Below are 57,671 nucleotides of genomic sequence, written 5' to 3' on the forward strand. Positions count from 1 at the left end.
TCACCATGGACAAAGTCAGGTTAGGCTCACCTGTGTGAGTAGGTGTGCAACCGTCTCGCGGGACCTCGACGAGCCCGTTCCCGGAACCGCCGCGACCGCCAGGACCTGGCTCCTGGTGGAACAGCCGGGTCCGTGGGGCGCGAAGGCACTCACGTCGAGCCACCTGGATCCCGCGCTGGGCCGCGCCCTGGAAGCGGCCGTGAAGGACACGGGCGTGCGCGTCGCGCTCATCCGCCGCCCCGGACGCCATGCGGACGTCGGCACACCCGCCGTTCGCCATGTGTACGCGGCGCACACCATGCCGGGCAACGCGTGGCTGCACGCCGCCGAGATCGACGACCCGGCCCGGCTGCTCGACCTCGACTTCACCGCCCTCGGCATGGGCGACCATCACACCTTCGACTCCGGACTGGGGGGCCGCCCCCACACCGGTGCCCCGCTCGCCCTTGTCTGCACCAACGGCAAACGCGACCGCTGCTGCGCCCTTCTGGGCCGCCCGCTGGCGAACGAGCTCGCCGCGTCCGGGATGAGCGGCACCTGGGAGGTCACCCATCTGGGCGGTCATCGCTTCTCGCCGACGGTGCTCGTGCTGCCCCACGGCTACGCGTACGGCCGGGTGGAGGCCCACACCGTCAAGGACGTTCTGCACGCCGTCCAGGAGGGCCGCGTGGTCCCGGACGGGTGCCGCGGCCGCTCGGCCTGGGAGCGGCCCGGTCAGGCGGCGGAGCTGGCCGTGCGCACATCGGCCGGGGAGTACGCGGCGGACGCGCTGAGCGTCGTGAGGACCGAGAACGCGGCACGGGTGGACGGGGCGGCGGCCCGCTGGGAGGTGGACGTCGCCCATGCGGACGGACGCCACTGGCGGGTGATCGTGGCCCAGGGCACGTCGTTGCCCGCGCGCGAGGAGAGCTGCGGCGCTTCGATGCTGGGCGCGCCGGCGCGGATGGACGTGGTGTCGGTCCAGGAACTCAGACCGACAGCCCTCGCGAGCTGACGCCGTACGGCGATCGCGGCGCCACGGAGGTCGTGCCCCTCACGCCGAGGCACCGACCGCGTCAGGCGGCTCCCGCCCCCGTCAGCGCCCGCACCTGCGTCTCCGCGTGCTTGGCGGCGTCCGGGGTCTCCGTGGACGTGACCGTGCCGAGCCAGCCCGCGAGGAAGCCCAGGGGGATCGAGACGAGTCCGGGGTTCTGCAGCGGGAAGTACTGGAAGTCGACGCCGGGGAAGAGCGATTCGGGGCTGCCCGACACGACCGGCGAGAGCGCCACGAGGGCCACGGCCGGGATCAGCCCGCCGTAGACGGACCACACGGCGCCGCGCGTGGTGAAGCGCCGCCAGAAGAGCGAGTAGAGCAGCACGGGCAGATTGGCCGACGCGGCGACGGCGAAGGCGAGGCCCACCAGGAAGGCGACGTTGAGGTCCCTCGCGAGCAGGCCGAGGGCGATGGCGACGACACCGATGCCGACCGCGGCGGTGCGTGCCACGGCGACCTCGCTGCGCGGCGCGGACTTCCGGCGCCGCAAGGACGCGTACAGGTCGTGCGCGACGGAGGCCGAGGAGGCCAGGGTGATGCCGGCGACCACCGCCAGGATGGTGGCGAAGGCGATGGCGGCGACGATCGCGAAGAGAACCGTTCCCCCCGTGGAGCCCGCTCCGCCGCCCAGGTCCAGGGCCAGCAGCGGGACTGCCGTGTTCCCGGCGGCGTTCGACGCGCGTACCGCGCCCGGCCCGACGATGGCCGCCGCGCCGAAGCCGAGGACGATCGTCATCAGGTAGAAGCTGCCGATGAGACCGATCGCCCACACCACCGAACGCCGGGCCGCGCGCGCGGTGGGCACGGTGTAGAAGCGGGACAGGATGTGCGGCAGCCCGGCCGTGCCCAGCACCAGGGCGAGCCCGAGGCTGATGAAGTCGAACCGGGCCGTCCAGTCACCGCCGTACTTGAGTCCGGGCGCGAGGAACGCATCCCCCTGGCCGCTGCGTGCGGCGGCGGCTCGCAGCAACTGGTCGAAGTCGCCGTGGAAGCGCGCCAGGACGAGCACGGTCAGGGCGATCGCGCCGCCCATCAGCAGGACCGCCTTCACGATCTGGATCCACGTGGTGGCGCGCATCCCTCCGAGCGACACGTAGATCACCATCAGCGCGCCGACGCCGACGACCGTCCATGACCGCGCCGCCTCACTGGTCCCGCCCAGCAGCAGCGCGACCAGGCTGCCCGCGCCGACCATCTGCGCGACCAGATACATGACGGACACGGTGACCGAGGAGGTTCCCGCCGCGATCCGCACCGGCCGCTCCCGCATCCGCGCGGCCACCACATCGGCGAGCGTGAACCTGCCGCAGTTGCGCACCAGTTCGGCGACCAGCAGCAACACGACGAGCCAGGCCACCAAGAACCCCACCGAGTACAGCATCCCGTCGTACCCGAACAGCGCGATGAGGCCGGAGATGCCCAGGAAGGAGGCTGCGGACATGTAGTCGCCCGCGATGGCAAATCCATTCTCCATCGGCGAGAAGAGCCGCCCGCCGACATAGAACTCCTCCGCCGAACCCTGCCGGTTGCGGCTCACCCAGGTCGTGATGCCGAGGGTGACGGCGATGAACGCGCTGAACAGCAGCAGTCCCAGCGTCTGATGATCGCCCGTCACAGGGCACCGCCACGGACGCCGCGCGTCAGTTCCTGGGTGTCCCAGCGCAGTTCGAGCGCGGCACGGTCCCGGCGCAGCCGTGCGTGCCGCGCGTAGGCCCAGGTCAGAAGGAAGGTGGTGAGGAACTGTCCGAGCCCTGCCAGCAGGGCCACGTTGACCGCGCCGACCACGGGCCGCGCCATCAACTCCGGCGCGGTGGTGGCGGCGACGACGTACGCCACGTACCAGAGGAAGAAGCCGGTCACCGCGGGGACCACGAACCTGAGGTACCGGCTGCGCACCTCCTGGAAGGCCGCGCTGCGCTGCACTTCGAGGTAGACGTCGCCGGCGTCCGGCTCCTTGCCGCGCGCGGGTGCCACGGGCGGGGTGGGGCCGGCCTGATCGCCCCAGCCGGAGGCCAGGGAGTCGTACCAGGGGTCGTCGAACTGCAGGGGGCGACCGTCACTTGAGGGCATGCCCAAGCATGGACAGAGCGGGAAGATCCCTGACTATTCTTCTTCCCGCTCTTCACCCCATCAGGTGACCCGGAGCCACTGGTGGCCCCCACTCTGCGCTATGCGTCGATGCGCGACCGGTCCAGCGTCGCCGCCGAGTTGGAGATGAACTCCTTGCGCGGTGCGACGTCGTTGCCCATCAGGAGGTCGAAGACCTGCTCCGCGGCCTCCAGGTCGGCGAGGTTGATGCGGCGCAGGGTGCGGTGGCGCGGGTCCATGGTGGTCTCGGCCAGCTGGTCGGCGTCCATCTCTCCGAGACCCTTGTAGCGCTGGATCGAGTCCTTGTAGCGGACGCCCTTGCTCTGGAACTCCATGAGTTTGTCGCGCAGCTCACGGTCCGAGTACGTGTAGACGTACTTGTCCTGGCCCTTCTTGGGCTGGACGATCTCGATCCGGTGCAGCGGCGGCACCGCGGCGAACACCCGGCCGGCCTCGACCATCGGACGCATGTAGCGCTGGAAGAGCGTCAGGAGCAGGCAGCGGATGTGGGAGCCGTCCACATCGGCGTCGGTCATCATGATGATCTTGCCGTAGCGGGCCGCGTCGAGGTCGAAGGTCCGGCCGGAGCCCGCCCCTATGACCTGGATGATCGCGCCGCACTCGGCGTTCTTGAGCATGTCCGTGACGGACGACTTCTGGACGTTGAGGATCTTGCCGCGGATAGGCAGCAGCGCCTGGAACTCGGAGTTGCGGGCGAGCTTGGCGGTGCCGAGCGCGGAGTCGCCCTCGACGATGAACAGTTCGCTGCGGTCGACGTCGTCGCTGCGGCAGTCGGCGAGCTTGGCCGGCAGCGACGAGGTCTCCAGGGCCGTCTTCCGGCGCTGCGCGTCCTTGTGCTGGCGGGCCGCGATACGCGTGCGTGCGGCGGCGACCGCCTTCTCCATGACGACCCGGGCCTGCGCGGCGGCGTCCCGCTTCGTGGACGTCAGGAACGCCTTGAGTTCCTTGGAGATCACCGTGCTCACGATGCGACGGGCCGCCGAGGTGCCGAGGACCTCCTTGGTCTGGCCCTCGAACTGCGGCTCGGCCAGACGGACGGTCACGACCGCCGTCAGGCCCTCCAGGGCGTCGTCCTTGACGACGTCGTCCTCGGCGACCCGCAGCATCTTCTTGGCGCGCAGCACCTCGTTGAGCGTGCTGGTCACGGCCTGCTCGAAGCCCGCGACGTGAGTACCGCCCTTGGGGGTCGCGATGATGTTCACGAACGACTTGAGGGTCGTGTCGTACCCCGTTCCCCAGCGCATGGCGACGTCGACGTCGAGTTCGCGGGTGACCTGGGTCGGGGTCATCTGGCCGTGCTCGTCCAGGACGGGGACGGTCTCCCTGAAGGTGCCCTGGCCGGACAGCCGCAGGACGTCGCAGACCGGCTTGTCCGTCGCCAGGAACTCGCAGAACTCGCTGATGCCGCCGTCGAAGCGGAACGACTCCTCGCCCTTGCTGCCGCCCTCGCCGAGGCCGTACTCGTCACGGACGACGATGGTCAGGCCGGGGACGAGGAACGCGGTCTGGCGGGCGCGCTGGTGCAGATGCTCCAGGGAGAGCTTGGCGTCCTTGAGGAAGATCTGGCGGTCGGCCCAGTAACGCACGCGCGTGCCGGTGCGGGTCTTGGGGATCTTCCTGGCCGTGCGCAGTCCGCTGCCGGATTCGAACTTCGCGTCGGGACCCACCGTGGCGAAGGCACCCGGCACACCGCGGCGGAAGCTGATCGCGTGGGTGTGGCCGCTCCGGTCGACCTCGACGTCCAGCCGGGCGGAGAGGGCGTTCACCACGGAGGCGCCCACGCCGTGCAGACCGCCGGAGGCGGCGTAGGAGCCGCCACCGAACTTGCCGCCGGCGTGCAGCTTGGTCATCACGACCTCGACACCGGACAGGCCGGTCTTGGGCTCGACGTCGACCGGGATGCCGCGGCCGTTGTCGCGCACCTCCACCGAGCCGTCGTCGTGCAGGATCACGTCGATGTGGTCGCAGTAGCCGCCCAGGGCCTCGTCCACGGAGTTGTCGATGATCTCCCACAGGCAGTGCATCAGGCCACGGCTGTCCGTCGACCCGATGTACATGCCAGGGCGCTTGCGGACGGCCTCGAGTCCCTCCAGGACGAGCAGGTGCCGCGCGGTGTAGTTGGAACCGTCCCGGTCTGCTCCTGCCAGCAGCGCTGTGGACGGCACGGACGTTTCGGCGGTCACGCGGTTCGCTCCTCGCTGAATTTCATGTGGGGCCCATTGGGGTAAGGGCGCGGCTCCGGTAGCCGATCAGAGGGTACCGAGGCCTGGTAGAGCCGATGTAACGCCACCCTCGTCCAGAACTCAGACTAGTCCACGATCGCATACGTGTTCGATCCCTCGTTCGAGTGAAGCACATATCACGTTCCCTTCGAGGCATGAACCATTTAGGCTCCGGGCACGTCCTCCTGAACAACCGGCAAGCCGGCCGGGGAGGGCACCGACACCGACAGACTGCGCGAACCCGTAAGACACAGCGACACGTAATACGGCACATTCGCCGCCAACCGGCAGCAGACAGCCACCTCGAAGATTTTTTTCGAGGAAACGCCACGAGCGGGAACGTTTTCGGGCTGGTTGGATGTTGACCCTGGTACGACAGCTCGTCGAGCTAGAGAAGAGGCGACGTGACTACTGTTCTGACCCCCGCGAGCCCGCTGACCGCGGCTGATCGCTGCGACCGTTGCGGCGCCCAGGCATACCTGCGCGTCGTGCTGCTCAGCGGCGGAGAGCTGCTCTTCTGCGCGCACCATGGCCGCAAGTTCGAGCCGGAACTCAAGAAGATCGCCGCTGAGATACAGGACGAGACGGAGCGGCTCACGGCGGCTGCTCCCGCGACCGCTTCCGATGATGAGCGCTGACGCCTAGCGTCCACGACGAGCTCCGGTACAGACCGGTGAACGGGCGGCCGCCCTGTCAGGCGGCCGCCCGTCCTCGTCCACTCACTCTCAGCGGCCCTGTAGGAACACCTGGCCAGGGCTCCCCGACGGGAGTCCCGCTCAGGCTCCGTCAGAAAAGCCGTACGGGATTACCGGGCATGTTCCCGGGACCCTCCTTCGGCACATGGCTTTTTTTGTGCGCTTCCTTGGGCGCACTGTTTTCCATGCGCGGACGGCTTTCCTTGGGCGTACGGCCTTCCTTGGGCGTAAGGCGCTCGGGGGCCTGTGCGGGGCGCTCCGGCGCCTGCGCCTGTGCGGGGCGGTCCCAGCCCAGTTTCTTGAGGATGTCCGACACCCGCGTGTAGACACCCGGGCTGCCCGGTCGTCCACAGCCGCTGCCCCATGACACCAGGCCGATCAGCCGCCCCTCGGCGACCAGTGGTCCTCCGCTGTCCCCCTGGCAGGCGTCCCGGCCTCCCACCCGCTGACCCGCGCACACCATGGCGTCCGCGCGGTAGGTGCCGTCGTCGCTGCCCGGATACGCCCTCTCGCAGAGCGCGTCAGGCAGTACGCGCACGCGCGCGGCCCGCAGGCCGGAGGGGTAGTTTCCGGCTCCGGTGATATCGCCCCAGCCGTAGACCGTGGCGTTCGTCTCGGCCGCGTACGCGGAATCGCCCGCCGCGGCCATGGGGATGACCGCCTTCTCCGGAAGTTCCTCGGCGAGTGTGAGTACCGCGAAGTCGCCGGCGTTGCTGATGTGGTCGTACGCGGGATTCACCCATGTCTCACGGACCGGGATCTCCTGCCCCTCGGCCGTGCGCAGATCCGTACGGCCCGCGATGACCTTGAGGTCGCGTACCTTGCCTGGCGGCTTGCCCAGAACGTCCTCCCCCAGGCAGTGCGCCGCGGTGAGAACGGTGGTCCGGCCCACCGCGACCGCACCGCAGAACTGACCCGAGCGCGTACCTCCGAACCGGTCACGACTGGACAGTGCGACCGTGTAGGGACTGTCGGCGGCGTCGACCGGAAACCCGCCGACGACTATGCCGTCCGAGGCGGCCGGAACGGCGGTGGCCAGGGGTATCGCGGTCGCCGCGGCCGCCAGGACCAGCGGCCGGGCCAGGGCCCGGGCATGGGGACGACGCATCTCTGCTCCTCACTCTGGGGGGTTCGTGAGACACCCAGAGTGATTCAGGCCGCGACTCCTCGCACCCGCTCGGCCCAGCACGAAGGCCCGGCACCCCTTCGGGTGGCCGGGCCTTCGTCCGGTACGGACGACCTAGTCCAGGTAGTCGCGCAGCACCTGCGAACGCGACGGGTGGCGCAGCTTCGACATGGTCTTGGACTCGATCTGGCGGATGCGCTCGCGTGTGACGCCGTACACCTTGCCGATCTCGTCGAGGGTCTTCGGCTGCCCGTCGGTGAGACCGAAGCGCATCGAGACGACGCCGGCCTCGCGCTCGGACAGGGTGTCGAGGACGGAGTGCAGCTGCTCCTGCAGAAGCGTGAAGCTGACCGCGTCGGCCGGGACGACAGCCTCGGAGTCCTCGATGAGGTCACCGAACTCGCTGTCGCCGTCCTCGCCGAGCGGGGTGTGCAGCGAGATCGGCTCGCGGCCGTACTTCTGGACCTCGATGACCTTCTCGGGGGTCATGTCGAGTTCCTTGGCCAGCTCCTCCGGGGTGGGCTCACGGCCCAGGTCCTGGAGCATCTGACGCTGCACGCGCGCGAGCTTGTTGATGACCTCGACCATGTGCACCGGGATACGGATGGTGCGGGCCTGGTCGGCCATCGCGCGGGTGATCGCCTGACGGATCCACCAGGTGGCGTACGTGGAGAACTTGTAGCCCTTGGTGTAGTCGAACTTCTCGACCGCGCGGATCAGACCGAGGTTGCCCTCCTGGATCAGGTCCAGGAAGAGCATGCCGCGGCCGGTGTAACGCTTGGCCAGGGAGACCACCAGACGGAGGTTGGCCTCCAGCAGGTGGTTCTTGGCGCGGCGGCCGTCCTCGGCGATGATCTCCAGCTCGCGCTTGAGCTTCGGCGCCAGCTTGTCGGAGTTGGCGAGCTTGTCCTCGGCGAAGAGACCCGCCTCGATACGCTTGGCCAGCTCCACTTCCTGCTCTGCGTTGAGCAGGGGGACCTTGCCGATCTGCTTCAGGTAGTCCTTGACCGGGTCGGCCGTGGCGCCGGCGGCGGCGACCTGCTGAGCGGGCGCGTCGTCCTCGTCCTCGTCGGACAGCACGAACCCGGCGCTCTCGGTACCCTCGGGCTCCTCGGTGGCTCCCTTGGGCTCTTCCAGCGCCTCCTCTTCGAGGAGCTCGACGTCGTCCTTCTTGGCGTCGGACTTCTTGGGCGCGGCCGTCTTCTTCGCCGCGACGGTCTTCTTCGCGGTCGCCTTCTTGACGGCGGTCTTCTTGGCGGCGGCCTTCTTCGTGGACGCGGCTTCCTCGGCCGGATCGTCGACGGCGGGCGCGGCCGGTGCGGCCGTGGTGGCGGAGGTCTTACGGGTCGCCACCGTCTTCGCCGCGACCGTCTTGGTCGCGGTGCGCTTGGCCGGACTCTTCGCTGCGACGCTCTTGCGGGTGCGCTTGGGTTCCGCGGCACTGACCATCAGCGTCACACCCTCTTCCTCGAGGATCTGGTTGAGGCTGCGCAGTACGTTCTTCCACTGAGTGGCCGGGATCTGGTCAGCTTCGAAGGCCCGACGCACGTCGTCGCCGGCGATCTGCCCCTCAGCCTTTCCCCGCTCGATGAGCGCCATGACAGAGACGGACTCGGCGATCTCCGGCGGGAGCGTACGGGATGTGCTGGCCGACACGAACAACCTCTCGGAACGTTGGAAAACGACTTCCGGCTCCGTCCACGGCGGACAGGAGCCGACCGCCGGCTTGGGGATGGGCCGACGGCGCGGGCGGGGGCCGGGAGGAATCACAACGCCTTGCACGGCGCGCGTGTTCCCTTCTCGGCTGTCACCTCTTAGGTCATCGCGCTGTTTCGACGAGTGTTACGCCCAATCTGCGTGGCCCGAGTCACACCCCGTAAGCGCTCAAAAACGGTCAGATAATGACATAGGGGGTCACCTGAGGCTTAGATTCGGTCCGCTTAGATCGTCCCACGGTCCACCGTCAGTCACTCGTCCGTCTGTCGTCAGTCCGGTCGCCGGGAGTCGTCGGTCCGGTCGCCGGGAGTCGTCGGCCCGGTCGCGACCCGCACACGGTCCGCCCGTCTCTCGCGCTCGGTCCGCTCGCCTGTCCCTCGTGGACCGCTCGCCTGTCGCGCCCGGGCAGTCCGTGGGTCGCGACGGGCCGCCCGTTTGTGCGCACGCCGGGTACCGGGCACGCCGTCCCGGCTGCCGTTCCGCCTGCCCGCCTGTCCGCCCGCCGCCGCGCCGCCGGACCCCGCAGATCGAGATGGCACCTGCGGGGCCCGAGGGGATCGCTCGGCCGACCGAGCACTACCGGGAAGGCCGAGCGGCGCCGGGGAGGAGAACACCTCGGACACCTACCGGCCGCGGCACACCGCGGTCCGCCGTCAGTGCTCGCGTGGCGCCGGCACCACGCGCTCCACCTCGGGATGGACGGTCAAGAGTTGCCGCATGGCCGCCTCGGCCGCCCCGCCGTCGCCTGCGGCGAGTGCGTCGGCGATCCGGGCGTGGTGCGCCAGGGACGTCTCGTTCGGCCGGTCGCAACCCGTGACCGGGCCACCGGAGACCTGGAGCGCGGCGGAGACGATGCCGGACAGGTGCTCCAGCATGCGGTTGCCCGCGAGCTGGATCAGCAGCGAGTGGAACTCGGCGTCGGCACGGGAGAAGGTGATCGCGTCACCCTGCCCCATGGCGTGACCCATGATCTCGACCATGTCGGACAGCCGCTGCTGGACGTCCTCCCGGCCGTGTCCGGCGGCCAGGCGGGCAGCCAGCGGTTCGATGGTCCAGCGCAGCTCGCTCAGTTCGCGACGCTGGTCGTCACGCTGCGGACCGAAGGCCCGCCATTCGATGATGTCCGGGTCGAGCAGGTTCCAGTCGCTGACGGGACGCACGCGCGTGCCGACGTTCGGGCGGGCGCTGACCAGGCCCTTGGCCTCCAGCACGCGGAGCGACTCGCGGACGACGGTGCGGGACACCTCGAAACGCTGGCCGATCTCCTCAGGCACCAGAGGGCGGTCGGCCCCCAGATCGCCGGAGACGATCATCTGTCCCAGCTGCTGCACGAGTTGGCCGTGCAGTCCGCGGCCACGGCTGCCCGCGGCGCGGCGGCCCACACGGCCGAGCTCCGGGTCCGCGCCCTCCCAGACGGGGGCGCTCACGCGATCGGGGCCATGGGCCTCGGCATACGGGTAGCGGTCGAGTTCGCCCGGGCCGACGAGACCGGAGTCGGTGGAGCGGGCGGAGGTCATCATGGTGTGCGCAAGGGTACTCACGGATCCTTTGTCGGCGCTGTCTCCAACTCCCTTGAGGTCTTTGGTGAAAAGCACACGAAAGGGTGATCGCTCACCCCGTCGCAATTGACGCCTTATCGGAAAGAAATGGGCTTTCCCGAGGGAGTTGTGCGCAGCACCGGATCGGAAGAGCACGGAGGGTAGTCAGAAGCCCGTCATCGGACCCTGCTGCGAAGGGTCGTGAACAGATACGCGCAGAGCAGCGCGGTGAGCGACAACGTGAGGGCACTGCCCACGGGTTGGGCCACGACCCTCGCCGCGGCCTCCAGATATCGCTCCCCGCCGAAGGGCCACTGCAGCAGAAACATCTGCCTCATCCGCATCGGCAGCCCCGCGGCGGCTCGCACGGACGCTCCCTCGACGACCTTCTGTACGAGCGGCACGACCAGGACCGGTACGGCGAGAACGGCGGCCAGCCCCGCCGTCGTCGACCGGAAGACTCCGGCCGCGAGCACGCCGGCCCAGGCGCACCCCACCATGAGCCCGAACCAACTCGCGCTCAGCGAGAGCCAGTCACCGGGGATCTGCGCGAGGTCCTGCCCGTGGACGAGATAGAGGACCTCGGCGTTGCAGCCCACCGTCAGGATCGCGAGGGCGAGCGCGGTGGCCGCCGCGACGAGCAGCTTCGCGGTGAGCAGCCCCAGGCGGCGAGGGACGGTGCCTCGATCCGCCGCCAGGGCGGGGTGGCGGAACTCCTCCCCGAACGCCAACGCCCCCAGCAGGCCGACACCGAGTGCTGCGGGCGGCAGCGGCAGTTGCTGCGGCCACGCGGCGAGCAGCCGCGCCTGCGGGGTGTGCCCGATCCGCGCGAGCACGAGGGCGGTGAGCGCAGACATGACGAGCACGGCGGCACTGGTGACGAACCCGGTGCTGATACCGGTGGCCCGGCGGAGTTCGTAGCGGAGGGGGCGGAGGGGGGTGGGCGCGGGGTGGACGGAGATGGGGGGTGGGAGTGCGGGGAGGGATTCCTGGGGGGTTGCGGGGGTGGGGGTTGGGGGGTGAAGGGTTGAAAGGGTCGAGGGCGCCGGGGGGCGTCGGTCGGGAGGTGGGAGGCGGGACGTCCCGGGGCTGTCCAGGCCGTCAGGACGCTCGGGCGAGGTGCGGTTGGCGGAGATGTGGGGGTCGGTTGCGGTGTTGCCGTCCGCGCAGGGGGTGCGCTCAGGGGTTCCGTTGTCGGTGGGCGCCTCCTCCTCTGCGAGGGCGAGACGGCCGGCGAAGGGGCCAGGGTCCAGCGGGGGGACTTGCCCAGGGTGCGGGTCGGTGGCCGTGAGCGGGGAGCTCTTGGCGGCCGGTTCATGAGTCGACAGTGGGTTGCCATGGGCGGGAGGCAGGACGTCTGCGCCTGTGTCAGTGGCGGCGTCTGCGGTGGCGTCAGTGGCGGCTTCTTCGGTGGCGTCTGCGGCAAGTGGGGCGGGCATCGGCCGGGGGCCGGGTCCGCCGGTGGCGACTTGCTCGATCGCTTCTCCGCCGGGGGTCGCCTTGCCGCCGACGACCCCGCCGACCTTCTCCCTCTCGACCGTGCCGGACGACTGAGCCGCGTCCTTCTGCGACCCGCTGTCGGACTGACGTGGAAGGCCGGCACCCGTGCGACGCGGATCCGGTTCGATCCCCTCCTCGACCGAGGACGGTTGCTCCGTCACGAACCCCTTCTCGACCGAGGTCCACTCGCCGACCGGCTGAACCTGCTGCACGTGCATCAGGTTCTGCGACTGCAGCGAGTACCCCGACTGCTGCGGCCGCTTGGGTTCGAGCGGCAACGCTCCCGTGACCCCCGCTCCCATGTCGCCCACCTCGTCGGCGAGTTTGAGTACGAGCACGCTGTGGCGGAACGCCGCCTCGCCGACGTCGGCGCAGGTACTGCCGTACACGGACAGGCGGTTGCCGCTCTCCATGACGACCTCGACGGAGCGATGGGCGGTGCGGGCCTCCTTGGTGAGCGCGGCCGCGAGGCGGGCCGCGTGCGGACTGTGGACGACGACGCGCGGCCGCAGCCGGGTGCGGGCGAACTCCTTGGCCTCCTGGTCCGCGACGACCTTGCCCCGTTCCAGGGTGACGACGCGGTCAGCGGTGCGCGCGGCCTCCTTGGGGTCGGCCGTGGTGACCAGGACGGTGCCGCCTTGGGAGGCGTGGGCGCGCAGCATGCCGTAGAGCCAGTTGCTCTCACGGCTGGAGAGCCCGTCGGCGGACTGGTCGAGGACGAGCGTGTGGGGGTCGGGGAGCAGGGCACAGGCAAGGCCCATGCGTCGGTCCATGCCACGGGAGAGGGTGCCGAGGCACTCGTCGCGGAGGCTGACGAGGCCGACCACCTCCAGGACCTCGTCGGCCCGGCGGGCGGCGATCCCCGCGGCGGCGCACAGCATGCGGAGATGGCCGCGAACCGTCCGGCCGGGGTGCCCCGGCACGTCTCCCAACAGGACGCCGACCTCATGGGACGGGTGGTCGATGCGATGCAGGGGGCGGCCCCTGAAGTAGGTAATGCCGCGGCCCGGTTGGAGTTCGAGCATCAGCCTGAGGGCCGTCGTCTTTCCTGCACCCGGATCTCCGAGCAGCGCGGTGACGCGGTCCGCGGGCGCTTCGAAGGAGACGTCGTCGACGGCGGGCGGAAGGTCCTTGCGGGAGTTGCTGGTCAGTCCGAAGGCCTGGATCACCCGTAGCAAGATAGCGTGCTATGTCCGTTTTTCCAGGCACCTAACACGGTGCTCCGCATAGCGCGACCGGACAGATCACACCCGGATCCGACCGGCTTCGGGCTTTCACTCGCCCCGGCTCCGCCCCGGCGTCCGCTGACACGGCCGCCGTTACACCTCCGGCCGCAGCATGGGCGGGTTCAGCAGCGTCGCCCCGCCCGCGCGGAAGAGCTGTGCCGGACGGCCGCCCTGCCGTGTCGTGGTACCGCCCGTGGGCACCAGAAAGCCCGGTGTACCCGTCACCTTTCGGTGGAAGTTGCGTGGGTCCAGCGCCACTCCCCAGACCGCCTCGTAGACGCGGCGCAGCTCTCCGACAGTGAACTCCTGAGGGCAGAACGCCGTGGCCAGCGACGAGTACTCGATCTTGGATCGGGCGCGCTCCACCCCGTCCGCGAGGATCTGGGCGTGATCGAAGGCCAGGGGTGCCAGCGGCTCGCCGTCGCGGCCGGAGCCACCCTGTTGCAGCAGTTCCTCGACCGGCGCCCAGCGGGCATTGCTGGCGTCGCCGCCCGCGCGCGGTGCGGGCAGGTCAGGGGCCAGGGCGAGGTGCGCGACGCTGACGACACGCATCCGGGGGTCGCGTCGGGGATCGCCGTAGGTCGCGAGTTGCTCCAAATGGGCACCGTTGTCCTGGGTGGGGACGGCGGGGTCGTGAACGCAGAGCCCGGTCTCCTCGACCAGTTCGCGTGCGGCGGCCTGCGAGAGGTCCTCGTCGTCCCGCACGAAGCCTCCCGGGAGCGCCCAGCGCCCCTGGAACGGCTGCTCGCCCCTGCGTACCGCCAGCGCGCACAGCGCATGGCGACGCACGGTCAGCACGACCAGGTCCACGGTCACAGCGAAAGGTGGAAAGGCTGACGGGTCGTAGGGCATGCCGTGATCATAGTCGTCTGCCTGACGATAAACACTCCCCTCGTCGACCCCGCCGAAGGCCACTCCGCACCCGGGCGGTACTGGCTTCACCTGCGGCTACCGGCCGTCACACGACGTCCCGCGGACGCGCCCCTTCGACCTCGCGAACGGCTCTTCCCCTCACACCCTCAGCTGCAGTCCCTCCGCCGCCTCCTCCACCATGGCGAGGCCGAGGCGGCTGACCCGTACGGAGAAGGGGGCACCCGCGACCCGTAATCCGTTCAGGGTGATCTCGCCCAGGGGCGCGCTGCGGACCGGACGCAGCCTGACCGTGCCGGCGGGGGCGTCCGGACGGACGCCCGCGAGAGTGGTGAGCAGCAGAATCCCGGCGGCGGCCGTGGTCGCGGCTGGACGGCAGGCAGCCGGATGGGGAAGAGGGGTGCGCCCGTCGCCACGCTGTTCCCCCGCATACATCTCGGGCAGCCGATGGTCGAACGCCTCGGCAGCCGACAGCAGGCCCCTCAGCAGCGCCCCCGCCTCCTTCTCGAACCCCGCGGCAGCCAGTCCCGCCACCGCTGTCGCCGTCTCCGGGATTCGTACGGCACCGCTGCGGTGACCGAACGGGTTGTAGCCCGCCTCCTTGGCACCCAGCCCGCGCAGCCCCCACCCCGAGTCCATGGCCGGGCTGCCCAGGAGCCGGGCCAGTTGTTCGGTCTGGACCCGGTCGAGCAGCCCCGGTGCCAGTTCGCCCCCGCCCAGCAGCCCGGTGTCCAGGAGGTGGACCGCGGTAGCCGCGAGGTGCGGCACGGGGCGACCGTCAGGGGAGCGGGCCGCAGCCGGTCGCCCGCCTCCCGGTCCGTCGACCCAGAAGTGGGCCCTGAACCTGGACCGCAGTGCCGACGCCCACTCCCGCAGCCCGGCACCACCCGGCCTGCCGAAGGCGTCGAGGAGATCGGCGCCCAGCAGCGCCGCGCGATGGGCGTGTGCCTGCGTCTCGCACCGGGCGGGGCCACCGGGGCGCGGGTCGCACAGGTACGTGCCGTCGCCGACGGCGGTCCGCAGCCAGGCCAGACACCGCTCGGCGGCCGGCAGCAGCTCCTCCACCTCGTGCTCCGGCATCCCCCAACGGCGGGCCTCCGCGAGGAGCGCGGGGAAGAGCAGCGTGGCCTCCGTAGCGGTGCATGCGGGCGGAAGGTGAGCGCCCGCGTCCCGGCGCGGCCCGGGGATCATGCCGGACTGCTTCCCCGGGCCGGTGAGTTGGGTGCGCGCGAGAGCACGCATGGTTCCCGTGGCGAGCCGGGTTCCGAGCGGCAACGCCATCCTCGCGGCCACAAGTGCCTCCGCTGGGGCGAGGCCGCACCGCCAAGGTGCGCCGGCGGCGAGATACAGGTCCGCCGGATGGTCGGGATCACGCAACACCAGCGACTGCAGGTCGTCGAGGCTGGTCCGCAGGTACCTCCGCACCCGCGAGTCGTCACCCGACACCTCGACCTGGGCCAGAGGACTCGTCGCCACACGGCCGGCGGCGCGAACCGGCCCCGCGCCCTCAGCCGTGCGGACCCTCAATTCGACGGTCGCGCTGCTGCCCGGGGGCAGTTCGACCTCCCAGCGCAGCAGGCCGGCTGACGCCAGGGCGTCGACCGGCGGTGGGTCCGCCGTGACCGACGAAGCAGTCATCCCGTCGGTCCAGCGCAGACCCCCGTCATGCACACTGGCCGGCACCTCCTGCCCCGGGGTGCCGGAGGCGATCGCTCCCAGCACCGCCAGGTCCGTGCCGAGGGCGACCTCGACGGGCAGGCGCAGAGCACGAGGAGCCGCGCTGTGCAGCGTGATCCGCTCCGTGCCGTCCGCATGCCGCGTGCGCTCGACCACGACGTCCGGGTCCGGTCCCGCGTGCGGCGAGGCCCGCAGCGTGCCCACGAAGCGGGCGCTGTCGGCACCGGTCATCCGGGCCTGCACCGGTAGCGGTTCCCGCCCGGCCACGCGGACCTGGCACCGGGAGAGCAATCGCCGGCCCGCGCGGTAGAAGCCTTCCAAGCCCTGCCCGGTCAACTGCCCCTGCTCAGTGGAAACAGCGAGGCATGGAAGAGCGACGCAGATCATGACGGTGTGAGTGGACGGCAACTCGCCGGGGTGAGGAGGCGATGGCGCTGCGGGACGGGACTGGAGCGGCGCGATGGGACGGGAATGAGGTGACGCTATGGGACGGGACTCAGGCGGCGCTGCGGGACGGGACTGGGGTGGCGGCTGTGTGAAGGACGGTGCGGGTGAGTTGCGGGTCGTGGGCGCAGCCTGCGGGCGGGCTCGACCGCTGAGGAAGGTAGCTCCGGGGTCCTCCTCCCTGAGCATGGATGTCGGGTCGTCGCCCCTGAGCATGGATGTCGGGTCCTCGCCCCTGCGCTCGGCCATCGGCGCCGAGGCTTCGTTCATCGTTGCCGAGGCTTCGTCCATCGGCTCGGGCAGAGGTGCTGGGTCCTGACCTGCCGAGCGAGGCGGGGGTCCTCCGCCGTTCATGAAGGGCTCCCGATGCCCGAGTCCGTCGGTCCGCTGTGGCGGTCCCGTGCCCGGCCCGGGCCGTGGCGCGTGCCGCCCCCGGGTGGTGCGGTCGGCGGAGGGCGGAGTCGACTGGTGCATCGGGCTGCTTCCTCTGCGCTCTGTGCGCCTCGGGCCGGTGCGGGACCGGCTCCGGGGACGAGGCTCCGTCGGGACATCACGTCTCGGCGACACCACCCGTCCAGGCGTTCCGCCACTCGGGTGAACGGAGAGGACCGCCTTCGGGTCACGCCCGTACCCGGTCGACCCGGCGAAACGCCGGGCGGACTCCGCGCCCCCACACTCCACGCCCGCACCTCTGCCGGGCATCACACGCCGGTCAGCACCCGGTCTCCGACCGATACGGCAGCTCAGTGGACCGTCGCTCATACCTCTCCCTCCCCGTCGCGGCGAGCAGGGGCAACGCCGTGCCGAGCAGCGCCGCGGCGCCGTGGACCTCCCCGCACCGGCAAGGGCGGACGCGTGCCTCCGCTGCGCCCGTACCCCGGGCGAGTACCGCCCGCCGGCACCTCGCGCCGTGGCAACGCCTTCGTCCGCACCGCCTGATCCACCAGGGAACGCAGGTCCTCGCCCTCACCGGCGGACGCGTCCTGGCTGCCGGGCCGCGAACCCGTCACCGACTCGGCCCCAGCTCCCCCACCCGCACCGCGGTCGACGCCCTGACTCGTCTCGACGCCTTCCATCTCCTGCGTCGCGTCGAGCACCTGAGGCGTGATCCGCGCTCGGTCGTCCCGTTCCGCACGCAGGCAGCGGCGGATCGACTCCGGATCCAGCCCCTCGTTGACGGCCTGGTGCAGGAGCCGGGCGAACAGATAGTCGTGATCGGCGCCCAATGCCATGGCCAACGCCTCTCGTGCTTCGAGGTCGTCGCCGGTCGACCAGGTCACCCAGCCCGCGAGTGTGAGGGGTGCCGCCGCGTGCTCGCCGTAGGAGCCGACGCAGCGGCGGGCCAGGGCTCGCCAGAGCCGTAGCGCGAGCGCCGCCTCGTCGCCCTCCATCCACTCGGCCACCCGGTCGCGGGTGGTGCGGTCCTGAAGGCCGAGAACCAGGGCCGCCGCTTCCTCGTTGCGCAGGAGGCCGTCGTCGCGCAGGTCCGCCATGAACGCGCCGGAAGCGGGCGGCGCGTCGGCCAGCCGGCTCATGGCCCGCCGGGCGAGCTCCACCGTCTCCTCGGCCACGCCCGGGCGACTGGTCCCGTCGAGCATCCGGGGGACGAGGGCCATGCTCCCGGCGTCCAGCGCGGCTTCCTGCTCCAGGGCCGCGGCCGTCTCCCAGGGCTGGAGCCTCGTCCTCAGCTCACGCAGGGTCCCGCGCACCTGAAGACCCGCATATGTGGCCGCGGCGGCCAGAACGGAGGTGCCCGGCAAGCCCATGGGCAGGCCCTCGTCCGGGCAGCATGTCTTGTTCTCACAGCAGTACGACCAGAAGCGGCTGTCGGAGATGCACAGGGCCTCGATCACCGGCACGTCGAGTTGACCGCACTGGTAGCGCAGCTGGTGGGCCAGCGGGCGGAGCCGCTCCATGACCTGCCGGCCGGTTTCTCCTTCGCGGGGTTCCTGGCAGACGTACGCCACGATCTGTTCCGGCCGTGCTCCTCTGCGCTCGCTTCCCCGGACGAGGCCCCGCGCCAGCTGCCCGGCGACGGACTCCCAGTCGTCCGGATTCGCCGGGATACCCAATCGCGCCCGACCGCCGAAACGCCCGCGCCCGCCGTGGAGCGCGGCGACGACGATGCTGTCCTCCGGGCGATAACCGAGCAGATACGGCAGAGCGTCGGCCAGCTCGGCCGGGGTGCGCAGGGTGACGTGGTGGGTCGCGGGCGGCCCGTCACCGTTCGTGGAGCCGGCGTCGTTGGCGTCGCCGTGGTTCGGCGCGGGAAAATCGCCGTCGCCTCGCGCACGGATATCGCCGTCGCACTGCCCGTGCCCGTCGTCCTGGAGCTCGCGCCCGCCGTCGCGCGGCCCGCGGCCGCCATCGTGGCGCTCGTGCCCGTGCCGCCGATGCGCCTCGCCCCGTCCGTTCACCTCGCCGTTTTCGAAGGATCCAGTCGATTCGCCGTGATTCGTCATGCGCCGACGATCTCGCGGAATCAGAATCTCCGCTTGCGCCTGTGGATAAGTCCGATCAGGGACACGACATCCTCGTTCGTCCTGCCTGTTCCTGCCGCCGGCCCGCCCGTCTGTCAGTGCCGTCCTGTTGTATGGACGCATGGAGCACACGAGCAACGCGGGACTCCGCACGGACGCCGACGCCGTTCTCGCACGGCTGGTCGGGGACGCCTCAGGTACGGCGCGGCTGCGCGAGGACCAGTGGCGGGCGATCGAGGCGCTGGTCGCCGAGAAGCGCCGGGCCCTGGTCGTGCAGCGCACGGGATGGGGAAAGTCCGCGGTGTACTTCGTCGCGACGTCGCTGTTGCGGGCCCGAGGCAGCGGTCCCACCGTGATCGTCTCCCCGTTGCTGGCGCTCATGCGCAACCAGGTGGAAGCCGCGGCCCGAGCGGGGATCCACGCCCGGACGATCAACTCGGCGAACACCGAGGAATGGGACACCGTCCAGGCCGAGATCGCCGCGGGCGAGGTCGACGTCCTGCTGGTCAGCCCGGAGCGCCTCAACAACCCGGACTTCCGTGACCAGGTGCTCCCCGCGCTCTCGGCGGCGACCGGGCTCCTGGTCGTGGACGAGGCGCACTGCATTTCCGACTGGGGCCACGACTTCCGCCCTGACTACCGGCGCCTGCGCACCATGCTCAGCGATCTACCGGCGGGCGTCCCCGTGCTCGCGACCACGGCCACCGCCAACGCGCGCGTGACGGCCGACGTCGCGGAGCAGCTCGGTACCGGTGGTACGTCGGACGCCCTGGTTCTGAGAGGCCCGCTGGACCGGGAGAGTCTGAGCCTCGGTGTGCTGACCCTCCCGGACGCCGCGCACCGCATGGCCTGGCTGGCCGACCACCTCGACGATCTTCCGGGTTCGGGGATCATCTACACGCTGACCGTGGCCGCCGCGGAGGAGGTCACCGCGTTCCTGCGCCATCGCGGGCACACCGTCGCCTCGTACACCGGGAAGACGGAGAACGCCGAGCGCCAGCAGGCGGAGGACGACCTGCTCGGGAACAAGGTCAAGGCGTTGGTGGCCACCTCGGCCCTCGGCATGGGCTTCGACAAGCCCGACCTCGGCTTCGTGGTCCACCTCGGCTCACCCTCGTCCCCCATCGCCTACTACCAGCAGGTCGGGCGCGCGGGTCGTGGTGTCCAGCACGCCGAGGTCCTGCTGCTGCCCGGAAGGGAGGACGAGGCGATCTGGGAGTACTTCGCCTCACTCGCCTTCCCTTCGGAAGAGCTGGTACGGCGTACGCTCGACGTCCTCGCACGCGCGCAGCGGCCCCTGTCGCTGCCTGCCCTGGAACCGCTGGTCGAGCTGCGTCGTTCCCGGCTGGAGACCATGCTCAAGGTCCTCGACGTGGACGGCGCGGTGCACCGCGTGAAGGGCGGCTGGATCGCGACCGGGCAGCCGTGGACGTACGACGCGGAGCGTTATGACTGGGTGGCCCGGCAGCGCAAGGCGGAGCAGCAGGCGATGCGGGACTACGCGGCGACGACCCAATGCCGTATGGAGTTCCTGCAACGCCAACTGGACGACGAGGGCGCCAAGCCCTGCGGTCGCTGTGACAACTGCGCGGGAGCGCGCTTCGCCGCGGTCACGTCGACGGCCGCCCTGGACGCCGCACGCGTCGATCTGGGCCGGGCGGGCGTGGAGGTGGAGCCGCGCCGTATGTGGCCGACCGGCCTTCCGGCGATCGGCGTGGACCTCAAGGGCCGCATTCCGGCCGGTGAACAGGCCTCGCCGGGCCGCGCGCTGGGACGGTTGTCGGACATCGGTTGGGGGAACCGGCTGCGGCCGATGTTCGCGCCGCATGCGGTGGACGGTCCCGTGCCGGACGACGTGGCGAAGGCGGTGGTCGGTGTCCTGGCCGACTGGGCCAAAGGACCGGGTGGCTGGGCTCCGGGCACGGCGGACGCCCAGCCGCGTCCCGTAGGAGTGGTCACGGTCGCCTCGCGCACCCGGCCTCAGCTGATCAACTCCCTGGGCGCGCGTATCGCGGAGGTCGGCCGGATGCCGCTGCTGGGTTCGGTGCAGTACGCGACCGACGTACCGCCCGTCTCGCGGAGCAACAGCGCCCAGCGCCTCAAAGCCCTGGACGGAGCGCTGACCGTACCGCCCGCTCTCGGTGCGGCACTTCGCGAAACACCTGGACCTGTGCTGCTTGTGGACGACTTCACCGAGACAGGCTGGACGCTCGCGGTCACGGCCCGCCTGCTCCGGCGCGCGGGTGCGCAGGGGGTGTTGCCCCTCGTCCTGGCCGTACAGGGCTGACCGCGACCACACGCGCTCGTCGTGGACGAGCGGGTACCGCCCGCACGTTGTCCGTCGTGCCCGCACGTTGTCCGTCGTGCCCGGGCGGTAGGCGGGTACCGCCGGGCGGCTGTTGCCTACGCCGCTTCTCCGGCATCACTCGGCACCCCGCCGGGTACGGATATAAGCCACGGACCACTCGATAAGGGTCGACCGCTCCAATTGCTCGTTGCCGCATCCCAGTTCGGCGGGAAGAATTGGGGTCCGCTCCCCGCACGGCTCAGCCCGTGATCAGGTAGGGCTCTGCTGCGGTGCGCGCTCCCCCGATCCAGACCTCGCCCGCAGTGTGGGCGCGTAGCCGAAGGGAGGAACGTGACCTTCGGATTCGCTCCGTCCTCCGCGGCATCCACGGATTCCGCCGCATCAGTGAATGCCGGGGCGCGACTGCTGGAACCCTCGGAATGGGCCGCCGCGGGCATCCCACTGCTGCGTAATCCCCGGGAAGTCGTCAGCGGACTGCACACGCGCCACCGCCCCAGGCCCTCGACGGCGGTCGTGGCCGTCCTCGACGGGGACGATCGGCTGTGCGCGAGCGCCTCGTTCACCAGGCGTCCGACGGCCGCCGACGGCTGGATGTTCCGTAACGCGCTTCTCGACCAACTACGCCGGGTCATCCCGCACGACCTCCGCCGCCGCGCGCCGGTCCGGACCGCCGTGCTGCTCTACTGCCGGGACGGCGAGGCACGTTGGACGGAGGAGGACGGCGCGTGGATGTGGGGCCTGCGTGACGCCTGCACGCTCCACGGACTGCGCTGCGGGGCGTACATCACGCTGACCCGCGACGGCTGGCAGGTCCTCGGCGAGGGCCGGGGCGGCCGCCGCCCCAACTCCGTATCGGCGCCCGAGCCGTTCGCGACCTCGGAGGCACCACCTCCGCCACCGCGTACCGGAGGCGCCGCTTCCGACATTCTGAGCCGCGTGGCAGCCCGCTGAGGAACACGAGCCACGAGCACGGGCCGGCCACCGAACACATACGAACGACCACTCACGGCCACCGGTTCGACGTGACCTCGCGGCGGCACCGCCCCTCCGGACAGGCCGAACGAGCGGGCACCACGGACAAACAGGCAACACGGACAAGCAACACGAACAACAGGCGCCCCCGGCGAACAGGCGGCCCCGACGACGAGGCGAGAAGGGCGGAAGGGCAGACGGCAGGACACGTGGGGAAACAGAATGCAGGACACCTACACCCCGCACCCCACACCTGGGCACCTGGCCACAGCCGTCACACCCGGCGTGCAACCGTCACCGCGCGCCCCCGCCCCGCCTCCGATGCCTTTCGCCCGACCACGCCCGTCACACGAGCACACCGAAGTCCCCACACCGTGCGATGGCGACCACGGAGGCGTATGCGCCGACCCGAAGCCCCCGTTCCACAGGAACCGGGGGAACAGGATCAGACGCCCGTGCCCAGCACCGAGTTGATCTGCTGCGGGTCGCCGCAGACGATCAGCAGGGTGTCGGCCCGGGTGAGAGCCAGCGGCAGTGCGGTCGCGGCAGCGGTGTCGGAACCACCGTTGACTGCGACCACGACCACAGCCCGGGACGCGGCACGACCGGCCATGGCGGCGTCCGTGTAGAAGACGTCGTCACCGGAGTCGTGCTGTGCCCAGTAGGAAGCCTCACCGAAGGACAGCTCGTGAGCGGCCCAGGGATGCGGCTCGCCAGTCGTGATCACCAGCACGTCACTGGGGGCGCGGCCGGAGTCCAGCAGCAGGTCCACGGCTTCCTCGGCAGCGTCGAGCGCGCCCTCGGCCGGAGCCGGGATCAGCTGGATCTGCGGGGTCGCCGAAGCCGAAGCGGCAGGGGTGGCGGTTGCGGCCGGACCCGCGGGCCCGGGCTTGGTCGACCCGACCGCGCCCGAGCGCTGCGCCGGCGGCGAGGGCCGGAGAGCGCCGCCGGGACGACCAGGACGCGGCGGGGCCGCGGGGCGGGGGCCGGGTACGGGACGAGGGGTCGGCGCGGTACGGCCACTGGCCGAAGCCGCGCGAGGACCCTGGGCACTCTCGTGAATCTGAGGCTCCTCGGGGAAGAGAGGCATGAGTTGATATCTATCAAACGTTGGTACGGGTGACGCCAGCGGGTGGCACATACGTGCGACCGGAACCGTCAGAAATCGAAGCCGAGCTGACCGTCGATCTCCGGAACCTTTCCGTCCGCCCAGCTGCGGGCCTTCTTGAGATGCCGCCATTGCGGCAGCGCATCAAGATACGCCCACGACAACCGGTGGTGAGGGGTGGGGCCCCGCTCCGCCAGTGCGGCCTTGTGCACGGGCGACGGATACCCGGCGTTGTCCGCAAAACCGAAGTCTGCATGTTCGATGCCCAGTTCGGCCATCATTTTGTCGCGCTGGACCTTGGCGATCACCGAGGCGGCCGCCACGGCCACGCACGACTGATCGCCCTTGATCACCGTACGGACCTGCCAGGGCGCCCCGAGATAATCGTGCTTCCCGTCGAGGATCACCGCGTCCGGACGGATCGGCAGCGCGTCCAGGGCCCGCACAGCCGCGACCCGCAGCGCCGCCGTCATCCCGAACTCGTCGATCTCCTCGGGTGACGCGTGCCCCAAGGCGTACGACGTGACCCAGGTCCGCAACAGCTCGGCGATCTCGGTCCGTCGTTTCACGGTGAGCAGTTTGGAATCGGTGAGGCCCGGGGGAGGCCGGCGCAGTCCGGTGATCGCCGCGCAGACGGTGACGGGACCGGCCCAGGCGCCGCGCCCCACCTCGTCCACACCGGCGATGATCTTCGCCCCGGTCGTTGCGCGAAGCGAGCGCTCGACGGTGTGAGTAGGTGGTTCGTACGGCATGACGCGTTCAGACTACGCCGCCCGCGAACTGGTCCGACACCCTGGTCCCCCGAGCGTCCACCAGGGACGCCACAACCTCGTCCCGGTCTCCCACCAGGGCGATCGCTGGACCGTCGACCGGTGAGCCCGCTCCTCGAAGTACCGGTTCGTCGATTCACTCACGCACACCCTCGAAGGTCGCATCCTCACATGATGTCCGGGACGCGTCCGCTCGCCGCGTCGGATCGCCGCTCACCCGCCTGATTCCAGCGTCGACGCCCTCACGCAAGCCTTTGACCTCGCGTCCAGCAGACCGTGCAGGACCACGCCACGGGAGCGCTCCGCCCGTTCGCTGTCGCATTCGTGAATCATCGTGCACAGGTCCCGGGTGGCAGCCGGCGCACTGACGGCAGCGGTCTACGCCGGGGCGCCCAGCCAGTCGGGCAGTGCCTCCGTCCGCCCCACCCACGCGGCGGGGGGCGCCCCGGCCCGCCCCCCGGCGAGCACGCCGCCGACGATGGCGCAGGTGGTGTCCACGTCGCCGCCGACCTGCGCGGTCGTCCAGAACGCCTGCTCGTAGTCACCGAGGGAGCGCGCGGCCGACCAGAGGGCGAAGGGGACGGTGTCATGGGCGGAGGTCCGCCGCCCGCAGCCCAGTACAGCCGCGACCGTGGCCGGATCGCCGTAGTCGAGCATGTCCCGGGCACGACGCAGACCTGCGCCGACGGCGCTCTTCGGCACGAGTGCGACGACGTCGTCGAGCAGCGACCCGGGGCTCGGCGGTCCCCCGGGGGCCGAGGCCAGGGCGGCTGCCGCGGCGACGGCCATGGCGCCGACCACGGCCTCACGGTGCTGATGTGTCGGGTACGCGGAGATCTCCGCCTGGTGCGTCGCCTGCTCGGGGTCGTCGGCGTACCAGGCGCCCAGCGGGGCAATGCGCATGGCGGCGCCGTTGCCCCAGGAGCCGAGGCCGTTGAAGAGCGCGGACGACAGCTCCCGCCAGTCACCGCCTTCGCGGATCAGTCGGAGCATCCGGTTGACCGCGGGGCCGTAGCCGCGGTCGAAGTCGTGGCGCTCGGCGAACGAACGCGCGAGGGCGTCCTGATCGATCCGCCGGTGGGTGGCGAGAACGGCGACCACGGAACAGGCCATCTCGGTGTCGTCGGTCCACTGCCAGGAGCCCGGCGGCAGCTCGCGGCTTTTGAGCAGCGGATAGTTCACCGGCACGAAGAACTGGGAACCCAGGGCATCCCCGACCGCGAGTCCGCGCAGGCTGGCCAGGGCGCGGTCCAGGCGCCCGCCGGGAGAGGAGTCGGTCATCGGTCTGCCACTCTATTCGGTGATCCCGTACGGTGCCGGATCTCGCCAACGTTCGAACGGCCGGTCAAGCGTGTACTTGCCGTCGTCCCCCAGAACGAGCATTCGTATCTCGCCGTTCCCGGGATTCGACAGCGACTCGAACTCGGCCACGGTCCAGTGGAACCAGCGCATGCAGAACAGCCGCATGGCCAGGCCGTGCGTCACCAGCAGCACGTTGGACGGATGATCCGGCGACTCGAAGCTCCGGTACAGACTCTCCAGGAAGCCGCCGACCCGGTCGTACACGTCGGCTCCGCTCTCGCCCTGCGCGAAGCGGTAGAAGAAGTGCCCGTACGCGTCCCGGTAGGCCTTCTGCAGCCTCACGTCGTCGCAGTCCTGCCAGTTCCCCCAGTCCTGCTCGCGCAGCCGCGGCTCCTCGCGGACGCGTATCAGGTCGGGATCCAGGTGGAAGGCGCGGAGCGTCTCATGAGTACGGCGGTACGGCGAGACATACACGCTCACCGGTTCGCGCCCGAACAGGTCGCGGAGCCGCTTGCCGGCCTCCTCGGCCTGTCGCCATCCGCGTTCGGTCAGTGCCAGCGAGTGATCGGGTTCGCGCTCGTACACGGAGTCATCAACATTGCCCGTTGACTCGCCGTGCCGGACAAGGACGATGCGCCGTGGTCGTGCCATGCCAAAACCCTAGTTCGGGCGAGGCCGTTTCGAGCACTCGTGCGGGCTCTATACGGCGTAGGTCACACACTTCCCGCACCTCACGCCACACAGAGCACACCTTCTCCGGAACCGGGACTCAGACGATCCAGGTGGGCTCCAGCTCCACGATGTCGCCGGTCAGCGCCGCGACGTCCGCCTCGGTCTGCGCCCTCAGGGCCAGCCGCTCCACGCGCTCGGTGCGGTACTTGCCGTGCTCGGCGGCCGACCGCCACATCGACAGCACCATGAACTCATGCCCCGGGGCCTCGGCGAAGAGTCCCCGGATCATCCCTGGAGAGCCGGCCATCGCGGGGTTCCAGACCTTCTCCTGCATCAGCGTGAAATTGTCGACGCGCTGCTCGTGGACACGGCAGAGGGCGACCCGGACCAGGTCGGCGTCCGTGAAACGCGGCTCGAAGCCGGTCTTCACGTCGAAGCGGTAGTCGAACAGCCTGACCTGGGCATCCTTGAACGTGCCGGTCTGGGCCGTCGCCAGCCGGTCGTGGGAGCGGGCCATGAAGGAGTCGTAGAAGGCGCGGCTCTCCCAGAAGGCGAAGATGTGCGCCACCGAGGGACGGCTCCGGCTCCAGCCGCCGCCCTGCCCCCGGAATCCCGGCTCCCCCAGAAGCCCCGCCCATTTTCGCTGCCCCCGCTCGAAGCCGCGGCGGTCCACCACGGTGCAGCGAATCCACTTGACCAGCACCGCGCCATCGTACGGCCACCGGCGTGGCGCCGGTCACGTTCGGACAAAGGGCACCCGCCCACTACCGCCCGGGCGTGGCAGGATGGACAACCGGCTTGTAACGCCCGGCAGTTCGGGCTGCCGGCCCAGCGGAAGGGGGACTACGTCCGATGAGCGGCATCAGCAAGGGGATCCGCAAGGTCGAGATCGCGGTGAAGTGGGACCCGAGTGCGGCGGGGCAGCCGCCGGCCGATCTGGACATAGTGGCCGCCACCTACCTGGCGGGGGATCCGTACGGGGATCCCGCCTACACGGTCCACTTCGACAGTCGCTCCCCCGACGGCACCATCGCGCTCAACCGGGACAGCAAGGACGGCAAGGGCTTCGGCTGGGACGAGGTCATGACGCTGGAACTCGAACGGCTGAACCCCCGCTACGCGCGCGTGGTGGTCGGCGTCGTCATCCAGCAGCGCCCCGGCCGGCGCACGTTCGTCAGCGTGACCAAGCCCTCCCTGCGCATCCGCGAGGGATACACGGACCTCGCCACGGACGACTTCGGCGGCGTGCTCGGATGCACCGCGGCCAGGGTCGCGGAGTTCGTCCGGGGTGACTCGGGGGCGTGGGACCTCGACGCCGGCGTCCACGGCTTCGAGGACGACCCCGCCACCTTCACCCGCTCGATGGGCCGCCCGCACCGGCCGTGACCACCTCTCGGCCTCCCGTCCCCCGGGCACGGACCCGAGCGCGTACGCCGACGAGGGGCGCCGGCACGAAGCCGGCGCCCCTCGCTCTCAGGAACTGCCTGTCAGGCGTCAGCTGCAGCCGCTCGTCGAGCCGCAGCCCTCGCAGATGTAGCAGGAGCCGGCGCGCTGCATCTTCGTACCGCAGGAGAAGCACAGCGGAGCGTCGGCCTGGATGCCCAGCTGCATCTCCACCAGCTCCGCGCTGGTGTGCGCCTGCCTCGGGGCGGGCTCGGCGACCTCGACCCGGACCTCGGCCTTGGGCGTGACCACGGCCTTGAGCTCCTGGGCACGCGGCGCCGACTGGGCCAGCCCTTCGACGTCGACGTCCTCGTCCGACGGCTCGTACGAACCCGTCTCCAGGTGGCGCTGACGCTCGTCGGCGGAGTGGATGCCGAGCGCGGAACGCGTCTCGAAGGGCAGGAAGTCCAGCGCCAGACGGCGGAAGATGTAGTCGACGATCGACTGCGCCATGCGGACGTCGGGGTCGTCGGTCATACCCGCCGGCTCGAAGCGCATGTTCGTGAACTTCGAGACGTACGTCTCCAGCGGCACGCCGTACTGCAGACCCACCGAGACGGCGATCGAGAAGGCGTCCATCATGCCCGCCAGGGTCGAGCCCTGCTTGGACATCTTCAGGAAGACCTCGCCGAGACCGTCGTCCGGGTAGGAATTGGCGGTCATGTAGCCCTCGGCGCCGCCGACGGTGAAGGACGTGGTGATGCCGGGACGTCCCTTCGGGAGGCGCTTGCGGACCGGACGGTACTCGACGACCTTCTCGACCGTCTCACGGATGGCGGCCTCGGCCTTCTCCGTGATCTCGGCCTTCGCCTTCTCCTTGGTCTTGGCGGAGAGGGGCTGGCCGACCTTGCAGTTGTCGCGGTAGATGGCGAGCGCCTTGACGCCCATCTTCCAGGCCTCGAAGTAGATCTCCTCGACCTCCTCGACGGTCGCCGACTCCGGCATGTTGACCGTCTTGGACAGGGCTCCGGAGATCCACGGCTGGATCGCGGCCATCATGCGGACGTGGCCCATCGCGGAGATGGAGCGCTCGCCCATGGCGCAGTCGAACACCTCGTAGTGCTCGTGCTTGAGGCCCGGGGCGTCGACGACATTGCCGTGGTCGGCGATGTGGGCGACGATCGCCTCGATCTGCTCCTCCTGGTAACCCAGGCGGCGCAGGGCCTGCGGGACGGTGCCGTTGACGATCTGCATCGAGCCGCCGCCGACCAGCTTCTTGAACTTGACCAGGGCGAGGTCGGGCTCCAGGCCGGTGGTGTCGCAGGACATCGCGAGACCGATGGTGCCGGTCGGAGCGATGACGGACGCCTGGGAGTTGCGGAAACCGTTCGTCTCGCCGAGGCGCAGCACGTCCTGCCAGGCCTCCGTGGCGGCGGCCCAGATCGGCGTGTCCAGGTCGTCCACGCGGACGCCCTTGGCGTTCTCGTCGGAGTGCTGCTTCATGACCCGCAGGTGCGGCGCGGCGTTGCGGGCGTAGCCGTCGTACGGGCCGACGACCGCGGCGAGTTCGGCGGAGCGGCGGTACGACGTGCCGGTCATCAGGGAGGTGATGGCGCCGGCCAGGGCGCGGCCGCCGTCGGAGTCGTACGCGTGGCCGGTCGCCATGAGCAGGGCGCCGAGGTTCGCGTAGCCGATGCCGAGCTGACGGAACGCGCGCGTGTTCTCGCCGATCTTCTGGGTCGGGAAGTCCGCGAAGCAGATGGAGATGTCCATCGCCGTGATGACCAGCTCCACGACCTGGGCGAAGCGCTCGACCTCGAAGGACTGGTGGCCCTTGCCGTCGTCCTTGAGGAACTTCATCAGGTTCAGCGAGGCGAGGTTGCAGGACGTGTTGTCCAGGTGCATGTACTCGCTGCACGGGTTCGAGCCGTTGATACGGCCGGACTCCGGGCACGTGTGCCAGTGGTTGATGGTGTCGTCGTACTGGATGCCCGGGTCGGCGCAGGCCCAGGCGGCCTCGGCCATCTTGCGGAACAGCGCCTTGGCGTCGACTTCCTCGATGACCTCGCCGGTCATCCGCGCGCGGAGGCCGAACCTGCCGCCCTGCTCGACCGCCTTCATGAACTCGTCGTTCACGCGGACCGAGTTGTTGGCGTTCTGGTACTGGACGGACGTGATGTCGTCGCCGCCCAGGTCCATGTCGAAGCCCGCGTCGCGCAGGGCGCGGATCTTCTCCTCTTCCTTCACCTTCGTCTCGATGAAGTCCTCGATGTCGGGGTGGTCGACGTCGAGGATGACCATCTTGGCGGCGCGGCGGGTGGCGCCACCGGACTTGATCGTCCCCGCGGAGGCGTCGGCACCGCGCATGAAGGACACGGGACCGGAGGCGTTGCCGCCGGAGGAGAGCAGTTCCTTGGAGGAGCGGATGCGCGAGAGGTTCAGGCCGGCGCCGGAGCCGCCCTTGAAGATCATGCCCTCTTCCTTGTACCAGTCGAGGATCGACTCCATGGAGTCGTCGACGGACAGGATGAAGCAGGCGGAGACCTGCTGCGGCTGGGGCGTGCCGACGTTGAACCAGACGGGGCTGTTGAAGCTGAAGATCTGGTGCAGGAGGGCGTAGGCCAGCTCGTGCTCGAAGATCTCGGCGTCGGCGGGCGAGGCGAAGTACTTGTAGTCCTCGCCGGCCCTCCGGTACGTCTTCACGATCCGGTCGATCAGCTGCCTGAGGCCGGTCTCGCGCTGCGGGGTGCCGACGGCACCGCGGAAGTACTTGCTGGTGACGATGTTGACCGCGTTCACCGACCAGAAGTCGGGGAACTCGACGCCACGCTGCTCGAAGTTGACCGAACCGTCGCGCCAGTTGGTCATGACGACGTCACGGCGCTCCCAGGCCACCTCGTCGTACGGGTGTACGCCGGGCGTCGTGTGGATGCGCTCGACCCGCAGTCCCCTGGCCGCCTTGGTGCCCTTGGCACGGGAACTCCGTGCCGGACCGCTCGCCGTCTCTGTCATGCCGCCTCCCTCTACGGGCAAAACGCCCTGAAGTGCCACGATGTTCCCGTAGCACGTGTTCTGTCTGGTGTTGCGAGGCCGTCGCACCGCCACCCGCAACAGGTCTTCGACCGCCGCCGACCCGGCCGGTCCGGATGCCGCCTCCGTCCCGGCCCGCCGATCAGTCGGCGGCGCGAGCGGGCTCGGGCAGCTGAGCAGCCCCTCCGGACCCGCGGTCCTTCTCCTGGCTCCCCGTGCAGCGGTCTCCGTCGTCCGCGTGCTCCGGCCGCTTCTCCCTCAGTTCCCTGATCGCCGCCTCGAAGTCCTCCAGCGACTCGAACGCCCGATAGACGGACGCGAATCGCAGATAGGCGACGAGATCGAGCTCCTGCAGCGGGCCGAGTATGGCCAGCCCCACGTCATGGGTGGTCAGCTCGGCACTCCCGGTTGCCCGCACCGCCTCCTCGACCCGCTGGCCGAGCTGGGCGAGTGCGTCCTCGGTGACGGGCCTCCCCTGGCATGCCTTGCGCACACCGTTGATGACCTTGGTTCGGCTGAAGGGCTCGGTGACGCCGGACCGCTTCACCACCATGAGCGAGCACGTCTCCACGGTCGTGAAACGACGGGAGCAGTCGGGGCACTGGCGGCGCCTTCGGATCGACGTGCCGTCGTCGGTCGTACGACTGTCGACCACACGGCTGTCGGGGTGCCTGCAGAAAGGGCAGTGCATGGATTCCCAACCCTTCCTCACAGCAGACTCAATGGCCTCGACAGACCCCTGGGCCCCTCGAAGCGAGCACAAGCATAGGCGATGATCGAGCGCCCCGAGACCGCGATGAACACAACTTCTGGGATGCCGCAGCCATCCAACCACTAGATGTGGGGCTTGGCTCGTACATCCAGCCGCACGCGTGTCGACGCGGGCACCACCGGGTTCTCCACGCGCGTACGGCACGCCGCCCACCTGGGCACACGTCCCTGCAGATGCCTCAGGTGGGGAGATACCGTGGTCGCCGCAGGGAGAAGCGGTACGACTTCCCGCGCGCCAGGGGGCCGGTGCCCGGCCGGAGCGCCTCCGGATGGCAGACTGGGCCGCACTTCACGAGGGCCTGCCTGGCTGTGAGGTGACAACAAAAGACGCTTTCGCCCACCGGCCGGCGCGTCAGCCATACACCCGTGTACGCATTCACGTCCGTCGATTCGCACTTTTTCACTCGAACGTGTGTTTGGCGCAACCTTTCGAAAGCAACTACCGTTGTCCAGCAGGGAGACCATCGAGAGGGGCCGACGTGACCACCACCGCAGACAGTGCCACCATCACTGCCCAGGATCGCTCCCAGGGCCGACTCGAGCCGGTGCATGCCATGAACGAAGCCGCGAACCCAGAGGCGCACAAGCGCTCCCTGCCGGGCCGACCTCCAGGCATCCGGGCGGACAGCTCAGGCCTGACCGACCGGCAGCGCCGGGTGATCGAGGTCATCAGGGACTCCGTGCAGCGGCGCGGCTACCCGCCGTCGATGCGCGAGATCGGTCAGGCGGTCGGTCTGTCGAGCACGTCCTCCGTGGCGCACCAGCTGATGGCGCTGGAGCGCAAGGGCTTCCTGCGCCGCGACCCGCACCGCCCCCGCGCCTACGAGGTACGGGGCTCCGACCAGGCGGCATCCGTGCAGCCCACGGACACCGCCGGCAAGCCCGCCGCGTCGTACGTCCCTCTGGTCGGCCGTATCGCCGCCGGTGGTCCGATCCTCGCCGAGGAGTCCGTCGAGGACGTCTTCCCGCTCCCCCGGCAGCTCGTCGGCGACGGAGAGCTGTTCGTGCTGAAGGTCGTCGGCGACTCGATGATCGAGGCCGCGATCTGCGACGGCGACTGGGTCACCGTCCGCCGTCAGCCGGTGGCCGAGAACGGTGACATCGTGGCCGCGATGCTCGACGGAGAGGCCACCGTGAAGCGCTTCAAGCGCGAGGACGGCCACGTCTGGCTGCTGCCCCACAACTCCGCCTACGAGCCGATTCCGGGCGACGACGCGACGATCCTCGGCAAGGTGGTCGCGGTTCTTCGGCGCGTGTGACGCCCACCGCGGGCGGCCCTGTCGAGGCCGCCCTCCCCTGACCGGGCCCCGGGACCCCTGCGCCGGTTCCGGGGTCCTGTGCTGTCCGGCGCATGTGGCGGTGAGCCGGCGGTTCCCGTGGCCCTGGTCGGGCCCACGCGTCGAGCGCGGGACCGGCCGGCCTTCACCGGACCTCGGTCTGTTCGCCGACCGCGCACCGTTTGCTCGCCGGCCGCGACTGCTTGCCTGTCGGTCGCGACCAGGGCCGGCCGCGGCCCTGTTGCCGGGTGGGCTCCCCAGCCGTATCCGTCGCCGTGGCGGCGATTCCTAAGTGGGCTCCGCTTCCGCCTTCTTCGCCGCCGCGTCGATCGCTGCCAGCGACTTCCGGACCTGGTTACGGTCCGTGGTGTACCAGAAGTCGGGCAGTGACGCCTTCAGATAGCTCCCGTAGCGGGCGGTCGCCAGACGCTGGTCGAGCACGGCGACCACTCCACGGTCGCCCGAGGCCCGAACGAGGCGACCGGCACCCTGGGCCATCAGCAGCGCCGCATGGGTGGCGGCGACCGCCATGAAGCCGTTGCCACCGGCTTCCTCCACCGCCTTCTGCCGGGCGCTCATGAGCGGGTCGTCGGGGCGCGGGAACGGGATCTTGTCCATGACGACCAGCTGACAGCTGGGACCGGGCACGTCCACGCCCTGCCAGAGCGACAGGGTGCCGAACAGGCACGCCTCCGGGTCGGCCGCGAAGTTCTTGATCAGCTCGCCCAGGGTCTCCTCGCCCTGGAGGAGGATCGGGAACTCGGGCAGGCGCACCCGCAGTTCCTCGGCGGCCAGCTGCGCGCCCCGCATGGACGAGAACAGACCGAGAGTGCGGCCACCCGCCGCCTGGATCAGCTCCGTCAGCTCGTCGAGCATGTCCACGCGATCTCCGTCGCGCGCGGGGCGGGACAGATGTTTGGCGACGTAGAGGATGCCCTGCCTCGGGTAGTCGAACGGTGAGCCGACGTCGACTCCCTTCCACTGCGGGAGGTCGTCCCCCTCGGTGCCCTCGGGGGCGAGTCCCAGGGAGGCACCGACGCCGTTGAAGTCGCCGCCCAGCTTCAGGGTCGCGGACGTCAGGGTCACGGAGCGGTCCGCGAAGAGTTTCTCCCGCAGCAGGCCCGAGACCGACATGGGGGCGACGCGGAGAGAGGCGCCGAAGCGGTCGTGGCGTTCGTACCAGACGACATCCCACTCCGAGCCGTGCGTGATGCGCTCGGCGACGTCGTGCACCGATTCCACGGAGGCCAGGGCCTGCTTGCGGACCGCGTCCTCGTCCTGCACGGACTTGTCGCGTGTCGCACCGATCGCCGAGATCACCGTGCGGCAGGCGTCGCGCAGCGCCGTCAGCGCGTAGCCGAGGTCTTCCGGGATCTCTTCGAGCCGACCGGGCAGTGCCAGCTCCATCAGCCGCTCGAAGCCCTCGGCGGCGGTCTGGAGCTGGTCGGCGGCCTTCTCGTTGACGAGCTTCGCGGCCCGGCGGACGGCACGGTTGACCTGGCCGGGGGTCAGCTCGCCGGTGGCGACACCGGTGACCCGGGAGACCAGCTCGTGCGCCTCGTCCACGATGAGCACCTCGTGCTGCGGAAGGACCGGGGCACCCTCGATGGCGTCGATGGCGAGCAGAGCGTGATTGGTGACGACGACCTCGGCGAGCTTGGCGCGCTCCCGGGCCATCTCCGCGAAGCACTCGGCGCCGTACGCGCACTTCGAGGCGCCCAGGCACTCCCGCGACGAGACCGACACCTGGGCCCACGCGCGGTCCGACACCCCTGGAGTGAGGTCGTCGCGGTCACCGGACTCGGTCTCGTCGGACCAGTCCCGCAGCCGCAGCAGGTCCTGACCCAGCTTGCTGGTGGGTGCGGCCGCCTCGAACTGGTCGAAGAGGCCCTCCTCCTCGTCCTGCGGGACGCCCTCGTGGAGGCGATGCAGACACAGGTAGTTCGACCGGCCCTTCAGCATCGCGAATTCCGGGCGGCGACGCAGCAGCGGGTGCAGCGCCTCGACGGTGCGCGGCAGGTCCCGCTCCACCAACTGGCGCTGCAGGGCCAGCGTGGCGGTGGCCACGACCACACGCTCGCCCTGCGCGAGCGCGGGCACCAGATAGCCCAGCGACTTACCGGTTCCGGTACCGGCCTGGACCAGCAGATGGGAACCGCCGTCGATCGCCTCCGCGACGGATTCGGCCATGGTCACCTGGCCGGGGCGCTCCGTACCGCCGACGGCTGTGACGGCGGCATGCAGGAGTTCGGGGAGTGAGGGCTTCGTCATAGCTCGACCACCCTACGGCGCGGCACTGACATAGGGGCGATCACGGTGAGGGCGGGGGTGGGGTCAGGATCCGAGTGCGGCGGGATGTGGGCGGTGGGCCGGGCGCGCCTCGGACCGCTTGCACGCGACATGGGCTCGATGACGATCGCCTGGGACCGGGCTTGGGTGGATGGGAGCGACCGAAGATCGATCGCATGAGCTCCCGCTCGGCACGCCGAACATCCTCGCCGGACTCGAAGAAATTGAGTGGAACCGGATCGCCGCGGCCGGTGTACCAAAAGTGATGACGCTGTGGCACAGCGCTACAGCCTTTGACTCAGGGACCGGTCTCGGATCATGAGGGCGGCCCGTTTGGCAGGCAGGTCGGCCTCGGCGGCGAACCGGAATCCGGCGCTGAGGAAAGCGGCCACGGAAGGGGTGTTGCGAATGTCCGGTTCCGCCACGACTCGCGCGCAGGCGAGCCGCTTGTCGAGGACGAGGTCCGCGACGGATCTGAGGAGGATGCCGCCCAGCCCTTGCCCGCGCCTCGAGATATCGCCGATGAGGAGGTGGATGCCCGTGTCGTGGGGCCGTGCAGGGTAGTAGCGGGCCAGCTGATCGAGGTCGGCCCGGTAGATCTCCCAGTAGCTCATCGGGGTGCCGTCCAGCACGCCGAGGCAGGGGACACTTCGCCCGTCGCCGGCCAGTTGGGCGGTCAGGTGCTTCTCGGTCAGGTCCTGGGCTCCGTCCAGCTCCCAGAACGCGGCCACGGCGGGGTCGTTCATCCAGCGGCCGAGGAGGGGAAGATCCCGCTCGACACGCACCGGAACGAGCTGGAACACGCCCGCGGGTGTGTCGATCGGACCCCAGTCGCCGACCTGGTCGAGGAGGTCTGCGGCGGCGGCCGGTACGGGTGTCAGCCGCGGTGCCGCGGCAGGCTCGTCCTGGTCCGCTTCGGCCTCCTGCCCTGCGAGGAAGGCGAGGAACTCGCTGGGCAGACGTAGGTCCAGCGTGTCCTCGGCGTCGGTGTCTTCGGCATCGGCGTCCGCGTCGGCGTCGGCGTCGGCAATGTCGGTGTGTTCGATGTCGGTGTCCTGGGGCATGTCCTTGTCCTCGCGCGGGCTGCGGCACCCGTCGGTGTCGGGTGCCGAGGCGGGGTCGGTGCTCGCATGAGTGCTCGCGTCGGTCTGAGGCACTGGGAGCTCCTCTCAGAAGGCGGTGTCGGTGCGTATTCCTTGTGGGGGCGAGTTGGCATTGATCAGGGATGGCGCGAGCTGTGCAGGGATGGAGAGGGATGATCTGGATCAGGGACGGAGAGGGTTGGCGATGGTGACGTAGACGGACTGGGTGTCCACGGGGCCTGTGAGTTCATCGAGGCCGTACAACCGGGTCAGCAGGTTGGCCTTGCAGCGCAGGACGGGTGAGTCGAGGAGCCGGGAGGGAAGCGAGGTACGCAGCCGGGAGGGACCGGAGGCGGCACTTTCGAGGAACCGGCGGAAGGCGGCGAGCAGCAACCGTTCGTCAGCCAGATGCTGCGACCCGAACGCACCGATGAGGCCGAACACGTTGTTGATCGCCAGGTAGTAGGTGAAGCGCTCGTCGGCGACCTCGTCGCTCACGAACGTGTCGCTGTGCTCACCGATACCAGGGAGCCGGGAGGCGAGTTCCGCGCGCCGGGACTCACGGAAGTAGAAGCCCTGGTTGTCGCGGTAGCGTCCGCCGGCAGGCCAGCCATCGCTGTCCAACAGGACCAGTGTGTTCTGCTGGTGGGCCTCCAGGGCGACGCCTGCCTCGGCGTCGAGCCAGAGCACTGGGCGGACGACCTGCTCCAGGTAGCGCAGAAACCACTCGGCGGCGACGGTGCCGCGCGGACGCCCGGTCCGGCCGGCGAGGCTGGACACGATGGCCGCCAGCCGGGATCGGCAGGACGGTTGATCGGGGTGACGCCAAGGGACGGAGTACTGCGGGAAGTCGGAGTACTGCGGGAGGTCGGAGTTCTGCGGGTGGTCGGGGTGCTTCCCGTGGTCGGGGTGCTGCGGGTGGTGGGTCTGCGGTGCGTGCTCGGGCCGCGAGTCGCCGGCGGGTCGGCCCGGCGTGATCTGGGGGCGCAGGGCCGTGAGTCCGGCAAGGCAGGCGATGTCGTCCGCAGGAGCGAACGGGTTGTGTCGGATCATCACGTCGAGTCCTGGGACTTGGCTGCCGTCCGGTCCGTCGACGGCGAGCCATGCCGGGTCGCGGACGATGTCGAAGCAGGGGTGGACGGACTGCCATTGCTGCGCCAGCCCGGAGCGCAGCAGGCGGTGGGCCTCGACACCACGGTGCAGTTCCTTGCGGAGGTTCTCACGACGGGAGTTGGTGATGCGCAGGCCGAGCGACAGCTTGAGCATGGCGGCGGCACCGGGCTGGTAGACGGTGCGGACGGAGGAGGTGGGATGCCAGACGGCGCCGTGTGCTCCGAGGTCCCGGAGGAGTCCTGCGTCCAGCAGGGCGGCGACGTCGCTGCGGTGCCGCAGTTCGCGCATCTGCCAGGGGTGCAGGGGAAGGGCGGCGTAACCGCCGGGCAGCGGCAGTTCGACGCCGGCCAGTTGAGCGGTGAGCCGGGGCGCGGGGACGGCTCGGCCGCGTTCCGTCCAGGCGGAGTCACCGGCGAGTACGCAGGGGGCGACAGCCATCCAGTGCAAGGAGAAGGAGCCGCGCAGCTCCGGTGACCAGAGGGGAGCTTCGGCCTCGGTGAGGCCTTCGCGGCTCTTCGGCGTCGGGTGCAGGGGATGCCCGAGCAGAAGTGCCTGCTCGGCTCCCAGGAAGAGATCCGCTTCGTCGGCGGGGAACTGTCTGCGCTCGCCGATGAAGGTGGCGACACGGCGGACGGAGTCGGCGACGCGACCGACCAGGTCGGTGCCTTCGTGGCATCCGTGCGCGTTCGCGTCCGTGCCCCGAGGCGTCTCGCGGGCGAGCAGTGAGGCGACGGTGACCGCGTCGAGGGGCGGGTACTCCGCCGGCGCGGAGGCCAGGCGGGGCAGACCGAAGCGGTGCGAGCCGGTACGGGACCAGTAGTGCACGGGGGTGAGCAACTCGGTGCCGCTGGCGGGGAGGGGGATGCGGAGGATGCCATGGTCCGGGGCGGGGAGGTCGGTCTCGCGTACCCAGCAACGCAACAGGTTCTCCACTGCCGTCGCATCGGCCGCCATGAGGGCGTCGGGGTGGTCCAAGGGGTCGGTGGCGGTGCCGTGCAGGTGTTCCGCCTCTTGGCGGCCGTCGTGTTGTGCGGGCGCCGTTGTGGATGTGGGTAGGGGTGTGTTCTCGGACCCGCTACGGCGTTGCGCGGGGGTACGGAGACTCCGGTCAGGTGTGGGGGCGGTGGTCAAGATGGTTCCTCGGGGGGTCGATCCGGCTCCGACGGCAACGCGCGTGGTGGCGTGTGGGGGAGTTCTGTATCCGCGCACCCGCTATCGCGACCGAGCGGCGCGGGCTCCGCGAGCCGCTTGCGCGGGTACGGCGGGTACGGCAGGTACGGCAGGTACGGCAGGTACAGCGTTAACGGCGGGTACAGCGGTATCGGCGGGAGCGGCGGGAGCGGCGCTCTCCTCGGGAACAGTGGTGACGGGGCGGGGATCGCGGTCGCGTTGCCCGTCTCGCCCGTCTCGCCCGCCGCAGTCATCACCGCCGCCCTGGCCGCCACGGTCGTCATTGCCGGGTTGGGCGCCACCGTCTTCATCGCCGGGTCGGCCGACTGGGGCGGCTTCGCCAGGTGGACCGACAGGGTCGGCTTCGCCAGGTGGGTTGCCGCGGTCGGCTTCGCCGCGGGTGTCGGCGCGATCGTGGGTGTCGGCGTGGTCGTGAAGACGGCGATCCGAGCAGTGCAGCGGTCGGTCACCCTGACGAGGGTGGGCCCGGGCCACCGCCGTCAGAGCGTCGGCGAGGCGGTCAAGTACCGCGGAGGCCTGCTCGTCGCTGATGGTGAGCGGTGGCAGCAGCCGTACGACGCTCGGTCGGCGACGGGCGACTCCGACGATCAGGCCACGCCGGAGGCACTCCCGAAGAACAGCGGCGGCCAGACCGGGAGCGGCGGGAGGCATGCCGTGGGGACGTGTTTCCAGCCCCAGTGGAGAATCAGCCCGGGCAGGCTTCGGGACGCCGTCGTCGTCGCGGACGTCACGGGGATGCGTAGTCTCCCGGTCCTCCACCAGATCGACGCCGATCATCAGTCCGCGGCCGCGCACCTCGCCGATGCAGGCAAACTCGTCGGCGAGCGCCCGGAGTTGGGACAGCATGCGGGAGCCGATGGTCGCCGCGCGTTCGGCGAGGCGGTGTTCACGTACATGAGCGAGGGTCGCCGTTCCTGCGGCGAGCGCGAGTTGGTTGCCGCGGAAGGCGCCCGCCGGCGCGATGGGGCGGGGCAGCGCGAGGCTCTCGTGGTGGATCACCGCGGCCAGCGGAAGGCTGCCGCCGATGGCTTCGGACAGGATCATCACGTCGGGCGTCACCCCACTGTGGCCGACGGCCCAGAAGGCGCCGGTCCTGCCTACACCTGTGCGCGTCTCGTCGACGATGAGGGGGATGGAGCGGGCGGCGGCAGCTTGCCGTGCCGCCCGCATCCAGGAGTCCGGCGCGGGAACCACTCCGCAGTCGCCATGGACGGGTTCGACGAGGATTCCCGCAGGGCCGGTGGCCGCAATCCGGGGCAGAAGGGTCGCCGCGTCGGTCCAGTGGGTTGCCCGCTCGGTGCCGGCTGCGTCGCCGGTCCCACCGGTGCCGCCGGAACAACGGGAGCCTGGCGGAGTGCACGGGCGGGTATCGGAAAACAAGTCGGCCTCCCCGGCGACCCCGGAAGTGGCGGGCGGCGCCTCTTGCTCGGCGCCCGTGAAGGCGACGATGCCGGAGCGTCCGGTGGCGGCACGAACGAGCGCGACGGCGGTCGCGACCGCCTCCGTTGCCGAGGGCCCGCAGAACTGCACGTGGGCGTGCTCGGCGAGTCCGGGCGGCAGCGTGCGCCTCAGTTCCGCGACGAAGGCGTCCTCCACGGGGGTGGCCAGGTCGGGGACGTTGAGAGGGGCACCCGAGTCGAGGACCTTGCGGATCGCTTCGAGTACGACGGGGTGGTTGTGGCCGAGCGCGAGGGTCCCGGCGCCCGAGAGGCAGTCCAGGTAGCGGCGGCCGTCCGCGCCCTCGACGGTCAGACCACGGGCGCGCACCGGCACGATGGGGAGGGCGCGCGGGTAGGTACGTGCGGCCGGCTCACGCGTCGGCTGACGGCGCGAACCCCCTTCGGCGACTGGCACGACTCCCTGTCCTCCTGTTCCGGGGCGCCCTCGCGCAGGCGCGTGCGGGCCAGTTGGTCTCGTACTCACCGTGTTGGGCAGGTGATCGCCCACGCTCGCTGTCCGCGCGCGCACTCACGGGCCGGACGGACGGCACGAGTCCGACTCCTGTTCAACTGGTCGGCGTGCACGGCCTCACAGTTGGGCGCGTCGCGACTCGGCAGTCGAGTCGCCGACGCCGAACGAGCGCGCCGCTACACACGCCTGACGAAGTCCACACATCTACGCACGCCCGCGCACCCGCTGAAGGCCCCGCGCCCGCGCGGTACGCCGGAACAGTCACTGCCGACAGCTCACCTCCCGAGGGACGCACGCAGTACACGGGCACACAGGAGCGGCCCCGGTTCCCGCCCCATCGCTACCAACCCCGGTCGTGCCAACGGGTTACGGGTTGCTTCAAGATCCTTGCCGTGACGGAACCGTTGCCGTTCCGTCGGAAGTCCCCCACAGCGAGCGCATAGTGTGGGGTGCCGTTCCCAGAAAGCCGTGAGATCGGCCTGAACAGCGGGTGAGTTCGGCCGGGATCGCGGCGACGACGCCGAGTCCTTTCACCATCAGGGGGAGTAACACCATGCGATCCATACGGCCGTCGTTCACCGCCAGCCGGGACAAGCGCCCCCGTCGCGGAACCTCCCCGGTGCTGGCCGCCGTCGCGCTGGCGTCCGCACTGGCGCTGACCGCCACCGCGTGCGACTCGGGCAACTCCACGGTGGATGCCAAAGCGTCGGCCTCCGCGACCACGGGTGGCGACGGCAAGATCAAGATCCCGGACGACATAAAGGACCAGCTCAAGGAGCACGGGATCGACCTGGACAACTGGCGGAACGGCGCGTGGAAGAACTGGGACAAGGACGACTGGCTGCGCGAGGCCGAGGACTACATCAATCCGATCATCGAGGACCTGTGGGACCCGGACCGGATGCGGGAGGCCCAGGAGCCGGACCAGGCCGTCGACGACGGTGACATCTCCGGCGACCAGGGGGTGACCGACCCGACGCCGGAGCCGGTGGAGGCGGAGGCCGTACCGGCGTCGTACAACGCCAACGCGCCTGAGGCGGGCAAGGTGCTCTTCGACTCGCCCGAGGGCACGATGGTCTGTTCGGGAACGGTCGTGAAGGACCCGGCCAACCCCGGAAAGTCGAACCTCGTGTGGACCGCCGGGCACTGTGTGCACGCGGGCAAGAGCGGCGGCTGGTACCGCAACATCGCGTTCGTGCCGTCGTACAACGACGCGGGCCTGTCGACGGCGGAGTTGCAGAGCGCCACGAAGGAGGAGGTCGCTCCCTACGGCGTCTGGTGGGGCGACTGGGTGCAGACCTCGGACCAGTGGATCGAGCAGGGCGGAGCGACCGGCGGCGACGGAGCGGCGTACGACTTCGCGGTGCTCCATGTGACGCCGGAGGACGGCAGTGGGGGCAAGTCGCTGGAGGAAATGGTGGGGGCCGCGCTGCCGGTCGACTTCGCCGCTCCGGCCGTCCCCGAGATGGAGAGCATGACGGCGACGGGCTACCCTGCGGCGCCGCCGTACGACGGGCAGAAGCTGTACCGCTGCGAGGACAAGCCGGGGCGGCTGTCGATCAATGCCTCGGACCCGACGATGTACCGGATCGGCTGCACCATGACCGGCGGCTCGTCCGGCGGTGGCTGGGTCTCGACGGGGTCGGACGGGAAGCCGGCGCTGGTGTCCAACACCTCCATCGGGCCGGTGACTGCGGGCTGGCTGGCGGGACCGCGACTGGGCGAGGAGGCCAAGGGCGTGTTCGAGGCAGTAAGCGGCAAGTTCGCGGGCCGGTGACAGAGTCGTAGACCGGCGGTGGCGTGGCGGAACCCTCGACCACCTCACCGCCGTCCGCCCATGGGCCGGTGGTCAAGCGGGGGCCCACAGAGATCCACAGAAGCCCCTGCGGTCACGCGCCCACATGGTCGCCCCGCCTCCCCGCCTACCCGGCTACCCGCCTCCCCGCCATCTGACCACCCGGCCACGTGGTCAACCCGGTACCCAGCCACCCTGCTACCTCGCCGCGAAGTCACCCGGCCACCCGAGCACCCGAGCACCCGAGCACCCGAGCACGAGATCACGAGATCACGCCGTTCGTAAGTCCGCGCGCGAGCGCTGCGCGCGATCGGCGGCACAGCACACTCCGACGACGTCTCAACGGGGGTCACACCACGATGCGTTCCCTGCACACAATCCGCACCGCCCTCGCCGCCTCCGCCCTTCTCACCGCCCTCGCGCTCATGGTCACCGCCTGCGGCGGCGACAGCTCGGACAAGGCGGACGACCAGCCGGGTACCGAGGCCTCGCAGGAGGCCGGCGGTGACGCCAAGGTCGGGATACCCGCGGACATCGCGGACCGTCTCGCCGAGGCGGGCATCGACGTGGACGCCTGGAAGGACGGCGGCTGGCGGGACTGGGACAAGGACAAGTGGCTCAGCGCGGCCGAGGACTTCGTCAACCCGGTCATCGAGGGACTGTGGAAACCGGAGCGGATGCAGTCGGCGCAGGAGGCCGACAAGACGGTGTCGACGAAGGACACCTCCGCCGAGGCGGGCGTCAGTGACCCGGAGCCCGCGCCTGTCCAGGCCGAGGCGGAGAGAACGCCCTACCACGACAACGCGGCGCCGGTCGGCAAGGTCTTCTTCGACTCACCCGAGGGCACGATGGTCTGTTCGGGGACGGTCATCAAGGACGTGAACCACCCGGGCAAGTCCAACCTGGTGTGGACGGCGGGGCACTGCGTACACGCCGGGCAGAACGGCGGCTGGTACCGGAACATCATGTTCGCCCCTGCCTACAACGACCTCGGCAAGTCCGAGGCGGAGCTCGGCGACGCCACCAGCGGCGAGATAGCGCCGTACGGCAACTGGTGGGCGGACTGGGCCGCCACCTCCAACGGCTGGCTCCAGGGCGGCTCGGCCACCGGCGGAGCGGGAGCGGCGTACGACTACGCCGTGCTGCACGTGCAGCCGGAGCAGGGTTCCAAGTCCCTGGAGGAGACCGTCGGCGCGGCACTGGACGTGGACTTCTCGGCGCCGTCCGCGGCGGAGGCCGGCGAGATGGGCGCCTGGGGGTATCCGGCGGGGCCGCCTTACAACGGGCTGCGGATGTTCAAGTGCATCGACCGGCCGGGGCGGCTCTCGCTCAGCCCGGCGCTGCCGACCATGCACCGGATCGGCTGCACCATGACGGGCGGTTCATCGGGCGGCGGCTGGTTCCGGGTGGTGGACGGCGAGACCCGGCTGGTCTCCAACACGTCGATCGGCCCGGCCGACAACACCTGGCTGGCGGGTCCGCAGTTGGGGCAGGATGCCCAGGCGCTGTACGAGAACATGAGCCGGACGCAAGGCGGTCGGTGACCGGCCCTCAGCGACCGGCCGTCAGCGAATCGACGTCGGTAACCAGTCGCCGGTGACCGGCCCTCAACGACCGGCAGTCGGTGATCCGCCGTCAGCGAACCGCCGACGGTGACCCGCCGTCAGTGCGCGGCCGTCCGTTACCGGCAGCCGGTGACCCGCAGTCGAGGAGCCTCGCCGACGACGAGGCCCGCCGATGACGAGGGCTGACCCACGACGAAGTGCTCACCGACGACGAAGGCCCGCCCCTCACATGGAGGGGCGGGCCTTCTCGTAGGGACTGCTAGGCGGCCGGAGTCGGAACGTACGGCGCGAGTTCCGCCGCGAGTTCCTCGTGCACCCGGACGTTGAGGAGGGTGCCCTCCGGGGTGTGCTCCTCGGAGATCACATCGCCCTCGTCGTGGGCGCGGGCGACCAGCTTGCCCTGGGTGTACGGCACGAGCGCCTCGACCTCGACGGAGGGACGGGGAAGCTGGTTGTCGAGGAGCGCGAGCAGCTCCGCGATGCCCTTGCCGGTGCGGGCCGAGACGGCGATGGAGCGCTTCTCGATCCGCATCAGCCGCTGGAGGACCAGCGGGTCGGCCGCGTCGGCCTTGTTGATCACGACGATCTCGGGTACTTCGGTGGCACCGACGTCCCTGATCACCTCGCGCACGGCGGCCAGCTGCTCCTCCGGGGCGGGGTGCGAACCGTCGACCACGTGCAGGATCAGGTCGGACTCGCCGACCTCTTCCATCGTGGAGCGGAACGCCTCGACCAGGTGATGCGGCAGGTGCCGGACGAAGCCGACGGTGTCGGCCAGCGTGTACAGCCGGCCGCTCGGGGTCTCGGCCCGGCGGACGGTCGGGTCCAGGGTCGCGAACAGGGCGTTCTCGACCAGGACGCCGGCGCCCGTGAGGCGGTTGAGCAGGGAGGACTTGCCCGCGTTGGTGTAGCCGGCGATGGCGACGGAGGGCACCTTGTGGCGCTTGCGCTCCTGGCGCTTGATGTCGCGGCCGGTCTTCATCTCCGCGATCTCCCGGCGCATCTTCGCCATCTTCTCGCGGATCCGGCGCCGGTCCGTCTCGATCTTGGTCTCACCGGGACCACGGGTGGCGAGCCCGCCGCCCTTGCCGCCGCCCATCTGACGGGACAGCGACTGACCCCAGCCTCGCAGCCGCGGCAGCATGTACTGCATCTGCGCGAGCGCGACCTGCGCCTTGCCCTCTCGGGACTTGGCGTGCTGGGCGAAGATGTCCAGGATCAGCGCCGTACGGTCGATGACCTTGACCTTGACGACGTCCTCGAGGTGGATCAGCTGGCCCGGGCTGAGCTCACCGTCACAGATGACGGTGTCCGCGCCCAATTCGACCACGATGTCGCGCAGCTCCTCCGCCTTGCCGGAACCGATGTAGGTCGCGGCGTCGGGCTTGTCGCGACGCTGGGTCACACCGTCGAGCACGAGTGCGCCGGCGGTCTCCGCGAGGGCGGCGAGCTCCGCGAGGGAGTTGTCCACGTCCTGCACGGTCCCCGAGGTCCAGACGCCGACGAGGACGACCCGCTCCAGACGGAGCTGTCGGTACTCGACCTCGGTGACGTCCTCGAGCTCGGTCGAGAGGCCCGCGACGCGGCGCAGGGCCGCACGGTCGGAGCGGTCGAACTGGTCGCCGTCCCGCTCTCCGTCGATCTCGTGGCTCCAGGCGACGTCCTCTTCCATCAGGGCATCGGCCCGAAGACCTTCGGGAAAGTCGTGCGCGAGGCGCTTGGTGTCCTGCGAAGGGGAAGAAGAGGAGGTCATTGGGTCCTTACGTCGTCGGGGATTCGGTGGGGCGGCGACGGGGCGCCGCGCCGGCGGAGCTTGTCCGACCTCTGCGCGTGGCCGGTCCGTCAGCCTTTTCAACGCCCGAGGACCCCGGGGGATTCCCGTCGTCCGTGGCGCCGACCTGGAAATGGTCGCACGCAACGCCCCGTCTCGTCACCGTGTTATTCCCCGCCTGGTTCCGCCCCGGCCTTCCTGGGTGCCGTGATCCTGGGCGTGGCCGGCTGGTCCGGCGACTGGCCGGCCGACACCGGCTTCCAGTCCGGGTGCCCCGGCATCGGCGGGGTCTTCTCGCCGTACAGCCACGCCTGGAAGAAGCCGTCCAGATCGCGTCCGGACAGCCGGGAGGCCAGGGAGACGAAGTCGGCGGTGGTCGCCGTGCCGTCCCGGTACTGGCTCACCCAGGCCCTCTCCAGGCCCTCGAAGACCCCGCGTCCGATCTCCTGGCGCAGGGCGTACAGGACGAGGGCGGCGCCGTCGTAGACGTTCGGGCGGAAGATGCCGAGGCGGCTGTCGGACTCGGGCACCTCGGGTGCGGCGGGCGGGCCGCCGGCCGCGCGCCAGCCGTCGGAGGCGCCGTAGGCGGCGCGCATCCGGGATTCCAGGGAGCGGTGGGACTTCTCCTCCGCGTACAGCGCCTCGTACCAGGTCGCGTGGCCTTCGTTGAGCCACAGGTCGGACCAGGTGCGGGGGCTGACACTGTTGCCGAACCACTGGTGGGCCAGTTCGTGGACCATGACCGAGTCGACGTACCACTCGGGGAAGGCCGCGTCGGTGAAGAGGCCCCGCTCGAAGAGGGAGAGGGTCTGCGTCTCCAGTTCGAAGCCGGTGGAGGCGTCCGCGACGAGCAGACCGTACGTCTCCAGGGGGTAGCGCCCGATCTTGCTCTCCATCCAGGAGATCTGGTCGGGCGTCTTGGCGAGCCACGGCTCCAGCGCCGTCCTGTACCGGGTCGGGACGACGTCTCTCAGGGGGAGCCCGTGCGGCCCCGTGCGGCGTAGCACCGTGGAGCGGCCGATCGAGACCTGGGCGAGTTCGGTGGCCATGGGGTGCCCGGTGCGGTACGTCCACTGCGTCGCGGTGCCGGCGCGCCGCACATCGGCCTGGAGACCGTTGGCGACGGCCGTGTAACCCTCGGGGGCGGTGATCCGGAAGGTGAAGGCGGCCTTGTCGGAGGGGTGGTCGTTGCACGGGAACACGAGGTGGGCGGAGTCGGCCTGGTTGGCCATCGCGAGGCCGTCGGAGGTGCGGATCCAGCCTCCTTCCCGGCCGCCCCCGGGCACGGGGTCGCTGGTGTGCCGCACGGTGATGCGCATCCGCTGCCCCTGGGGCAGCTCCTCGCCGGGCGTGATCACCAGGTCCTCGTCGGCCGCGGCGAACGAGACGGGCTCGCCGTCGATCTCCACGGAGGAGACCTGGCCGCGGGCGAAGTCGAGGTTGACGCGCGAGAGGGGGGCGGTCGTCAGGGCGTCGATGGTGGTGACGGCCTGGAGCGGCTTGTCGTTGCTGCCGGGGTAGGTGAAGGAGAGGTCGTATGCCGTCACGTCGTAGCCCGGGTTGCCGAGGTACGGGAACAGGCGGTCGCCGACGCCCAGCGGGACGGGCGAGGCGCTCGCGGCGACAAGACAGACGGAGGCGGCGGAGACGGCCAGGGCCGCCTTCAGCCGGCGGTTGATCCTGGGGGAACCGGTACGGGTTCGAGCGCGGGCGGTGGCGGGCCGGGGAGTCCTCGCACGGGGGGTGAGCAGCATGGGCTACGGCTATCAGCGCGCGCGGACGACGCCGCGACGGCGCGCGCCGGGCGCACCCGAACGGGGTGCGGGGTGGGGGCCAAGGCGCGCAGCAGAAACGGAGGCCGGTCGGGCGGTGCCCGCACGCGCGGGTGGCGTCCAGTGGTGGCGGGTCAGGGCGCGGCAGGCCCTCTCACCAGGTCGACAGATGGTGCTGCGCGCGGCTCACGTCGTACACCCCGGCCACGTTGCGCATCGCGCGCATCAGGGCGGGCAGGTGGGCGGCGTCGGTCAGTTGGAGGGTGTACGTGTGGCGGACGCGCTGCTGGATCGGGGGCTCGACGGTGGCGGAGACGATCTCGGCACCCTGAAGGGCGATGGCCTCGGTCAGGTCGGCGAGGAGATGGGGACGGCCGAACGACTCGGCGACCAGCGTCACCCTGCACTCCGCGCTCTCCCCCCAGCTCACGCCGACCTCCGCGCGCCCGGTGCCCGTCATCCGCGCCCCCGCCGCGCACTCGACACGGTGCACGGTCACGACCCCTCCGCGCACCACGAAACCGGTGATCTCGTCGGGCCGTACAGGTGTGCAGCAGCGCGCGAGCCGGACGCTCGCGCCCGGGCGGTCGACGACCAGGGCTTCGGGGGAGGCCCAGGCACCCAGGCTCTTGAAGGTTCCCGTCATCGACGGGGATGCCGGGGCTCTCGGTGTGGAAGCGGCAGCAGTGGCGGAGGTGAGTGCTGTGGACGGCGTGGCGGAGTCCGCTGCCAGGCCCTCGCGACCCGTCTCCACCGTCCGGGCCCCACCCGCTTCCACCGCCCGGACCCCGCCCGCCTCCGTCGCCCGGGCTTCGCCCCTCTCCGCCGTCCGGGCCTCGTCCGTCTCCGTGGGTGTCGGATGCGCGGTCAGCCACCGCTGGATCGCGATCCGGGCGGCGGGTGTGTGGGCGTGGTCCAGCCACTCCCGGGAGGGCTCGGAGGCCGGGTCCTGACCCATGAGGAGCTGAACGGTGTCGCCGTCCCGCAGAACCGTGCTGAGCGTCGCCAGGCGGCCGTTGACGCGGGCGCCGATGCACGCGTGCGCGTCCTCGCCGTACTGCGCGTACGCGGCGTCCACGCAGGACGCGCCGTCGGGCAGGCCGAGGGTGTCGCCGTCGGGGCGGAACACGGTGATCTCACGGTCCTGGGCGAGGTCCTCCCGCAGGGTGGACCAGAAGGTGTCGGGATCGGGCGCGGCCCGCTGCCAGTCGAGCAGGCGGGAGAGCCAGCCGGGACGGGTGGGGTCGGCGCGCTCACCGTCGGGGAGGTCCTCGGAGGAGGCGGGGGGCGCATAGGGGTTGCCGAGCGCGATGACGCCCGCCTCCGCCACCTTGTGCATCTGGTGGGTGCGGATCAGCACCTCGGCGACCTGGCCGTCCGCGCGGGCGACGGCGGTGTGCAGGGACTGGTAGAGGTTGAACTTCGGTACGGCGATGAAGTCCTTGAACTCCGAGACGACGGGCTTCATACAGGTGTGCAGCTCACCGAGGACGCCGTAGCAGTCCGCGTCCTCGTTCACCAGCACCAGCAGCCGGCCGAAGTCGCAGCCGCGCAGCCGGCCCCGCTTGCGGGAGACGCGGTGCAGGGAGACGAAGTGCCGCGGGCGGACGAGGACTTCGCAGGCGATGTCCGCCTCGTTCAGCACGGTGCGCATCTCGGCGGCGATCTCGGTCAGCGGGTCGTCGGAGCGGGCCGCGTTCTCGACGATCAATGCGCGGGTGTGCTCGTGCTCCTCGGGGTGGAGGATGGCGAAGACCAGGTCCTCCAGTTCGGTCTTGAGGGCCTGGACACCGAGGCGTTCGGCCAGCGGGATCAGGACGTCCCGGGTGACCTTGGCGATCCGGGCCTGTTTCTCCGGGCGCATCACGCCGAGGGTGCGCATGTTGTGCAGCCGGTCGGCCAGTTTGATCGACATCACCCTGACGTCGCTGCCGGTGGCGACGAGCATCTTGCGGAAGGTCTCGGGCTCGGCGGCGGCTCCGTAGTCGACCTTCTCCAGTTTCGTGACGCCGTCGACGAGGTAGCGGACCTCCTCACCGAACTGCTCCCGCACCTGAGCGAGGGTCACATCGGTGTCCTCGACGGTGTCGTGGAGCAGAGAGGCCGTCAACGTGGTGGTCTCGGCGCCGAGTTCGGCGAGGATCAGGGTGACGGCGAGCGGGTGCGTGATGTACGGCTCGCCGCTCTTGCGCATCTGGCCGCGGTGCGAGGACTCGGCCAGGACGTAGGCGCGGCGCAGCGGTTCCAGGTCGGCGTCGGGATGGTGGGCGCGATGCGCCTCGACGACATGGCCGATGGCGTCGGGCAGCCGGTCACGGGTGGCCGGCCCCAGCAGGGCGGCGCGGCCCAGGCGACGCAGGTCGAGTCGCGGGAGCGACCTCCTGCGCGGGGCCGACGAGGACGCGGGTCCTGTCATCGGGCCCGCTACGGCACCTGGGCTCGCGGGGTTCGTGGCCTCCGCACTCATGGGCACCTCCGGCTGCCTGGACCGGCTGGCGGGGTGCCCCATGGCGGACACGGCTCAGGGGTGGCGCACATCTCCCCCGTCCGGGCCGGTGCTTGATGCTACCGAGCCGACCACGCCCACCTGACCGCCTCTCGCCCAGCGTGAAACGGATCACCCAATCGAGCGATGGTTTGGAGGTTTATGACCGGGCACGGCCTGAACTGGGCTGCCAGGTCTCGAACATCCGAGCGGAGAATTCACCGCCGTCGACCGGACGGCGACTCCACGGACGGCGACTCCATCACCGTCGGCCGGACGGCGACGGCGTCCTGACGGGGAGTCGGCGGTCGACGGCCGGCGGCAACAACCCCGCGCCCGCTCCCCCGCGGGCGAACGCTCCGTCAGTTCACCGAAGCCGTCAACCACTCCGCGTCGATCTCGCCCTCGGCGACGATCACCGCCGGGCCGGTCATCTCGACCTCGCCGTCGGGCCGCTCGGTGATGACCAGGCGTCCTCCGGGGACATCCACGGTGTACGTCACCGGGGTCCCGGTGAGCGCGGGGTCGGCGCCGTCGCGGCGGGCGGTGGCTACGGCGACGGCGCACGCGCCCGTGCCGCAGGAGCGGGTCTCGCCGGAGCCGCGCTCGTGCACGCGCATGGCGACGTGCCGGGGGCCGCGGTCGACGACGAATTCGACGTTGACGCCGTCCGGGTAGGCGGCGGCCGGGCTGAACGGCGGCGGCGCGAACAGATCGCCGGCGTCCGTGAGGTCGTCCACGAAGGCCACGGCGTGGGGGTTGCCCATGTTCACGTTCCGCGCGGGCCAGCCGCGCTCGCCCACGCTCACCGTGACGTCGCCCTCGGGAAGGTGCGCGCGGCCCATGCCGACGGTGACGTCACCGTCCTTGGCCAGGTGCACGGACTTCACGCCCCCGCGCGTGGCGACGGCGAGGTCACCCTCGGTCACGTACCCCGCGCGCTGGAGGTAGCGCGCGAACACCCGCACGCCGTTGCCGCACATCTCCGCGATCGATCCGTCGCCGTTGCGGTAGTCCATGAACCACTCCGCCTCGGCCGCCATCCCCCTGGCCTCGGGGTGCGCGGCGGACCGCACGACGTGCAGCAGGCCGTCGCCGCCGATGCCCGCGCGGCGGTCGCACAGGGCGGCGACGGCGGTGGGGGGCAGGTCGATGGCGTTCTCGGGGTCCGGGACGATCACGAAGTCGTTCTCGGTGCCGTGCCCCTTGAGGAAGGCGATCCGCGTGCTCATTCCTCGATCGTACGGGGTTGCGACGGCACTCCGTCGCGCCCGGGGTGTCGGCCCGGCAGGAGCCTCGGGCCCCGGATCCAGGACCCGGTGAACGCCTCAAGCCCCGGGCGTAGGCCGGCATGCGCCTCGGAACTCGGCCCCCGGATGCCGGGCGGGGAACTGCGCGTAGCAGGCGGCGGCGTTCTTCGCGGCGCCCGGCCCCCGGATGCCGGGCGGGGAAGGAGCGCGACCCTGCGCGTCGGAGCGGTGAAGGCCTCACGCCGCGGGCTTCAGCTCCTCGGGGGCCTCGGCGTCGCGATCGGCCCGCACCACGGTGAACCCGGGCTCAGCGCAGGCGAGCCACGCGCCACACGGCGAGCACCACCACCGCGACGACCACGACCACGTACGCCAGGACCACCCGCCAGTCCGGCCGCCGTCCGGAGCCCCGCTGCGGCAGCCCCGGCCAGGTGTGGCCGACCTTGCGGGCGGCCATCATGCCCCAGCCGGCCGCGCAGGAGCAGATCAGCAGTCCCAGCATGGCGATCACCGCCCCGCTGTCACCGAAGTCGAAGGCGAGCGGGAACGCGAACATCAGCGAGCCGACCGCGGCCAGACCCACGATCGGCGCGAGCTGCCACAGGCGCAGGCGGCGCTGCGGGCGCAGTTCGACCTCGACCTCGGGGCCGCTCACGAACAGCTCGTCCGGCTCGGGACCGTCGTCGGTCACGCCGTCGGGCGTCTCGTCGAGTCCGTCCGCCGCGAGACGGACCTCCGCGTCGGCAGCCGGTCCCTCCAGGTCCACGCCCGGACGACCGTCGTCGCCCGGCTCCACTTCACCACTCCCGGTGGTGACGTGCTCGGCGTCCTGTGCCGTGTTGCGAGGGCCGGCCTCCATCGCCACGCGCCCTCCCAACTAGGACTCCACTTGGTCGATCGAAGCTCGATGATGGCACGGCGCCGGAGGCCCGGATGACGGCCGGAGCGTCCCGATGCCATCACGTGATCAGGCTGTGACCGCTCGCTCGACCAACGCCAGGGCACGTCGCGGAAGTTCCCCGCGGTCCTCCGCGGCCCCACTGAGCCAATGCACCCGAGGGTCGCGCCTGAACCACGAATCCTGTCGGCGCGCGAAGCGTTTGGTGGCTCGCACGGTCTCGGCGCGGGCCTCCTCCATCGTGCATTCACCGGTGAGCGCGGCGAGCACCTGCTGGTAGCCGAGTGCGCGCGACGCCGTACGCCCCTGGCGCAAGCCCCGCGCCTCGAGTGCGCGCACTTCCTCGACGAGCCCGGCGTCCCACATCCGGTCGACCCGGAGCGCGATGCGCTCGTCGAGCTCGGGACGCGCCACGTCGACGCCGATCTGCACGGTGTCGTAGACCGAGTCGTGCCCCGGGAGATTGGCGGTGAAGGGCATCCCGGTGATCTCGATCACTTCCAGCGCGCGGACGATACGGCGGCCGTTGCTGGGCAGGATCGCGCGCGCGGCGTCGGGGTCGGCGGCGGCGAGCCGGGCGTGCAGCGCGCCGGAACCGCGCAGCGTGAGCTCCTCCTCGAGCCGGGCCCTGACCTCGGGGTCCGTGCCGGGGAACTCCAGGTTGTCGACGGCCCCGCGGACGTACAGGCCCGAGCCGCCGACGAGGACGGGCCAGCGCCCCTCGGCGAGCAGGGCGTCGATACGCGCCCGCGCGAGCCGCTGGTACTCGGCGACGGAAGCCGTGACGGTGACGTCCCAGATGTCCAGGAGGTGGTGGGGGACGCCGGCGCGCTCCTCGGGCGTCAGCTTGGCGGTACCGATGTCCATCCCCTGGTAGAGCTGCATGGAGTCCGCGTTGACGACCTCCCCACCGAGTTGCTGGGCGAGATGGACGCCCAGATCGGACTTTCCGGCCGCGGTCGGTCCGACGACGGCGATGACTCGGGGGGCTGGAAGTGGCCTGCTCACCGCACCAGTCTCGCAAACCTCTCCCCCCGCTCTCGAACGAGTTACGTGACGGGGGCAATCCGGGAGTCGTTGGCCGTTGCGGGGCACACACCGCCGGTTCACGGTGGCGGCGACCCGGGCGACACACGGACGCTTCCCGGCCTCCTCGTCCTCGCCCGGACAGGGGGACCCCACGGCGACGCGGGATCTCGCCCGCGCGAGTAACGTATGGAGTTGATATGGGCGTTTTTGCGCGACTTTTCCGCAGGTCGAAGACCACGGAGGAGACGTCTGCCGCCGAGGTGCTGACCGACCGGCCGTCGGCCGGGTCCGAGGCGGACGAGGTGCCGGTGGCCGAGGCATCCGGCACGAGCGACGCCGGAGCCGAAGCGGAGTCGGCATCGGCATCGGCATCGGCATCGGCATCGGCATCGGCATCGGCATCGGACTCAGCTTCGGTTGCCGCTTCGGTTCCGGCTCCCGCTCCGGTGCCGGTGCCGGCTCCGGCTTCCGCTTCGGCGAACAAGGGTGACGAGGGCGACGCTGCCGAGGCCGTCGAGATCCCGCAGCAGCAGTCGCCGGGCCGGGCGGCCGACAGCGAGGCCGACGAGGGCGCCCGGACATGACGCTCCCGCGAGGGAAGGTGAACCCATGGGTCTCATCGACAATCTGAAGGCCAGGCTGGGCCCGGCCAAGGGCAAGGTCTCCGACCTCGCGCAGCAGCACGGAGGCAAGATCCAGCACGGCATCGACAAGGCCGCCAAGGTCGTCGACGACCGCACCAAGGGCAAGTACAGCGACAAGATCCATTCGGGCACCGACAAGGCCAAGGGCGCCATGGACCGGCTCGCGCACAAGGACGACCACGGCGCGGGAGGCGGCACCACCATGCCGCCGAGCGGCCCGCCACCGTCCTCCTGAGCAGGAGAGCTCGGACCGGGGACACGGCACGACGGGCGGCCGCGGAGCACGACGCTCCCGGCCGTCCGCCGGTGCGCCGTGCGTGCCGTGTGAGCGGCGCGTGCCGTGCGTGCCGTGCGTGCCGACAAGCGCCCCGCTATGACCAGGAAGCCACCACGTACCCGACCCCGTACGGTGCGTCCTCGTACAGCAGCGTGCCTTCGAGGCCGGCGCCCTGGGCCGCTCCCGCGAGCACCTGCCAGGGCGCACGTCCCGACACCATCAGCCGACGCGCCTGCTCCGCGTCCAGCGCCTCCAGGGCCGCGAGGTCCGCCGATCCCAGCGCGCGCCCCACCGCCGCGTCGAACGGCCCCGCCCGCTCGTCCAGGTAGCCGGGTGCCTTCAAGGTGCGGCACGCACTCGCGTCGCCCATCACCAGCAGCGCGACGCGCCCGGAACCTGCCGCGATCTCCCTGCCGGTGTCCCCGCAGCGCTCGGGCGCGAGAGGTTCCCCGACGGCGAGCCCTTCGATCGGCGCGTCCGACCATCCGGTCCGCTCCAGCAGCCACGCCGCGACCGCGAGCGAGGGCGGCAGCGCTCCCGGCACGACCGCACGCGTCCCGTCGGCCGTCTCGTTCCGCCCCAGTCGTACGCCGAGGTCGACACCGAAGCCGCGGAACGATCCGGGCGTGCCCTGCGGGTACGACTCGGTCTCGCCCTGCGCGGTGGGTCCGATCACGACCAGCCGGTCGGGCCGGGCGGCGGCGAGCACACCCAGCGCGTCCGTGCACGCGGTGCGGGCGGCGTCCAGCTCGGGGGCGGCACCCGCGGCGACCGCGGGTACGAGGAGCGGTGGGCAGGGGCACACTGCGGCGGCGACAAGCATGATCGGCAGCGTAGCCCCGTGCCCCGCGGGCCGGTGCTCCGGCCCGGAGCACCGCGCCCGGGGTCGTCCGGGTGGCGCCTCAGTCGCGGCTGCAGCCGCCGCCCGTGGCCGCCGGCAGCGGCTCGGGGACGCCGATCTTGGGCAGGCCGAGCAGTACGCCCGCCGGCTTGGCGGCCTCCGCCGCGTTCCGCTTCTCCCAGGCGTCGCCCGCGCGCGTGCGGCGCACGGCGAGGACAGGGCCCTCGGCGAGGAGATGGTGCGGGGCGGCGTAGGTCACCTCGACCGTGACGACGTCGCCGGGGCGCACCTCCTCGTCGGGCTTGGTGAAGTGGACCAGGCGGTTGTCGGGGGCGCGGCCGGAGAGCCGGTGGGTGGCGCCGTCCTTGCGGCCCTCGCCCTCGGCGACCATCAGATCCAGGGTGCGGCCGACCTGCTTCTTGTTCTCGTCCCAGGAGATCTCCTCCTGGAGGGCGACGAGACGCTCGTAGCGCGCCTGCACGACCTCCTTGGGGATCTGCCCGTCCATCTCGGCGGCCGGGGTGCCGGGCCGCTTGGAGTACTGGAACGTGAACGCCGCCGCGAACCGGGCCTCGCGCACCGCGTGCAGCGTCTGCTCGAAGTCCTCCTCGGTCTCGCCGGGGAAGCCCACGATGATGTCGGTGGTGATGGCCGCGTGCGGGATGGCGGCGCGGACCTTCTCGATGATGCCGAGGTAGCGCTCCTGGCGGTACGAGCGGCGCATCGCCTTCAGGACCGTGTCCGAGCCGGACTGGAGCGGCATGTGCAGCTGCGGCATCGCGTTCGGGGTCTCGGCCATGGCGGCGATGACGTCGTCCGTGAAGTCACGCGGGTGCGGGGAGGTGAAGCGGACCCGCTCCAGGCCCTCGATGCTCCCGCAGGCGCGCAGCAGCTTGCTGAACGCCTCGCGGTCGCCGATGTCGGAGCCGTAGGCGTTGACGTTCTGGCCGAGCAGCGTGATCTCGGAGACGCCCTCGGCGACCAGCGCCTCGACCTCGGCGAGGATGTCGCCGGGGCGGCGGTCCTTCTCCTTGCCGCGCAGCGCCGGGACGATGCAGAAGGTGCAGGTGTTGTTGCAGCCCACGGAGATCGACACCCAGGCCGCGTACGCGCTCTCGCGGCGCGTCGGCAGCGTCGAGGGGAACGCCTCCAGCGACTCGGCGATCTCGACCTGTGCCTCCTGCTGCACGCGCGCGCGTTCCAGCAGGACGGGCAGCTTGCCGATGTTGTGCGTGCCGAAGACGACGTCGACCCAGGGGGCCCGCTTCACGATGGTGTCGCGGTCCTTCTGCGCCAGGCAGCCGCCGACCGCGATCTGCATGCCCGGGCGCTCGGCCTTCTTCGGCGCGAGGTGGCCGAGGTTGCCGTAGAGCCGGTTGTCGGCGTTCTCCCGCACCGCGCAGGTGTTGAAGACGACGACGTCCGCCTCGCCATCGGCGCCCTGCGGCGCGCGGACGTACCCGGCGTCCTCCAGCAGCCCGGCCAATCGCTCGGAGTCGTGGACGTTCATCTGGCACCCGTAGGTGCGGATCTCGTAGCTCTTGGGTGCTTGAACGTCCACTGCCGGGCTCCGGTCGCTGCTGCTGGTCATGCGTCAAGGGTAGGCGGTCCCGCGAGAGGGCCGTCCCCGTCCCGGGAGAGGGCCGTCCGGCCCCTGACCGGACCGGCCCGGAGCCCTCCCGGAGCCGCCGGGGGTGTCTCAGTCGTCGGCCGGTGAGGCGGCGGGACGCGGCATGCGGACGCAGGACAGGACGACCACGAAGGGCCACACGGACTGAAGGGCCGTCACCATGCGTTCGACGGCTCCGTCGGAGCCCTGCCGGCTCGCCTCGACCAGGAACCAGGCCGCACCGGCGCACATCGCGGCGGTCGCCGCGACGCAGGTCCCGGGGCGCAGCGCCCAGGGAGCGGCGCCCCCGCGTTCGGCCGCCAGGACCGGCCAGACCGCGAGGAATGCGAAGGCGGCCGCGGCGACGGAACCGTGCCTCAGCGACCCCCCGCTGCTCGGCGTCGGGAGCAGCGCCACCAGCAGCGCCGCGACTCCCCCGGCGGCCAGCGCCAGCCGTCCGGCGAGCGCCGCGGCGCGCAGTGCCCAGGCGGTCAGCAGGTGACAGGCGCCCAGGGCGAGCATCGCCCCGGTCATCACCCAGAATCCCGCCGACCCGTACGCGGCCAGGACGCTGATCGTCTGGGTGACCGGGTCGTACCCGGGCCCCTCCAGCCGCGCGGCGACCGTCCAGCCGGAGATCAGCAGGACGGGCGCGCATCCCGACGAGACCAAGGCCCACCTGGGAACCGTTCGCATCCGCACACGGTAGAACGCCGGCGTGCGCCTTCCCGGTGCGCACGCGCCCGCGGGCTATCCGAAACGGCCCTCCACGTAGTCCGCCGTCCTCGGGTCGGCCGGTGCGGAGAACATCGCCGAGGTGGGGCCGTGCTCCACGATCACGCCCGGGGTGCCCTGCTCGGCGAGGAAGAAGGCGCACTGGTCGGAGACCCGGGCCGCCTGCTGCATGTTGTGGGTGACGATCACGATGGTGACCTCCTCGGCCAGTTCGCGGATCGTCTCCTCGATACGGCGGGTGGAGGTCGGGTCGAGGGCGGAGCAGGGCTCGTCCATGAGCAGCACCTCGGGGCGCACCGCGAGGGAGCGGGCGATGCACAGGCGCTGCTGCTGACCGCCGGAGAGAGCGCCGCCGGGCTGACGCAGCCGGTCGCGGACCTCCTTCCACAGGCCCGCCTTGGTCAGGCACTCCTCGACGAGGTCGTCCTTTCCCGCGCCCGACGCGCGGATGCCGGTGAGCTTCAGGCCGGCGGTGACGTTGTCGTAGATCGACATCGCGGGGAACGGGTTCGGCTTCTGGAAGACCATGCCGATCCGGCGGCGGGCCTCCGTCAGGCGCTGTCCGGTGGCGTAGATGTCCTGGCCGTCGATCAGCACCTCGCCCGCGAGCGCCGCGGACGGGATGAGCTCGTGCATACGGTTGAGGATCCGCAGGAACGTGGACTTGCCGCAGCCGGAAGGGCCGATCAGCGCGGTCACCAGTCCGGCCGGCATGGTCAGGGAGACCCGGTCGAGCACCTTGTGGTCGCCGAACCAGGCCGAGATCCGGCGCGCGTCGAGCGTCGCCCCGGTCCCGGATCCGAGGAGGGGCGGCAGGGTGAGCGTCGTGGTGGTGCCTGGAGTCTGGTCGGTCACGCGGTCTTCCTTCACTGGTTCCATGTGCACCGGGTCCGTCTGTACGGGTTCCGTCTGCACTGGGTCCGTCTGCACTGGGTCCGTCTGCACGGGTTCCGCTTTCGCTGATTCCGTCTGTACGGGTTCCGTCTGTACGGGTTCCGTGTTCACGGGTTCCGCCTTCGCGGCGGACGGGGTGGCGGTCACAGCAGGTTGGGCAGCAGCAGGGCGGCCTGGTCGGCCACGAACAGCCCGAGCGCGACGACCAGCGGCACGCCCACGACCCAGCTGTGCGGACGGCCCCAGCGGGCATGCGCCCAGGCGAGGCCCGCCGCGGCGAGCTCGAGAGCC

42 protein-coding genes and 1 pseudogene (1 of these 43 only partly in view) are annotated in these 57,671 nt (G+C 70.8%); 11 read left to right on the forward strand and 32 right to left on the reverse strand.

Features of this window, described 5'->3' with window-relative positions; all coding sequences use genetic code 11:
* Positions 1–34 precede the first annotated feature (34 nt).
* Positions 35–994 (forward strand): sucrase ferredoxin, encoded by a 960-nt coding sequence (locus tag ACWCPM_RS06530; protein WP_450975004.1) that lies wholly within the window; start codon positions 35–37, stop codon positions 992–994.
* A gap of 61 nt (positions 995–1,055) precedes the next feature.
* Here ACWCPM_RS06530 and ACWCPM_RS06535 read toward each other — a convergent pair whose 3' ends face one another.
* The 3 genes from ACWCPM_RS06535 to ACWCPM_RS06545 form a co-directional block, all read right to left on the reverse strand.
* Positions 1,056–2,648: a solute symporter family protein gene (locus ACWCPM_RS06535; RefSeq protein ID WP_450975005.1), complete on the reverse strand. Its 1,593-nt coding sequence runs from the start codon at positions 2,646–2,648 to the stop codon at positions 1,056–1,058.
* Positions 2,645–3,103, reverse strand: a complete 459-nt coding sequence (locus tag ACWCPM_RS06540) for a DUF485 domain-containing protein (RefSeq protein ID WP_450975006.1) — start codon at positions 3,101–3,103, stop codon at positions 2,645–2,647. The genes ACWCPM_RS06535 and ACWCPM_RS06540 overlap by 4 nt, the downstream gene beginning before the upstream one ends.
* Before the next feature lie 98 nt (positions 3,104–3,201).
* A complete protein-coding gene (locus tag ACWCPM_RS06545; protein ID WP_450975007.1) occupies positions 3,202–5,325 on the reverse strand; it encodes a DNA gyrase/topoisomerase IV subunit B in 2,124 nt (707 codons plus the stop codon).
* Positions 5,326–5,768: 443 nt separating this feature from the next.
* Between ACWCPM_RS06545 and ACWCPM_RS06550 the strand changes: the two genes are divergently transcribed.
* Complete coding sequence (locus tag ACWCPM_RS06550; RefSeq protein ID WP_450975008.1) at positions 5,769–6,002, forward strand: DUF7455 domain-containing protein; 234 nt, start codon at positions 5,769–5,771, stop codon at positions 6,000–6,002.
* A gap of 322 nt (positions 6,003–6,324) precedes the next feature.
* Here the strand turns inward: ACWCPM_RS06550 and ACWCPM_RS06555 are convergent.
* From ACWCPM_RS06555 to ACWCPM_RS06585, 7 genes and pseudogenes are all read right to left on the reverse strand, one after another.
* Positions 6,325–7,167: pseudogene (locus ACWCPM_RS06555) on the reverse strand (S1 family peptidase); the annotation flags it as partial.
* Positions 7,168–7,299: 132 nt separating this feature from the next.
* Positions 7,300–8,841: an RNA polymerase sigma factor gene (locus ACWCPM_RS06560; protein WP_450975009.1), complete on the reverse strand. Its 1,542-nt coding sequence runs from the start codon at positions 8,839–8,841 to the stop codon at positions 7,300–7,302.
* Positions 8,842–9,554: 713 nt separating this feature from the next.
* Positions 9,555–10,442: a FadR/GntR family transcriptional regulator gene (locus ACWCPM_RS06565; protein ID WP_450975010.1), complete on the reverse strand. Its 888-nt coding sequence runs from the start codon at positions 10,440–10,442 to the stop codon at positions 9,555–9,557.
* Between the two features lie 173 nt (positions 10,443–10,615).
* Positions 10,616–13,108, reverse strand: coding sequence for an ATP-binding cassette domain-containing protein (locus ACWCPM_RS06570; protein WP_450975011.1), 2,493 nt, complete (start codon positions 13,106–13,108; stop codon positions 10,616–10,618).
* Between the two features lie 150 nt (positions 13,109–13,258).
* The gene (locus ACWCPM_RS06575) at positions 13,259–14,017 is read right to left on the reverse strand and encodes an NUDIX hydrolase (RefSeq protein WP_450975012.1); all 759 of its coding nucleotides are present in this window, start codon (positions 14,015–14,017) and stop codon (positions 13,259–13,261) included.
* Positions 14,018–14,176: 159 nt separating this feature from the next.
* Positions 14,177–16,099: a glycogen debranching N-terminal domain-containing protein gene (locus tag ACWCPM_RS06580; RefSeq protein ID WP_450975013.1), complete on the reverse strand. Its 1,923-nt coding sequence runs from the start codon at positions 16,097–16,099 to the stop codon at positions 14,177–14,179.
* Between the two features lie 815 nt (positions 16,100–16,914).
* Positions 16,915–18,618: a DUF4192 domain-containing protein gene (locus tag ACWCPM_RS06585; protein WP_450975014.1), complete on the reverse strand. Its 1,704-nt coding sequence runs from the start codon at positions 18,616–18,618 to the stop codon at positions 16,915–16,917.
* Between the two features lie 139 nt (positions 18,619–18,757).
* On the opposite strand from ACWCPM_RS06585, the gene ACWCPM_RS06590 reads away from it, so the two are divergent.
* Both ACWCPM_RS06590 and ACWCPM_RS06595 read left to right on the forward strand, forming a co-directional pair.
* Complete coding sequence (locus tag ACWCPM_RS06590; protein ID WP_450975015.1) at positions 18,758–20,923, forward strand: RecQ family ATP-dependent DNA helicase; 2,166 nt, start codon at positions 18,758–18,760, stop codon at positions 20,921–20,923.
* Between the two features lie 351 nt (positions 20,924–21,274).
* On the forward strand, positions 21,275–21,895 hold the full coding sequence (locus ACWCPM_RS06595; RefSeq protein WP_450975016.1) for a hypothetical protein: 621 nt from the start codon (positions 21,275–21,277) through the stop codon (positions 21,893–21,895).
* 466 nt (positions 21,896–22,361) lie between these two features.
* On the opposite strand, the gene ACWCPM_RS06600 is transcribed toward ACWCPM_RS06595, so the two are convergent.
* Together ACWCPM_RS06600 and ACWCPM_RS06605 are read right to left on the reverse strand one after the other, a co-directional pair.
* On the reverse strand, positions 22,362–23,006 hold the full coding sequence (locus ACWCPM_RS06600; RefSeq protein ID WP_450975017.1) for a hypothetical protein: 645 nt from the start codon (positions 23,004–23,006) through the stop codon (positions 22,362–22,364).
* Positions 23,007–23,074: 68 nt separating this feature from the next.
* Positions 23,075–23,776: a ribonuclease HII gene (locus tag ACWCPM_RS06605; protein ID WP_450975018.1), complete on the reverse strand. Its 702-nt coding sequence runs from the start codon at positions 23,774–23,776 to the stop codon at positions 23,075–23,077.
* On the opposite strand from ACWCPM_RS06605, the gene ACWCPM_RS06610 reads away from it, so the two are divergent.
* The gene (locus tag ACWCPM_RS06610) at positions 23,775–23,900 is read left to right on the forward strand and encodes a hypothetical protein (RefSeq protein ID WP_450975019.1); all 126 of its coding nucleotides are present in this window, start codon (positions 23,775–23,777) and stop codon (positions 23,898–23,900) included. The genes ACWCPM_RS06605 and ACWCPM_RS06610 overlap by 2 nt on opposite strands.
* 272 nt (positions 23,901–24,172) lie before the next feature.
* Here the strand turns inward: ACWCPM_RS06610 and ACWCPM_RS06615 are convergent, their stop codons facing one another.
* From ACWCPM_RS06615 to ACWCPM_RS06625, 3 genes are all read right to left on the reverse strand, one after another.
* Entirely contained in the window at positions 24,173–25,075 is a 903-nt protein-coding gene (locus ACWCPM_RS06615; protein WP_450975020.1) for an ADP-ribosylglycohydrolase family protein, read from the reverse strand.
* 12 nt (positions 25,076–25,087) lie between these two features.
* Positions 25,088–25,747, reverse strand: coding sequence for a histidine phosphatase family protein (locus ACWCPM_RS06620; RefSeq protein ID WP_450975021.1), 660 nt, complete (start codon positions 25,745–25,747; stop codon positions 25,088–25,090).
* Between the two features lie 118 nt (positions 25,748–25,865).
* On the reverse strand, positions 25,866–26,471 hold the full coding sequence (locus ACWCPM_RS06625) for a YdbC family protein (RefSeq protein WP_450975022.1): 606 nt from the start codon (positions 26,469–26,471) through the stop codon (positions 25,866–25,868).
* A 149-nt stretch (positions 26,472–26,620) separates the two neighbouring features.
* On the opposite strand from ACWCPM_RS06625, the gene ACWCPM_RS06630 reads away from it, so the two are divergent.
* A complete protein-coding gene (locus ACWCPM_RS06630; protein WP_450975023.1) occupies positions 26,621–27,154 on the forward strand; it encodes a TerD family protein in 534 nt (177 codons plus the stop codon).
* Positions 27,155–27,262: 108 nt separating this feature from the next.
* Here ACWCPM_RS06630 and ACWCPM_RS06635 read toward each other — a convergent pair whose 3' ends face one another.
* Positions 27,263–30,163, reverse strand: a complete 2,901-nt coding sequence (locus ACWCPM_RS06635; RefSeq protein WP_450975024.1) for a vitamin B12-dependent ribonucleotide reductase — start codon at positions 30,161–30,163, stop codon at positions 27,263–27,265.
* A gap of 160 nt (positions 30,164–30,323) precedes the next feature.
* Entirely contained in the window at positions 30,324–30,872 is a 549-nt protein-coding gene (nrdR, locus tag ACWCPM_RS06640) for a transcriptional regulator NrdR (protein ID WP_450975025.1), read from the reverse strand.
* Positions 30,873–31,431: 559 nt separating this feature from the next.
* On the opposite strand from nrdR, the gene lexA reads away from it, so the two are divergent.
* On the forward strand, positions 31,432–32,211 hold the full coding sequence (gene lexA / locus ACWCPM_RS06645) for a transcriptional repressor LexA (RefSeq protein WP_450975026.1): 780 nt from the start codon (positions 31,432–31,434) through the stop codon (positions 32,209–32,211).
* Positions 32,212–32,517: 306 nt separating this feature from the next.
* On the opposite strand, the gene ACWCPM_RS06650 is transcribed toward lexA, so the two are convergent.
* The 4 genes from ACWCPM_RS06650 to ACWCPM_RS06665 all read right to left on the reverse strand — a co-directional run bounded on the left by ACWCPM_RS06650 (position 32,518) and on the right by ACWCPM_RS06665 (position 39,758).
* The gene (locus ACWCPM_RS06650; RefSeq protein WP_450975027.1) at positions 32,518–34,500 is read right to left on the reverse strand and encodes an ATP-dependent DNA helicase; all 1,983 of its coding nucleotides are present in this window, start codon (positions 34,498–34,500) and stop codon (positions 32,518–32,520) included.
* Positions 34,501–34,802: 302 nt separating this feature from the next.
* Positions 34,803–35,675: a GNAT family N-acetyltransferase gene (locus ACWCPM_RS06655; protein WP_450975028.1), complete on the reverse strand. Its 873-nt coding sequence runs from the start codon at positions 35,673–35,675 to the stop codon at positions 34,803–34,805.
* A gap of 108 nt (positions 35,676–35,783) precedes the next feature.
* Positions 35,784–37,844 carry an IucA/IucC family protein gene (locus ACWCPM_RS06660; RefSeq protein WP_450975029.1) on the reverse strand — a complete coding sequence of 687 codons (2,061 nt, stop codon included), beginning with the start codon at positions 37,842–37,844 and terminating at the stop codon, positions 35,784–35,786.
* Positions 37,845–37,925: 81 nt separating this feature from the next.
* A complete protein-coding gene (locus ACWCPM_RS06665; protein WP_450975030.1) occupies positions 37,926–39,758 on the reverse strand; it encodes an aminotransferase class III-fold pyridoxal phosphate-dependent enzyme in 1,833 nt (610 codons plus the stop codon).
* Between the two features lie 610 nt (positions 39,759–40,368).
* Here ACWCPM_RS06665 and ACWCPM_RS06670 point away from each other — a divergent pair.
* Both ACWCPM_RS06670 and ACWCPM_RS06675 read left to right on the forward strand, forming a co-directional pair.
* On the forward strand, positions 40,369–41,592 hold the full coding sequence (locus ACWCPM_RS06670; RefSeq protein WP_450975031.1) for a trypsin-like serine peptidase: 1,224 nt from the start codon (positions 40,369–40,371) through the stop codon (positions 41,590–41,592).
* 377 nt (positions 41,593–41,969) lie between these two features.
* Positions 41,970–43,154: a trypsin-like serine peptidase gene (locus ACWCPM_RS06675; protein ID WP_450975032.1), complete on the forward strand. Its 1,185-nt coding sequence runs from the start codon at positions 41,970–41,972 to the stop codon at positions 43,152–43,154.
* Between the two features lie 280 nt (positions 43,155–43,434).
* Here the strand turns inward: ACWCPM_RS06675 and hflX are convergent, their stop codons facing one another.
* The 6 genes from hflX to miaA form a co-directional block, all read right to left on the reverse strand.
* A complete protein-coding gene (gene hflX, locus ACWCPM_RS06680) occupies positions 43,435–44,928 on the reverse strand; it encodes a GTPase HflX (RefSeq protein ID WP_450975033.1) in 1,494 nt (497 codons plus the stop codon).
* A 185-nt stretch (positions 44,929–45,113) separates the two neighbouring features.
* Positions 45,114–46,700 (reverse strand): M1 family metallopeptidase, encoded by a 1,587-nt coding sequence (locus ACWCPM_RS06685; RefSeq protein ID WP_450975034.1) that lies wholly within the window; start codon positions 46,698–46,700, stop codon positions 45,114–45,116.
* 172 nt (positions 46,701–46,872) lie between these two features.
* Entirely contained in the window at positions 46,873–49,185 is a 2,313-nt protein-coding gene (locus ACWCPM_RS06690) for a RelA/SpoT family protein (RefSeq protein WP_450975035.1), read from the reverse strand.
* 380 nt (positions 49,186–49,565) lie between these two features.
* Positions 49,566–50,435 (reverse strand): diaminopimelate epimerase, encoded by an 870-nt coding sequence (dapF, locus tag ACWCPM_RS06695; protein WP_450975036.1) that lies wholly within the window; start codon positions 50,433–50,435, stop codon positions 49,566–49,568.
* 325 nt (positions 50,436–50,760) lie between these two features.
* Positions 50,761–51,312 carry a hypothetical protein gene (locus ACWCPM_RS06700; protein ID WP_450975091.1) on the reverse strand — a complete coding sequence of 184 codons (552 nt, stop codon included), beginning with the start codon at positions 51,310–51,312 and terminating at the stop codon, positions 50,761–50,763.
* A gap of 108 nt (positions 51,313–51,420) precedes the next feature.
* The gene (miaA, locus tag ACWCPM_RS06705; RefSeq protein WP_450975037.1) at positions 51,421–52,359 is read right to left on the reverse strand and encodes a tRNA (adenosine(37)-N6)-dimethylallyltransferase MiaA; all 939 of its coding nucleotides are present in this window, start codon (positions 52,357–52,359) and stop codon (positions 51,421–51,423) included.
* 281 nt (positions 52,360–52,640) lie between these two features.
* On the opposite strand from miaA, the gene ACWCPM_RS06710 reads away from it, so the two are divergent.
* Entirely contained in the window at positions 52,641–52,964 is a 324-nt protein-coding gene (locus ACWCPM_RS06710) for a hypothetical protein (protein ID WP_450975038.1), read from the forward strand.
* Between the two features lie 25 nt (positions 52,965–52,989).
* Entirely contained in the window at positions 52,990–53,259 is a 270-nt protein-coding gene (locus ACWCPM_RS06715; protein WP_450975039.1) for an antitoxin, read from the forward strand.
* A gap of 136 nt (positions 53,260–53,395) precedes the next feature.
* On the opposite strand, the gene ACWCPM_RS06720 is transcribed toward ACWCPM_RS06715, so the two are convergent.
* The 5 genes from ACWCPM_RS06720 to ACWCPM_RS06740 form a co-directional block, all read right to left on the reverse strand.
* Positions 53,396–54,124 (reverse strand): class III extradiol dioxygenase subunit B-like domain-containing protein, encoded by a 729-nt coding sequence (locus tag ACWCPM_RS06720; RefSeq protein ID WP_450975040.1) that lies wholly within the window; start codon positions 54,122–54,124, stop codon positions 53,396–53,398.
* 79 nt (positions 54,125–54,203) lie between these two features.
* On the reverse strand, positions 54,204–55,733 hold the full coding sequence (miaB, locus tag ACWCPM_RS06725) for a tRNA (N6-isopentenyl adenosine(37)-C2)-methylthiotransferase MiaB (RefSeq protein ID WP_450975041.1): 1,530 nt from the start codon (positions 55,731–55,733) through the stop codon (positions 54,204–54,206).
* 108 nt (positions 55,734–55,841) lie between these two features.
* Entirely contained in the window at positions 55,842–56,447 is a 606-nt protein-coding gene (locus tag ACWCPM_RS06730; RefSeq protein WP_450975042.1) for a DUF998 domain-containing protein, read from the reverse strand.
* Between the two features lie 54 nt (positions 56,448–56,501).
* Positions 56,502–57,341 carry a phosphate ABC transporter ATP-binding protein gene (locus ACWCPM_RS06735; protein ID WP_450975043.1) on the reverse strand — a complete coding sequence of 280 codons (840 nt, stop codon included), beginning with the start codon at positions 57,339–57,341 and terminating at the stop codon, positions 56,502–56,504.
* A 182-nt stretch (positions 57,342–57,523) separates the two neighbouring features.
* Positions 57,524–57,671 carry the 3' end of a sortase gene (locus tag ACWCPM_RS06740; RefSeq protein WP_450975044.1) on the reverse strand. The gene runs 824 nt beyond the window's last position, so 148 of the gene's 972 nt are visible here — the last part of the coding sequence; its start codon lies beyond the right edge, outside the window; the stop codon is at positions 57,524–57,526.

The sequence above is a fragment of the Streptomyces sp. NPDC002309 genome, assembly GCF_053593375.1.

Bases quoted from the DNA above. Each gene is read 5' to 3' on its own strand.
- ACWCPM_RS06540 (WP_450975006.1), bottom strand. From the start codon at position 3,103: ATGCCCTCAAGTGACGGTCGCCCCCTGCAGTTCGACGACCCCTGGTAC.
- ACWCPM_RS06575 (WP_450975012.1), bottom strand. From the start codon at position 14,017: ATGCCCTACGACCCGTCAGCCTTTCCACCTTTCGCTGTGACCGTGGAC.
- ACWCPM_RS06580 (WP_450975013.1), bottom strand. From the start codon at position 16,099: ATGATCTGCGTCGCTCTTCCATGCCTCGCTGTTTCCACTGAGCAGGGG.
- ACWCPM_RS06585 (WP_450975014.1), bottom strand. From the start codon at position 18,618: ATGACGAATCACGGCGAATCGACTGGATCCTTCGAAAACGGCGAGGTG.
- ACWCPM_RS06590 (WP_450975015.1), top strand. From the start codon at position 18,758: ATGGAGCACACGAGCAACGCGGGACTCCGCACGGACGCCGACGCCGTT.
- ACWCPM_RS06600 (WP_450975017.1), bottom strand. From the start codon at position 23,006: ATGCCTCTCTTCCCCGAGGAGCCTCAGATTCACGAGAGTGCCCAGGGT.
- ACWCPM_RS06610 (WP_450975019.1), top strand. From the start codon at position 23,775: ATGACGCGTTCAGACTACGCCGCCCGCGAACTGGTCCGACACCCTGGT.
- ACWCPM_RS06605 (WP_450975018.1), bottom strand. From the start codon at position 23,776: ATGCCGTACGAACCACCTACTCACACCGTCGAGCGCTCGCTTCGCGCA.
- ACWCPM_RS06615 (WP_450975020.1), bottom strand. From the start codon at position 25,075: ATGACCGACTCCTCTCCCGGCGGGCGCCTGGACCGCGCCCTGGCCAGC.
- ACWCPM_RS06620 (WP_450975021.1), bottom strand. From the start codon at position 25,747: ATGGCACGACCACGGCGCATCGTCCTTGTCCGGCACGGCGAGTCAACG.
- ACWCPM_RS06630 (WP_450975023.1), top strand. From the start codon at position 26,621: ATGAGCGGCATCAGCAAGGGGATCCGCAAGGTCGAGATCGCGGTGAAG.
- ACWCPM_RS06635 (WP_450975024.1), bottom strand. From the start codon at position 30,163: ATGACAGAGACGGCGAGCGGTCCGGCACGGAGTTCCCGTGCCAAGGGC.
- nrdR (WP_450975025.1), bottom strand. From the start codon at position 30,872: ATGCACTGCCCTTTCTGCAGGCACCCCGACAGCCGTGTGGTCGACAGT.
- ACWCPM_RS06650 (WP_450975027.1), bottom strand. From the start codon at position 34,500: ATGACGAAGCCCTCACTCCCCGAACTCCTGCATGCCGCCGTCACAGCC.
- ACWCPM_RS06670 (WP_450975031.1), top strand. From the start codon at position 40,369: ATGCGATCCATACGGCCGTCGTTCACCGCCAGCCGGGACAAGCGCCCC.
- ACWCPM_RS06675 (WP_450975032.1), top strand. From the start codon at position 41,970: ATGCGTTCCCTGCACACAATCCGCACCGCCCTCGCCGCCTCCGCCCTT.
- hflX (WP_450975033.1), bottom strand. From the start codon at position 44,928: ATGACCTCCTCTTCTTCCCCTTCGCAGGACACCAAGCGCCTCGCGCAC.
- ACWCPM_RS06685 (WP_450975034.1), bottom strand. From the start codon at position 46,700: ATGCTGCTCACCCCCCGTGCGAGGACTCCCCGGCCCGCCACCGCCCGC.
- ACWCPM_RS06690 (WP_450975035.1), bottom strand. From the start codon at position 49,185: ATGAGTGCGGAGGCCACGAACCCCGCGAGCCCAGGTGCCGTAGCGGGC.
- dapF (WP_450975036.1), bottom strand. From the start codon at position 50,435: ATGAGCACGCGGATCGCCTTCCTCAAGGGGCACGGCACCGAGAACGAC.
- ACWCPM_RS06700 (WP_450975091.1), bottom strand. From the start codon at position 51,312: ATGGAGGCCGGCCCTCGCAACACGGCACAGGACGCCGAGCACGTCACC.
- ACWCPM_RS06715 (WP_450975039.1), top strand. From the start codon at position 52,990: ATGGGTCTCATCGACAATCTGAAGGCCAGGCTGGGCCCGGCCAAGGGC.
- ACWCPM_RS06720 (WP_450975040.1), bottom strand. From the start codon at position 54,124: ATGCTTGTCGCCGCCGCAGTGTGCCCCTGCCCACCGCTCCTCGTACCC.
- miaB (WP_450975041.1), bottom strand. From the start codon at position 55,733: ATGACCAGCAGCAGCGACCGGAGCCCGGCAGTGGACGTTCAAGCACCC.
- ACWCPM_RS06730 (WP_450975042.1), bottom strand. From the start codon at position 56,447: ATGCGAACGGTTCCCAGGTGGGCCTTGGTCTCGTCGGGATGCGCGCCC.